The sequence below is a fragment of the Kribbella sp. NPDC051936 genome (genome assembly GCF_040680955.1).
Lineage (GTDB): Bacteria > Actinomycetota > Actinomycetes > Propionibacteriales > Kribbellaceae > Kribbella.
Map to the genome: position 1 here is coordinate 508,888 of NZ_JBFAXS010000008.1, position 55,051 is coordinate 563,938.

A 55,051-nucleotide genomic window follows, 5' to 3' on the forward strand; every position below is an offset into this window, starting at 1 on the left:
GACCACCGGCGTGTCCGCCGACACGGGAAGCCGGTCTCTGTACTCCTCGATCACGCCACGCCACTGGTGCACCATTGAATTACTCGCCTTCCACCCGCATCACACTGCTGACTTCACGGACGATGTCCATGTCCCGCAAGGAATCCACGGTCGCGGACAACGCGGCGTCGGTCGCGGTGTGGGTGACCACCACCAGCTGCGCGTCGCTGCCCCGGCCCTCCTGGCGGACGGTCTGGATCGACACGTCGTGCTCGGAGAATGCGTGGGCCACCGCCGCCAGCACACCGGCCTTGTCGGCCACGTCCAGCGACACGTGGTAGCGGGTCGTCGCGTCGCCCATCGGCCGCACGGACCGCTGGGTGTACGACGACTCGCCGACTCCCGGCACGCCCTTGAGCCGGTTGCGCGCGGCGGACACCAGATCCCCGAGGACTGCACTGGCCGTCGGGGCGCCGCCGGCACCACGACCATAGAACATCAGCTGGCCGGCCGCTTTCGATTCCACGAAAACGGCGTTGTACGCGTCCCGGACGTTCGCCAGCGGGTGGGTGGCCGGGATCATCGCCGGATACACCCGGGCGCTGACCGAGTCGCTCACCTCGTCCAGCTCGCAGATCGCCAGCGACTTCACCACGCAGCCCATCTCCCGGGCCGACGCGATGTCGGTCGCGGTCACCTCGGTGATGCCCTCGCGGTGCACGTCGGCGATCGAGACCCGGGTGTGGAACGCCAGGCTGGCCAGCAGCGCGGCCTTCGCGGCGGCGTCGAAGCCCTCGATGTCCGCGGTCGGGTCGGCCTCGGCGTACCCCAGCGCCTGGGCCTCCTCGAGCGCCTCGTCGAAGCCGGCGCCGGTGCTGTCCATCTTGTCGAGGATGTAGTTCGTGGTGCCGTTGACGATGCCCATCACCCGGACCACGTCGTCACCGGCGAGAGACTCGCGCAGCGGCCGCAGGATCGGGATCGCGCCGGCCACCGCGGCCTCGAAGTACAGGTCGCGCTGGTACTTCTCCGCGGCGGCGAACAACGTCGGGCCGTCCTCGGCGAGCAGAGCCTTGTTCGCCGTGACGACCGAGGCGCCCTGCTCGAGCGCGGTCAGGATCAGGCTGCGGGCGGGCTTCAGGCCGCCGATCACCTCGATCACCAGGTCGAGGTCGCCGCGCGACACCAGGGCCTGCGCGTCGGTGGTGATCAGGTCCGGGTCGACCGCGATGTCGCGCGCACGACCGGGCCGGCGGACGGCGATACCGGCGATCTCCAGGCGGGCGCCGACGCGGGCCGCCAGATGGTCCGCCTGCTCGGTCAGGATCCGCACCACCTCGGTGCCGACCACTCCGCAACCGAGCAGGCCTACCTTGAGAGGTTTTGCGTCGTTCATTCGGCGGCCCCCATGTCGAGTCCGAGCAGGTCGTCTTCGGTCTCACGGCGTACGACGACGCGCATGTGGCCGTCCTTGACCGCGATCACCGGTGGCCGCGGCACGTGGTTGTAGTTGCTCGCCATCGAGCGGCAGTAGGCGCCGGTCCCCGGGACGGCGACCAAATCGCCGGGCTGCACGTCCGCGGGCAGGAACTCGGCCTTCACGACGATGTCACCGGCCTCGCAGTGCTTGCCGACCACGCGCGCGAGCGTCGGCCCGGCATCGGAGTAGCGGTTGGCAAGCGTGCAGGAGTAGTCGGCGTCGTACAGCGCGGCGCGGATGTTGTCGCTGATCCCGCCGTCGACCGACACGTACGTCCGGGAGGCGCCGGCGTCCAGCTCGACCTCCTTGACGGTGCCGACCCCGTAGACCGTGCACATCGCCGGACCGACGATCGCCCGGCCGGGCTCGATCGAAACCTTCGGCACGTCGACGCCGAACGCACGGCACTCGTGCTCGACGATCTTGCCCATCTCGGTGGCCAGCTGCGCCGGGTCCGACGGGTCGTCCTGCGTGGTGTACGCGATCCCGAAGCCGCCGCCCAGGTCGAGCTCGGGCATGTCCACGCCGAGCTCGTCGGAAACCCTTGCGTGCAAGGCGATCACGCGCTTCGCGGCGACCTCGAAACCGGACGAGTCGAAGATCTGCGAGCCGATGTGCGAGTGCAGGCCGAGCAGCTCCAGCTCGGGCGCTTCGTTGACCCGGGCAACGGCTTCGTACGCCGCGCCGGAGGTGATCGAGAAGCCGAACTTCTGGTCCTCGTGCGCGGTCGCGATGTACTCGTGGGTGTGCGCCTCGACGCCCGCGGTGACCCGGATCATCACCGGGGCGACCACGCCGCGCTCGCCGGCGAGCGCGATCAGCCGGGAGATCTCGTGCTGCGAGTCGACGATGATCCGGCCGATCCCGGCGTCCAGCGCGCGGGCCAGCTCGGACTCGGACTTGTTGTTGCCGTGGAACCCGAGCCGCTTCGGGTCGGCGCCGGCCCGGAGCGCGACGGCCAGCTCGCCCCCGCTGCAGATGTCGAGGTTCAGGCCCTCTTCCATCACCCAGCGGACGACCGTCGTACACAGGAAGGCCTTGCCGGCGTAGTAGACGTCGAAGTCCTTGAAGGCGTGCTTGAACGCGCGCGCCCGGGCGCGGAAGTCGTCCTCGTCCAGCACGTACGCCGGGCTGCCGTGCTCGGCGACCAGGTCGCGCACGTCGACACCGCCGACGACCAGCGAACCCTCGCCGGTCTTCTTCGCGGTGGACGACCAGAGCTGCGGGACCAGGTCGTTGACGTCGCGGGGGGCGCGCAGCCAGGACGGGCCGCGGTGACCGATGTCGGCGTGCAGCGCGCCCGCCTCGTGCGCCCTCACATCCGCTCCGGTGCGGAGACGCCGAGCAGGTCGAGCCCGTTGGCGAGAACGGTCCGGGTCGCGGACACCAGGGTCAGGCGAGCCTTGTGCACCGGCTCCACCTCCTCGTCGCCGCGTGGCAGCACGCGGCAGCTGTCGTAGAACTTGTGGAACGCGGACGCGGTGTCCTCGAGGTACCGCGCGATGCGGTGCGGCTCGCGCAACTCCGCGGCGGTGGCGACGACCCGCGGGAACTCGGCCAGCGCGCGCAGCAGGTCGCCCTCGCGCTCGTGGCTGAGCAGGCCCGGGTCGAACTCGTCCAGCTTGATGCCGAGCTCGTCGGCGTTGCGCAGTATCGACGCCAGCCGGGCGTGCGCGTACTGCACGTAGTACACCGGGTTCTCGCTGGCCTGCCGGGTCATCTCCTCGATGTCCAGGGTCAGCGGGGAGTCGGCCGGGTAGCGGCAGAGGGTGTAGCGGAGCGCGTCGACGCCGCCCTCCTCGACCAGCTCGGCGAGCGTGACGATGGTGCCGGCCCGCTTGGACAGCCGCATCTCCTCGCCGCCCTTGAGGATCTTCACCAGCTGGCCGATCAGGATCTCGATGTTGTGCTCGGGGTCGTCGCCGGCGCAGGCCGCGATCGCCTTCAGCCGGTTCACGTAGCCGTGGTGGTCGGCGCCGAGCAGGTAGACGCAGGTCTCGAAACCGCGCTCGCGCTTGTTCACGTAGTACGCCGCGTCGGAGGCGAAGTACGTCGGCTCGCCGTTCGACCGGATCAGCACGCGGTCCTTGTCGTCGGTGAAGTCCGTGGTCCGCATCCAGAGCGCGTCGTCCGCCTCGTACAGATGGCCCTGGTCGCGGAGCTTCTGGATCGCGTGCGGTACGCCGTCCTGCTCGTGCAGGCTGCGCTCGGAGAACCAGACGTCGAACTTGGTCCGGAAGTGCTCGAGCTGGTCCTGCTGCTCCTTGAGCTGACGCTCGTAGCCCGCCTCGCGGAACGCGACCAGCTGCTCGTCCTCGGGCAGCTCGGTGATCCCCGGCACCTCGTCGACGATCCGCTTGGCCAGGTCGAGGATGTACTCGCCGTGGTACCCGTCCTCCGGGATCGGCTGCCCGTGCGCCGCGGCCTGCAGGCTGGCGCCGAACTTGTCCATCTGGTTGCCGCGGTCGTTGATGTAGAACTCGCGGCTGACGCTCGCGCCCGCCGCGGCCAGCACCCGGGCGAGCGCGTCGCCGACGGCCGCCCAGCGGGTGTGGCCGAGGTGCAGCGGGCCGGTCGGGTTCGCGGAGATGAACTCGAGGTTGATCGTCCGGCCCTGCAGGCTGTCGCTGGTGCCGTACTTCTCGCCGGCCTCCAGGATCGACTGCGCGACCTTGCCCTGGGCATCGGCGGCGACCCGGAGGTTGATGAAGCCCGGGCCGGCGATCTCGACCGCGGTGATCGCCTCGTCGTCGCGGAGCTTCACGGCCAGCAGCTCGGCGAACTGGCGCGGATTCAGCCCGGCGCGCTTGCCGAGCTGCATGGCGACGTTGGTCGCGTAGTCCCCGTGCTCGGGGTTCTTGGGTCGCTCGACCTTCAGCTCGCGCGGCAGCCCGCCCTCGACGGTGATGGTGCCGTCGGCGGCGAGCGCGGCCAGGGCCTGCAGGATCTTCTCAGCGAGCTGTTCCGGAGTCACCGGATCAGCCTAATGGGCTGCACCCGAAACCCTTGACTCACCATCCACAGCCCGGTACGCGCTCAGCTCTGCGCACTCACCGTGACGTGACTGTTGCGGGTCAGCGGGGTGTCCCAGGGCGCCGGCTTGCCGTCGACGGTGACCTTCAGGGCCTGGCAGGCGTCCGCGAGGCATTTCGCGTCGTACCGCACACCCCAGAGGGTGAAGAACTGAGCCAGCGTCGGTTTCTCGGCGGCGGTCTTGGCCTCGACCCAGACCTGGCCGTCGGTGGTGTGGGTGTGGACGGCGGCCTGCTCGGCGCGGAGCTTGTCGACGCCGAGACCCGCCGGGACCTGGACCGGCTTGCCGTCGAGCGTGACCGCGATGGTCAGCGAGTACGGCGACGGCCCGGAGAAGTCGAGCGGGAGTCGTTCGAAGCCGGCCTTGTCGATGTACGAGACCGCGTCCCGGGGCGCGTCCCAGGGCGGCGCGCCGGTCCGGAGCTCCGCGGCCGCCGGCGCGGCCGGGCCGACCTGGCAGCCCGCGAGCACCCCGCCGACGAGCAGCACCGAAGCCGTCCCGGCCGCCGGGCGCCACCTGCCTGCTCTCATGAAGAGTCAGGTTGCCAGGTGCGCCCCGACGGCCCGCCGCCGGGGGTCAGTCCTCCGACGGCATCAGGATCCACAGCACGATGTAGATCAGGAACTGCGGGCCGGGCAGCAGGCAGCTGATCACGAAGATCAGCCGCATGGTGTTCGCGGAGATCCCGAACCGGCGAGCCAGTCCGGCGCAGACACCGCCGATCCAGCGATCACGCGACGGTCGAACCAGAGAGCTAGCCATGATTACCGATGTCCTTTCCGCTGTTGGGCTTACCTCCACTATGACGCCGCCCGCGACGGAACTGATCCCCCGCGGCGGGGGTTCCAGGGTCAGCTCAGGGCTCCCCCGTACGACGATCGGCAGGGGTGCGTGTCGCCGGCCCAATTCGGGGTTTCGGCGAAGTTCCTGCTACTGTTCTGCACGTTCCTGAGCCCCCGTAGCTCAGGGGATAGAGCACCGCCCTCCGGAGGCGGGTGCGCAGGTTCGAATCCTGCCGGGGGCGCGGACGATCTGGGCGATCTGTGTCGACGAAACCGTCGACGTGGATCGCCCTTCGTGCCTTCCAGAGGCCGCAACCCCGGACCCGCCCAGCAGGGTTCGATCAGGCTCCTTTGTTGTGGTTACTGTGGGCGATCGAGAGTGCTCCAGCTGGCGAGCGCGTGTCAGGAATGCGCGGCCGGACCAGCTCAAGCCCCTTCGAGCCCGGCGGGGGCAAGTTGTGGAAACACGTTGGACCAGAGGATCACGCGCTGATCGGATCCACCCGTAGCAAGGATTCGGCCGTCGTTCGACACAGACACGGCCCAGATCCAGTCTTCGTGCCATACGCGCCCTGCTCGCTTGGCCGACTCCTCACTGATGACCCTCGGCAGGCGGGGTCGTGCGACGTCCCACAGTCGGACTGTCTTGTCCCAACTTGCGCTCGCCACGACCTTGTCGTCAGCAGCAAACGTGACCGACTTGACGAGATACTCATGGCCCGGCAGTCGCCACAGCCTTGAAAAGTTGTCGCAATCCCAGAGACATACACGCTTGTCCAAGCCTGCACTTGCCAATAAATGTCCGCGATGGGAGAACGCCACGGCCTCGACGGAACTGTCGTGGGTTCCCAACGGTCGCACCTCGTTGGACTCGAGATTCCATATCACGATGGCGTCGTCGTGAGTTCCGATCGCGAGCAGTTTGCCGTCCGCCGAGAACGCGATAGAGCTGACTCTGGCTTCGAAACCTCGACTGTCGATGTACCCCCACGAGGCTGGGTCCCACAGCGCGACCTGCTTGTCGTACCCGCCGGTGGCGACGTACGTGCCGTCAGGTGACAGGGCGATCGAGTAAACCGCGTCCGAGTGGTGCTCGAGCGACTGGATCAGGCTCCCGTCCTGCCAGTTCCATACGCGCACGACCGTGTCTTCACCTGCCGTCAGGAGTTCATGGGGCTCCGCGCCGAACGTGATCGCGTACAGAAACGTGGAATCGTGTTCGAGGTGGATCGGCTCAGGCGACCGACCGTCGGCATCCAGACGCCACAGGAGCGCCACGTCCTTACTCCCGGCAGCCAGCGTCTGCGAGTCATGCGAGAACGCCAGGGAATACACCTCGTCGGACGCATGAAGAATCAGTTGCTGATATTCCGTGACCCGGGACAGATTGAGTTCGGAGGTCTTACGGCCCGCAAGCGACGGCACCTTCGCGATCCGTAGCGTTCCTTGAACGTTTATGTCGCCGGTGGGATGTTGGTTCGGATTCCGCTCACGAACCTTGTCGAACACAAAATTGTACAGCTCATCGATCGAGACCCAGCCGTCCCGATTCTCGTCTGCGGCGCCGGTTTCCAATCCCTCGATGAGAGCACGGGTAAAGTAAGAACTGGTCGGCCGGGCCGCTCGCACTTCGGCGTCCTCGAACGCATATTCGGTCTCGTTGGACGCGGTGAGAACGACCGTTCCAGTGCCCTGGAACCGTTCTTTCACATCGACCGTCGACAGAGCCGGAGAGCGTTGCAGCTTCCCTCGCGAGAACGCACCGCTGAAGCAGCAATCAAGGAGGAGGAGCTTGGATCTGGAGAGGCTGTCGTCGATCAGTGAGTGCAGCCACGTCGCGGCAAGGGCCGTGGACCGAAGCAGGTCCAGGCGGGTGTCTTTCGCCGAGAGGTAGAGATTCCCTCCTTCGTCCTTGACTCCATGGCAGGAGAAGTACACGAGGAGGACATCGTCGCGGCGCCGATCACGATAGAAGGCTTCGAGCGCTCGATTGAGTCGATCGATTGTCGGGTCTTGAAGCACCGTGACCTCGTAGCCGCCCACGTCCGGATCCCCCAGCAGTCCTGCTAGCGCAGCGGCATCCGTCGCAGGGGCCCGTAGCTGGGTCAAGCCAGGATCGTCGAATTGACCGACCGCGACGAGTAACGCAACCTTCGCCGACATCAATCCCCCTGGCCTATGCCACCGCTACCGCTTTCGGCCCCAATTCGACAGTAATACGACTGCGCTGTGGACGCGAGACCTGTTGACGCGGCCCCGCCGCCGGCGACTCACAGGATTCCGGCGGCGGTTCGGCAGTGGGTCCAGAGGCGGTTCGTGTCCGCTTCGGAACTTTGGGTGTGGCGGAAGTAGTGGGGTGGGCGCGGTTCGCGGTCGTGCCAGAAGTTGCCGGTGGGGGGTGTTGGTTGGGTGGCGGCCAGCCAGAGGGTGGTGTCGACGCCCTCTTCGGGGGTTCTGAGGAAGGGTTTGGTGAGGCGGCTGAAGCCGGGAAGGCTCTCGATGAGGCCGGGGGTCTCGGACCAGCCGGGGTGCATGGTGGCGACGAAGGTGGGGGCCATATCAGCGGCCAGGAGTGGGGTGAGGGCAACCTGGATGCGCTTGCTGCGTGCGTAGGCGGTGGCGCCGCGGTAGGGCTCGTCGCGGTACTCCGGGTCGGCCGGGAGCGGCTGGGTGTACATGCCTCCGGACGTGACCAGGACGACGCGGCCGTCGGTCAGGTTGGGGCGGAGGAGTTCGGTCAGGAGGAGCGGGCCGAGGACGTGGGTGGCCAGCGTGAGTTCATGGCCCTGGGGGGATTCGGTACGGCGGGGTGGCATGATGCCGGCGTTGTGGACCAGGGCGTGGATGGGGCCGGGCAGGCGGGCGGCGTAGTGGCGTACGGCGTCCAGGTCGGAGATGTCGCACTCGTCGACGACGAAGGTCGCGTTGGGGATGTCGCGCTGCAGTTCGGCCAGCGTGTCTGCGGCGCGCGACGCATCGCGGACAACCAGGTGGACCGTGGCGCCCAGACGGGCAAGGCCCGCGGCGGTTGCCTTGCCGAGGCCGGAGCGGGCTCCGGTGACCACGGCGGTCTTGCCGGTCAGGGAGCCGGGTGCCGGGTCGTCAGTGGGCCAGCTGCGGCTGCGGAGGCCGTAGCCGATACGCGTGTAGCCAGGGATGACCGTACGGTCCAGGAGTCTGTCCAGGAGGCCATTCATGCGGCCAGCCGGCCCAGTGCGTTGCGGAGGCCTTCTTCGGCTTCCTCCCCCAGACGGTCGAACGACTTGCGCAGGAAGGGTTCGGCGAGGGTGACGAGGCCCTTGAGCCGGAACTCGGCCCGGTAGGTGACGCGGGTCAGATGGGACTCGCTGCTGAACGTCATGGTGTCGCGGGCGACGATCGTCCGGTTCTCGCCGCGCAGGACGATCCGGTCGGGGCGGACGCACTCCTCGACCACGTAGGTGAGCTCGGTCTCGCGGCCGTTGAAGCGAGAGGTGTTGTGGTACGTCGTACCGACCCCGCCGTCACCTGAGACGAGCGTGGTCCGCACCGTGCCGGGATCCCATTCCTGGGTGGTGCGGAAGTCCGCGAGATAGCCGAAGACCCGTGCGGTGTCGGCCGCTACCGTGACTTCGCGTTCGATGACGATCATCGGTTCTCCTCCGTTCGTTCGGCCGCGTGGGCGATGTTGCGCTGCATGCCGCCGAAGACGACGTCGTGGAACGGTCGGATGGCCGCCCAGTACAGTTCCCCCGGTAGACCGCGGGGGTGGAACAACGCGCGCTGGCGGAACAGCGTGTGGCCGTTCCCATCAGTGCCGGCGCGCAACTCGAGCCAGGCCTCGCCGGGCAGCCGCATCTCGGCACGCAACCGGAGCAGCCGGCCGGGCTCCACGCTCTCCACCCGCCACCAGTCGAGTGGATCGCCCACCGACAGCCTGTCGGGGTGCAGCCGGCCGCGGCGCAGGCCAGGGCCGCCGACGACCCGGTCGAGCAGACCGCGGGTCCACCAGCCGAGCCGCCACGAGTACCAGCCACGGCGGCCGCCGATGCCCTCGATCACCTTCCAGAGGCGCTCGGGCGGCGCATCGACGGTGCAGTCGCGCTCGTCGACGTACAGCGAGCCGCCGGACCAGTCCGGGTCGCTCGGCAGCGGGTCGCTGGGGGCGCCCGGTGTCGAGGCGGAGGCCCAGGAGGTGGTCACGTCCAGGTCGTGCACCTTCTTCAGCGCGAGCTCGACGGCCCGGTCGAAGCCGATGCCGCCGCCGGGACGCGGAGCGACGTACCGGTCGATGTCGTGGTCCTTGCAGACCACCTCGTGCACCAGGCTGTCGACCAGCGGCCGGGCGATGCCGCTCGGCACCGGCGTGACCAGACCGACCCAATGGCTCGACAGGCCGGGCGACAGCAGCGGCAGCGTCACGATCCGCCGCGGACGCAGGCCGGCCACGGCTGCGTAGCGCTGCATCATCGCGCGGTACGTCAGCACGTCCGGTCCGCCGATGTCGAAGCCGCGGTTCACGTCCGGCGGCATCTCCGCGGACCCGACCAGGTAGCGCAGCACGTCGCGGACCGCGATCGGCTGGATCCGCGTGTCCAGCCAGCGCGGCGTCACCATCACCGGCAGCCGCTCCGTCAGGTAGCGCAGCATCTCGAAGGACGCCGAGCCGGAGCCGATGATCACCGCGGCGCGCAGCACGGTCGTCGGTACGCCGCTGGCCAGCAGGATCTCCCCCACCTCGCGGCGGGAGCCGAGGTGCCGGGACAGGTCCTCGTCGTCCGGGTGCAGCCCGCCGAGGTACACGATCCGGGCGACGCCGGACTCGCGGCAGGCCGTACCGAAAGCGAGTGCGGTACGCCGGTCGCGCACCTCGAACCGCTGGCCGGAGCCCATCGAGTGGATCAGGTAGTACGCGACGTCGACGCAGTCCAGCGCCCTGGTCAGCACGGCCGGGTCGGAGGCGTCGCCGGCCACGACCTCGATCCGGGACCGCCACGGGCGCGTGTCGAGCCGCTCCGGCTGCCGCGCCAGGACGCGTACGTCGTACCCGGCCGCCAGCAGCTCGGGGACCAGCCGTCCGCCGATGTAGCCGGTGGCTCCGGTCACCAGGATCCGTGTCATCGCTCGGCCAATCGCTCGGCAGCGGTCACCGGATCCGCGCCGACGTACTGCGCTCCGACCCTGGCTGCCAGCTCCTTGGAAGCACCCGCCCCGGCCAGGACGACCGATCGGTCCTGCGACAGCTCGACGAGTTGCGGACGGACCGCGTCGAAGCGCGAGTGGTCCGACGCGGACAGCATCACCAGGTCCGGCCCGAGCGCCGCGGCCGTCCGTTCGACATCGGCCATCGGCGAGTCGGCGCCGAGGAAGACCACCCGCCAGCCGGAGCGGCGCAGGATCAGACCGAACGACAGCAGCGCGATGTCGTGCAGCTCACCGGGCGGACAGGCGAGCAGTGCCCGCGGGCCGTGACCCGCGCCCCAGCCCGTCGACAACGCGGCCAGCCGTGACCTGATGACGTTGCTGGCGAAGTGTTCCTGCCCGACGGTCACGTCGCCGCGTTCCCACCGGTCGCCCAGCTCGCGCAAATAGGGCATCAGCACCTCGCGGATGACGGCCTCGACGGTCAGCGCACCGAACAACTGGTCCAGGACGGCCTGCGCGGCCCGCTCGTCCAGGTCGTCCAGCGCGGACCGCAGGTTCGCCGCGCCGCCGGACTCGGCCATCCGGGCGAGCAACGGATCCCGGACGGCCGGTGCTCCGTCGGGCTCGGCCAGCACCGCGCGGGCCGCCTCGGCGGCGGACAGCCCGTCGGCGATGTACGCCAGCATCCGCTGGACCCGGCGCACGTCGGCGTCGGAGTACAGCCGGAAGCCGCCCGGCGAACGGGTCGGCGACAGCAGACCGTAGCGGGTCTCCCAGGCACGCAGAACGTGCTCGCTGACACCGGCGCGCTTGCTCAACGCACCGATCCGCAGACCACCCGGCACCGAAGTCTCCATGAGCACACTATACAAACTCTAGACAGACCTTTGACTAGAACTCCCCGATAGGCCTAATCTCTAGACAAACCTTAGACAGCCTTGGAGGCCAGACCATGACCGAGTCCGTGGCTGTGATCGGCGCCGGCGTGTCTGGCTTGACGGCCGCCTACCTGCTCGGCCGGCGCTACGACGTCACGCTGCTCGAGGCCGAGTCCCGGCTCGGCGGGCACGCGCACACGCACGATGTGACCGACCCCGCCGGGCAGCGGCTCGCGATCGACACCGGCTTCATCGTCCACAACACCCGCACCTACCCGCTGCTGCGCAAGCTGTTCGGCGAGCTCGGCGTCCGGACCCGGCCGACCGAGATGAGTATGAGCATCTGCGATCCGGCCGGCGGGCTCGAGTTCGCCGGGGGCCGAGGCGTGACCGGAATCTTCGCCCAGCGGCGCCGGCTCGCCGACCCGCGCTTCCTCGGGCTGCTCCGCGAGGTGCGCCGCTTCCACCGCAGCGCCGCGCGGTACATCGCCCGGACCGGCGACGACGATCTCGCGACACTCGGCGAGTTCCTCGAGGCCGAGCGTTTCAGCCCGGCCTTCACCCGGCTGTACGCCGTACCTGTCGTGTCGTGTGTGTGGTCGTGCGGAGGTAACTCGGCCCTGTCCTACCCGGCCCGCTACCTGTTCCGGTTCCTCGACCACCACGGCATGCTCTCTGTCGGCGGCTCGCCGCAGTGGCTGACCGTCACGGGCGGTTCCCGGCAGTACGTCGACGCCGTCGCCGAGCGGATCGGCACGGTCCGGGTCGGCCGCCCGGTGCGTTCCGTGCAACGACACCCCGACGGCGTGACGATCACCGTCGCCGACGGCAACACGATGGACTTCGACCGGGTCGTCCTGGCCACCCACGCGGACCACGCCCTAGACCTGCTCGCGGACGCGTCACCCGAGGAGAAGGCGGCGCTCGGACCGTTCGAGTACAGCCGCAACGCGACGGTGCTGCACACCGACACGTCATTGCTGCCGGCAACGAAGAACGCCCGCGCCTCGTGGAACCACGTCATTCGCCCGGGCACGCCGCTGACGACGTACTGGATGAACAAGCTGCAAGGTCTGGAGACCGACGAGACCTACCTGGTCACGCTGAACGGTGCCGACGCGGTCGATCCGGCGCGGGTGATCGCCCGGATGGACTACCGGCACCCCCTCTACACCCCGAAGGCAGTCGCCGCCCAGCATCTGCTGGCGACTCTCAACACCGGCCGGACCGCGTTCGCAGGGGCGTATCACGGCTGGGGTTTCCACGAGGACGGCTGCCGCGCCGGCGTTGCGGCCGCCGGGTCCTTCGGGGTTCGCTGGTGACGGTCGTCGGGTTGCACCCCACAATCCCGGCGATCGTCATCGGCTCCGTCAAGCACGGGCGATCCATTCCGATCCGGCACGCGTTCCGGTACCGGGTCTACCAGTGGCTGATCGACCTGGACGACGTGCCGCGGCTCCCGTGGTACCTGCGCCCGCTGGCCCGCTTCGACGCGCGCGACCACCTCGGCGGCCGCGGTCCCACGATCAAGGCCGAGCTGCGCCGGTACCTTCACAGCCAGGGCATCGAGTACGACGGCCGCGTTCTGATGCTGGCCAACGCCCGCGTGCTCGGCCACGTGTTCGATCCGCTGACCGTGTACTGGTGCGTTGACAGTTCGTACGTCGTGGCGGAGGTCCACAACACGTACGGCGAACGGCACGTCTACGTGCTCACACCGGACGCGGACGGCACCGCCGAGACCGCGAAACAGTTCTACGTCTCGCCGTTCAACGATGTCTCGGGCGACTACGAACTGCGGTTCCTGCTCGACCGCGACCGGGTGCGCGTCCAGGTCAGCTTGTCCCGCGGCGATCGCACGGTCTTCGGCGCCAGCTTCGACGGCGTACCGCGGCCTGCCACCCGTCGGGCGATTCTCGCCGCCGCCGTACGGATGCCGCTGATGCCGCAGCGGGTGTCGGCACTCATCCGGCTGCACGGCATCCGGCTGTGGGCTCGCCGCCTACCCGTCAGGCAGCGCCCGAAACACGCACTCCAGGAGGGACTTCGATGAGCACGCTGACCGTCGCGCAACCCCTGTGCCTGCGCCACCCGGCGTTCCGGCCGCTCTGCGTCCGGGCCTGGGTCGCCCGGCTGATCGTCGACCGGATGCTCGACCGCATCGCGGTCCGCGCGGTCTACCCGGACGGTACGGTCCGCGGCGGCGGCGGGCCGGACGCTCCGGTGCTGCGGATCGTGCGGCCGGAGTCGATGTTCGAGCGGCTCGCGCACAACCCGAAGATCGGGCTCGGCGAGGCGTACATGGCCGGCGACTGGGCCGCCGCCGACGGCACCGACCTCGGCGACCTGCTGACGCCGTTCGCGGAACGCGTCGCCCACCTCGTGCCGGCCGCACTGCTCCGCTTCCGGCGGCTGGTAGACCGGCGCGTACCCCGCTGGCAGCGCAACACACTGACCGGTGCCCGCAGCAACATCAGCGCGCACTACGACCTGAGCAACGCGCTGTTCGGGGCGTTCCTGGACCCGGGCATGACGTACAGCTCCGCGCTCTTCGACCACGACGGACCACTGTCCAACCAGGATCTCGAAGCGGCGCAGACCCGGAAGGTCGAGCGGATCCTCGACCTCGCCGGCGTCGGCCCCGGCAGCCGGGTGCTGGAAATCGGGACGGGCTGGGGCACGCTGGCGATCGCCGCCGCCCGCCGCGGCGCGTACGTCACCGGCATCACGCTGTCGACCGAGCAGCTGCAGCTGGCCGAGAAGCGCGTCGCCGACGCCGGGCTGGCCGACCGCGTCGATCTCCGGCTCCAGGACTACCGCGCCGTGACGGGTTCGTACGACGCGGTGGTCAGCGTGGAGATGATCGAAGCGGTCGGCGAGGAGTACTGGCCGGACTACTTCCGCACGCTCGACCAGCTGCTCGCACCGGGCGGCAAGGTCGCGCTGCAGGCGATTCTGATGGAGCACGACCGGATGCTCGCCACCCGCCACTCGTACGGCTGGATCCAGAAGTACATCTTCCCCGGCGGCCTGATCCCGTCCCGGACCGCGATCGACGAGACCGTCGAGCGGCACACCACGCTGGCCGTCGACGACGACTACCGGTTCGGTCAGGACTACGCGGAGACGCTCCGCCGGTGGCGCCGGCGGTTCGTCGCCAACTGGCAGAGCGTCCGGACAGAGGGCTTCGACGAATCCTTCCGGCGAGCCTGGGAGTACTACCTGGCCTACTGCGAGGCCGGATTCGCCTCCGGCTACCTCGACGTCGGTCAGCTGCGCCTGACCCGTGATCAGCTGTCCGGCAACGAGAACGTCGAGAGCACGATGCGGTCCTTGCCCGGCGCCTCGGCCAGGTAGGGCTCGACGAGTTCGGTGAAGCCGGCACGGAAGGTCTCCATGTCGTCCGGGCTGAGGTAGAGGGCGAGCTGTGAGTAACCCAGTTGGTGCAGCCGCGGACTCAGATCACCGTTGTCGACGACACGGTCGAAGTCCGCGGCCAGGCGGGTCAGCATCATCAGGAACGCCTGCCGGTGCTGCTCCGGTGTCATGGCGCGTGCCTCGCGCTCGTCGATCCGGCCGACCTTGGTCTGGTCCAGGCTGAGCGTGCGCTCCGTCGTACCGCGGATCTTCCGCTCGCGGACCACGGTCAGGTAGCCGGCGTCGATCAGCGCGGCCACGTGCCGGTAGAGCGTCGTGGTGGGGATGTCGGGCAGGTCGCGCTTCAGGTCCGTGGTGGTGACCTCACCGCCGAGCGCGCGCTGCACGATCCGCCAGCGGATCGGGTGCAGCAACACGTCCAGCACCGGGGTCGGCGACTCGTCCATCGACGCTCCATCAGGGTTCTTTCAGGGTATCCATTGATACCAACGCTGGTAATAATAGCGGCATCGGAAGCAATCTCAATTCGCCCGAGGAGACGTTGACGTGTCGCTCACCCGTCGTACCGTGCTCAAGTCCGCGGCCGCTGCCGTGCCCGTTGCCGCAGTGTCCACCAGGCCCGCCGCGGCGGCCGGTCTCCGCGAACCGGCCGCGATCGGGCGGCTGGCCGAGACGATCGAGGCCGGGCTGGTGAAGTACGCGATTCCCGGCGCCGGGCTCGGCGTCTGGTACCGCGGCCGGGAGTACGTCCGCGGCTTCGGTGTCACGAGTGTGGACACCGGCGACGCGGTGTCCGGCGACACCGTGTTCCGGATCGGCTCGACGAGCAAGACGTTCACCGCGACCGCGATCATGCGGCTCGTCGAGCGCGGCCGGATCGCTCTCGACCGGCCGGTTCGCGCGTACCTGCCGGACTTCGCGACCCAGGACCCGTCCGTCGCGGCACGCGTCACCGTCCGGCAGTTGCTGAACCACTCGGCCGGCTGGCAGGGCGACTACTTCGAGGACACCGGTCAGGGCGACGACGCGCTCGCGACGTACGTCGGCGGGATGCCGAAGGTCCCGCAGCTCACGCCGCTCGGGAAGGTGTTCTCGTACAACAACGCCGCGATCGGTGTGGCCGGGCGGATCATCGAGGTGGTGACCGGGAAGCCGTACGAGGTCGCCACCCGCGAACTCGTCGTCGACGCGCTCGGGCTCGGGCACAGCCGGTTCTTCCGCAGCGAGCTCGACGGCTTCAGCGTCGCCGCGTCGCACAACGTCGTCGACGGCAAGCCGGTCGTCGAGCCGTCGTTCGACGCGATGCCGCGGGCGCTGCACTCGATCGGCGGACTGATCTCGAGCGCCCGGGACCAGCTGCGGTACGCGCGGTACCACCTGGGGCACCGGGATCTTCCCCAGTTGCTGAGCGACCGCGGCAGGCTCGCGATGCAGTCGCACCCGGGTCCTGGCGGCACGCTGTTCGTCGAGCTGAACGGCGTCGGGGTCGGCTGGATGCTGCGCCCGACCCTTCAAGGCCCGACGGTTGTGCAGCACGGCGGAGACTGGAACGGGCAGCACTCCGGCTTCCTGTTCGTTCCGGAGCGGGACTTCGCGATCACGCTGCTGACCAACTCGGAGAGCGGGCCGTTGCTGGTGGCGGACCTGTTCGCGGACGACTGGGCGCTGCAGGAGTTCGCCGGCGTCAGCAACCTCCCCGCCGTACCGCGGGAGCTGCCGGCGCGTCGGCTGGCGGAGTACGCGGGCACGTACGTCTCACAGCAGATCGGGCTCGACGGCAAGCCGGAGGAGCTCGGGCTGGACGTCACTCCCGACAGCGGCGAGTTGGTCGCGGGTGTGGGTGGCGAGACCCTGTTCCGGTTCGCGTTCTACCGCAAGGACTACATCCTCGCGCTGAACCCGGACGGCACGCCGACCCACGTCCGCGCCAACTTCGTCCGCGGCAGCAACGGACAGGTCGAGTGGTTGCGGTACGGCGGCCGCCTGTTCCGCTTCCACCCGGCCGGAACCCGTCACGCGACCGCCTTCGGCCGCCAGGTGCTCTAGTCCGTACTGACCATCCACAGGTGGCCGTCGGGGTCGGTGAACGTGGTCAGGTAGGCCCACGGCTTGCGAGTCGGCGCCGTCACCTGCTTTGCCCCGGCGGCGATCGCCTTGGCCGCAGTCGCGTCGACGGCCTCCTCGCTGTCCACGCGCAGGCCGAGGATGCACTCACTCTGCCCCGGCGGCGCGGCGGGCTGTTCACCGAGCACCCAGCCGAAGCCGCCGGTCGGGATCAGCATCATGGTGACGTCCGCGGCCAGCTGGAACTGCAGCGGTTCGGGGATGCCGTCCTCGTCGGGCTCACCGACAGGCGTCAGGCCCAGCGCCTCCTGGTAGAACGCGTACGAACGCGGCCGGTCCTCGATCGGCAGGCTGATGATCATCGGGTCACTCCAGCGGTGAAACGGTCGGCGTCGCGACCGGACAGGTGGTTCGGTGGGAGGCTACGGCCACTCAGGACCAGCAGGAGGTCCTGGGCCGATCCTGTGAGAGGCATGCCGCGGCCGTAGGTCCACGCTAGGTCGGTGGCCTGCAGTTGTACGCCGTCCAGGTCGACGCCGAAGTATTTGACCTGACGAGGCTTCAGCGCGTCGAAGATGATCCGCATCCGCTCTGCCGGCACCTGGCGATCGATGCCCAGCGCAACAGTCACGTCAAGACCGTGCGTCACGTCGTGCGCCAGCGCCCCCGCATACCCACCGCCCGGCGGCTTCCACGGATGGTCGACGTTCCGTCGCAGACACTCGACCAGTTCCCCCGACGTCAACTCCACCGCATCCCGCCGCGCCTGCCGGTCGGCGTACCGATCGAAGTTCCCACCGGCCCGCAGCAAACCGCCGACGAACCGCGGCCCCGAGACCCGGAACGGCATCGTGACATGCGCAACCAACTCCCGCACCCGCCACCCCGCACACAGCGTAGGCCGATCCCACTCCTCCTCCCCCAACCCAGCCAGCACCTCAACCAACTCACGCCGCTCAGCCGCCACAGCAGCCCTGATATCCGTCGTCATACCCCACCGACGAACGACTCAGCCCCGGACAGACACCTCGCGCAATCTCTTCTCCAGATACCTGCGTTCGGCGTCCGTGGTAGCCAGCGTCAGAGCTTCTCGGTACGCCGCGGTCGCCTCGGGCCAGCGGTGGAGGCGGCGGAGGAAGTCGGCTCGGGTGGCTGGGAGGAGGTGGTAGGTGGTCAGGGGGTCGGCGGTCAGGGCTTCTACTAGGCGTAGGCCTACGGCGGGGCCGTCGGCCATGCCGATGGCTACGGCTCGGTTGAGGGCTACTACGGGGGTTTGCGGGAGTTGGGCGTAGAGGGCGGCGATCTGGGGCCAGTCGGTTTCGGGGGCGGTGCGGGCGGTGGCGTGGCAGGCGGCGATTGCTGCCTGGATCTGGTACGGGCCGGGCTCGTTGCGGAGGAGGGCGGCGTCCAGGAGGGCTACGCCATCGGTGATCTGGGCGTGGTCCCAGCGGGTGCGGTCCTGGTCGTCCAGGGTGATCAGAGCGCCGTCCGGGGACAGCCGGGTGTCGCGGCGGGCGTCGTGCATCAGCATGAGAGCTAGGAGGCCGGCGGCCTCAGGCTCGTCCGGCATCAGGTGGACGAGCAGCCTGGCCAGTCTGATCGCTTCGCCGGTCAGATTGCTCCGGACGACGTCGGAATACCCCTCGTTGAACAGCAGGTACAGCACTGCCAGCACGGCGGGTGTCCGCTGGGGCAGGAGATGCGCCGGCGGGACCCGGTACGGGATGCCCGCGTGCTGAATCTTCTGCTTCGCGCGGGTCAGGCGTTTCGACATGGTGGTCTCCGGGACCAGGAACGCCCGCGCGATCTCCGCCGTACTCAGACCGGCCAGTGTCCGCAGCGTCAACGCCACGCGTGCCTCCATCGCCAGCGCGGGGTGGCAGCACGTGAACATCAACCGCAGCCGGTCGTCCGGTACGTCGTACGGGGGCTCCTGGTCGGACTCGATCGCGGCCGCCTCCCGCAGCTTGGCCGCACCGACCGCCTCGCGCCGCAGCCAGTCGATCGCCCGGTTGCGGGCGGTCGTGGTCAGCCAGGCGCCGGGCCGATCCGGAACGCCGTCCGCCGGCCACCGCTGCAGCGCCGCGGCGAACGCCTCCTGCGCGCACTCCTCGGCCAGCTCCCAGTCGCCGGTCAACCGGATCAGCGTGGCGACCACCTGGCCCCACTCCTGCCGGTAGATCTCCTCGAAGGTCACACCGGCGGTTCCAGCAGGGGCCGGATCTCGATCGTGCCGTAACCGGCCGCGGGGTGCTTGGCCGCGATCTCGATCGCCTCGTCCAGGTCGGCGCAGTCGATCAGCACGAACCCGCCGATCTGCTCTTTCGTCTCCGCGAACGGCCCGTCGGTCAGCAGCAGCTCGCCCTCGCGCACCCGCAGCGTGGTTGCCTCGTCCGGCGGCCGCAGCCCGGCCGCGCCGGTCACGACCCCGCGAGACTCCATCTCCTCCGACCAGCCGCCGCAGCCGTCGTCGGCATGCGCGGCGGCGGACTCGTCTCCACAGATCATCAGCAGGTACTTCACCGCTTCATCCTCGCAGGTCTAGCGTCGGCAGCAAGGGAACTCTTTGGGGGAGGTACCAGAGATGACAGGGCGGATCGTGCACTTCGAGGTGCCGTACGACGACGGTGAGCGAGCGCGGGCGTTCTACCGCGAGGCCTTCGGGTGGAACCTGATGGAAATGCCCGAGCTGAGCTACACGATGGCCTCGACCGGACCGGTCGACGAGCAGGGGATGCCGGCCGAACCCGGCTTCATCAACGGCGGGATGTTCCAGCGCACCGAGGATCTCACCCGGCCGATGCTGACGATCGACGTCCCGGACATCGACGCGGCGTGGAAGACGATCGAGAGCCTCGGCGGCGAGCGGGTCGGCGAGAAGCTGCCGGTCGGCGACATGGGCTTCGCGGCCTATTTCAAGGACCCGGAGGGCAACACTCTCGGTCTGTGGCAATCAGCCTGACGCGTGGCCGTCACCGGAGCCACCTAGACTGCGAAGAGTGTTGGCTCCGGTGGCGTCCTCGGGAGGACTGAATGCCTGACCGTACTCAGACCATTGCGTATCCGGCGCCCGGATCGCGACCGTCGCGGCGGGATCCGGAGCCGCTGGCGCCGCACGTGATCGTGCTGTTCGGCGCCACCGGCGACCTCGCCAAGCGCAAGCTGCTGCCCGGTCTGGCGTATCTGCAGCAGTCCCGGTTCGCGCCGGACGTGCGGATCATCGGGACCGCCACCGAGGACCTGACCTGCGACGAGTTCCGCGAGCGGGCGCGGCAGGCGGTCGAGATGTTCGGCACGCACGCGATGAGCGACGCGGAGTGGGCGCAGTTCGCCGAACGGCTGGAGTACGTGCCGGTCACCGCCGGCCCGGAGGCGCTGGCGGCCGCGGTCAAGGCCGCCGAGGAGTTGCTCGGCCCGGACACCCGGCGGCTGCACTACCTGTCGGTGCCGCCGAAGGCCGCCCAGGCGGTGATCGCGATGCTGCGCGACGCCGGCCTGGTCGAGCGCGCCCGGGTGGTGATGGAGAAGCCGTTCGGCGACGACCTGGCCACCGCGATCGAGCTCAACGACTTCGTCCACGAGACGTTCGACGAGTCGCAGATCTTCCGGATCGACCACTTCCTCGGCAAGGAAGCCGCGCTGAACATCCTCGCGTTCCGGTTCGCGAACGGCCTGTTCGAGCCGATCTGGAACCGCAACTTCATCGACCACGTGCAGATCGACATCCCGGAGTCGCTCGGCCTGGACCAGCGGGCCACCTTCTACGAGCCGACCGGCGCGTTCAAGGACATGGTCGTCACGCACCTGATGCAGGTGATGTCGTTCGTCGCGATGGAGCCGCCGACCGCCCTGGAGCCGCGGGCGATCTCGGAGGAGAAGAACAAGGTCTTCCGGTCGATGCTGCCGCTCGATCCGGCCTGCGTGGTCCGCGGTCAGTACGGCGGTTACCGCAACGAGGAAGGCGTCGCGCCGGACTCCGACACCGAGACGTTCATCGCTCTCAAGGTCGAGATCGACAACTGGCGCTGGGCCGGCGTGCCGTTCTACCTGCGCACCGGCAAGAAGCTGGCCGAAGGCCAGCGGATCATCTCGATCGCCTTCAAGGAGGCGCCGAAGACGATGTTCCCGGCCGGCTCCGGCGTCGGCTCGGAAGGTCCGGATCACTTGACCTTCGACCTGGCCGACTCCTCGCGGGTGTCGCTGTCGTTCTACGGCAAGCGGCCGGGCCCGGGGATGCGGCTGGAGAAGCTGTCGATGCAGTTCTCCACACAGGAGACCGAGAGCGCGGGCGACGTCCTCGAGGCGTACGAGCGGTTGATCCTGGACGCAATGCGCGGGGACCACACGCTGTTCACGACCGCCGAGGGCATCGAGTCGCTGTGGGACCGTTCCGCGCCGCTGCTCGAGGACCCGCCGCCCGCCAAGCCGTACCAGCCCGGCACCTGGGGGCCGAACGCGATCCACCAGCTGATCGCGCCGCGCGCCTGGCGGCTCCCGTTCGAACGCGAGTGGCGCCAGGCCAAGCCGTAAGCCTTCGGATCGGCATCGGCAGCGACAGGCCGTTGACCCTGCGCCACGTTGCGCGCACCCTGAGGTTCGAGGGACGGTTTTCCTCGGGCCATGGGGGGTTGCCATGCCGCGTCGACTCATTGCACTCAGCCTGCTGCTGATCGTTGCGCTCTTACCCGCGGGCTGCGGATCCGACAGCACAGCGGGCGATTCGGGTACGTCGGACTCCGGCCAGAGCGGCGATCCGGGCGGGAACAACGGTGGTGACAACGGCGGTGACAATGGCGGTGACAACGGCGGCGGGTCGCTGTCCTGGGTGCCGTGGGGGCCCAAAGATCCGCAGTCACCGACGCCGACCTGGTCGGCGTACAACTATCTTGCCGACGGCAAGTGCTCCGACTTGCAGAGCGAGGTCGCGGACCTGACCGCCGACCAGGGCGGTGACTTCGGCAAGGCGATGGTCGCCCTCTGCCAGGCCGCGGTCAAGGGTCAGTCGAAGCAGTGGGCCGTCGTCGCGGCCAACCAGAACGCCGAGACCGGGGCCCTCAACCACGATTGCCTGACGCCCCTGGTCAAGGACCTGATGGAGCGCGGCCTCGCCTGGCGCCGCGCCCATCCCGGCGCGGTGCCGAGGGTGCGCTTCCACCGGGTGACCACCGGTTCCCAGGAGACCGAGTGCGGTCACGCCGCGAACCAGGAGAACGGCGAACAGACCGAGCAGCCCACCGAACAGCCCACCGAACAGCCCACCGAACAGCCGACAGACCAGCCCACGGAGCAGCCGACCAACGAGACTCCGCCGGCCGGAGGCCCGTCCGAGACGTCGTCACCCGACGCAGCCCCCACCCCAGACGAATGACCACGCCCACCGGCAGACCGCCCCTGGAGCCACCCGCCAACGAACCGCAACCGAACGGACGGCCGTCCCGCGAAACGCCGACCGCCGAGCCGCCTGACAGCGAAGCGCCGAGTGGACAGTCGCCCCTGCAGGCGGTGGTGTCGGTGCTCACCACCTTGGGTCCGCCGCTGACGATCGCCACAGCGTTGATGATCTACTTCGGCTGGGCGCGTTCCGATACGCAGGCCCGGGAGATGGGGCTGGACGTCAGCCTGTTCGGCTACACGACGCGCGACTACGTGATGAACAGCATCAGCACGTTGTACCTGCCGCTCCTCGTCCTCGCCGGCCTCGCGCTCGGCGCACTCGCCGTACACCTCCGGGTCGACGCGGCACTCCGCCGTACCGAGGCTCGTCCGGCGCTGCGGAGGGCGGGCCGGATCGCCTTGTTGTCGGGCCTCGGCGCGGTCGCGGCCGCGGTCGTCGCCGCGACGGTGGCCGGCGACACGGTCGACCTGGTCGCGCCGCTGATCGTTGCTGCAGGCACCATTGTCGCGGCGTACGGCGCCCGGCTGCGGACCGCCGCGACCGACAAGTCCGCAGCGGCTCAACGTGGGGCACCGCCCGTCTGGTACCGGGCGTTCCGGCTGCTGCTCGTCGGCGGCGTCGTCACGGCCGCGCTGTTCTGGGCGGTGTCGGACTATGCGACCGCGGTCGGCCGTGGGTACGCGCGTCAGGTGCAGGACAACGTTCGGTACCTCCCGCGAGCCACTGTGTTCAGCAGCACACCACTCGGACTCGAGGCGCCCGGCGTCGTCGAGGAACCGATCGTCGAGGGCGGTAAGACCGTGCACTACCGCACCACCGGCCTGCGTCTGCTGGTGGTTTCGGGCGGACGGGCGTTCCTGCTGCCCAATGGGTGGAGGGCCGGGTCCGGCACGGTCGTGGTACTTCCTGACAACGACGAGATCCGCTGGCAGTTCTCCCGCTGACGGCGGCCTCCTCTACGCTGCGGGCATGCGCGAGATTGTGGTGGTCGGGGTCGGTGCGGGCGATCCGGAGCAGGTGACGATGCAGGCCGTGTCGGCGCTGAACCGGGTCGACGTGTTCTTCGTGCTGGACAAGGGCGAGGTCAAGCAGGAGCTGGTCGACCTGCGGTCGGAGATCCTCCGCCGGTACGCGACGAGCAAGGAGTACCGCGTCGTCGTCGGCCGGGACCCGGAGCGGGACCGCACGACCGCGGCGTACGTCGAGGCGGTCGACGACTGGCGGCGGCGCCGGGCGGACGTCTGCGCGGAGCTGCTCGCGACCGAGCTGGGCGAGGACCAGGTCGGCGCGTTCCTGGTGTGGGGCGACCCGTCGCTGTACGACAGCACGCTGGCGATCCTGGACGACATCCTGGCGCGCGGTGAGCTCGCGTTCTCGGTCGAGGTGATTCCCGGGATCAGCAGCGTGTCGACGCTCGCCGCGCGGCACCGGGTCGGGCTGAACCAGGTCGGCCGGCCGATCCAGATCACCACCGGCCGGCGCCTCGCGAAGGAGTGGCCGGACGGGGTGGACGACGTCGTGGTGATGCTCGACGCGCAGACCGCGTTCACCGAGCACCTCGACCAGGACGCCGACATCTACTGGGGCGCCTACCTCGGCACGCCCGACGAACTCCTCGTCTCGGGTCCGCTCCGCGAGGTCGCACCCGAGATCGAGAAGGTCCGCGCCGAGGCGCGAGACCGCAAGGGCTGGATCATGGACACCTACCTCCTCAGGCGCCACAGCTAGACCAAAGTCTTAGTGGGTTTGGCCGTCGGCACGAAGTGGTGAAGGCGGCTGCCGGCAGAGGGTGCCGGTATGGCGAAGAAGATGTTGGCAATAGTGGCGGCTGCCGGGCTGGCCGCGGCCGGGACGTTGGTGGGCGGCGCTGGGGCCGGCGACGCGGCTGAGCACGTCGTACGGACCGATGCGGGGCGGGTGGCTGCGCGGTCGGTCGGGGACGCGCTGGTGTACGACGGGATCCCGTACGCCGCTCCCCCGACAGGCGCCCTGCGGTGGAAGGCGCCGCAGCCGGTGCAGCCGTGGAGCGGGGTGCGCGAGTCGAAGGTGGGCAGCGTCTGCGCGCAGCAGCCGAATTCCGAGGCGCCGGACGGATCGGTGGCCGAGGACTGCCTGTACCTGAACGTGTCGACGCCAGCCGCCTTCTCCACGAAGCCTCGCGCGGTCGTGGTGTGGATCCCCGGTGGCGGGTTCTTCTCCGGCGCCGGCAGCAGCTACGAGGCGTCGAAGTTCGCCGCGCGGGGCGACGTCGTCGTTGTCACGGTCAACTACCGCCTCGGCATCTTCGGCTTCTTCGGCTACCCGGGTCTGCCCGGCTCCGGCACCTTCGGTCTGCAGGACCAGCAGGCGGCCATGCGCTGGGTGCAGCGCAACGCCCGCGCGTTCGGCGGCGACCCGCGCAACATCACGGTCGCGGGCGAGTCCGCCGGCGGGATGAGCGTGTGCGCGCAGCTGACCTCTCCGACCGCGTCCGGCCTGTTCGCGAAGGCGATCATGCAGAGCGGCTCCTGCGCGTTCAACTGGGCCGACAACAGCCAGTACCCGGGCCAGACCGCAGACTCCCCGTGGGTCCCCGTCAGCCGGACGCAGGCGAACGGCAAGGAGTGGGCCGCGGGCAAGAACTGCACCACGATCGAGTGCCTGCGCGGCTTGAAGGCCGACATCCTGGTCGACGACCTGCTCCAGTTCACGCAGATCGGGTACGGCGGGAGCCCCGTCGTACCGCTCAGCCCGGCGAAGGCCCTGCGCGCGGGGCTCTTCCACCGGGTGCCGATCATCTCCGGGAACAATCACGACGAGGCGAACGGCTGGCTGGCCGCGTTCGGGGACATCAAGGACTATCCGGCGCTGGTGCGGAACATGGTCGGCGCGCAGAAGGCACCAGCGGTACTGCGGCACTACCCGCAGACCAGCTACGAGTCGCCGGCCGCGGCGTGGGGTGCTGTGACGACGGACCGGATCTGGTCGTGCACACAGGTCGCGGCGGACCAGCAGGCGGCGCGCAAGGTACCGGTGTACGCATACGAGTTCGCTGACAAGCACTCTCCGATCGCAGCGCCCGGACTGGGAGCCGCACACGCCATGGAGCTGCCGTACCTGTTCCGGCTCGGCGGATACGACTTCCCGATGTCGGACACGCAACAGAGGCTGTCCAACCAGATGATCGACTACTGGACAGCGTTCGCGCGCACCGGCAACCCGAACGGCCTGGACCGCCCGCAGTGGTCACCGACCGGCGTACGGACCGTCAACGGGCTCTCGCTCGCGCCCACGGACCAGGGCGGCATTAAGCGCGTCAATCTGACGACCGAGCACCAGTGCGGATTCTGGACAGGCCTCTCCACACCCGCAATTTCGGGCGGCCGCCCAGAGTAGCCATGCCGCGGAGCAGGCTGATGGACAGCAGGGCCGCTGCCAGCACGAATCCGGCGGCCGCGAGCCAGGCCGCGCCGTAGCCGTCGCGTAGTGCCAGGAGCTTGTCGGCACCGTCGCTGAGGCGGTTGGAGGTCGTGGACGCGGCCAGCGTGGCCAGTACGGCGGTGCCCACGGCCGCACCGGCTTGCTGTGCGGTGTTGTTGAGGCCTGAGGCCAGCCCTGCGTCGCCGGCGTCCGCGCCGGACATCGCCAGCATGATCGACGCCGGGATGGCAACACCGATACCGGCACCCATCACCGCCAGCACTGGGCCGACGTCGACGACGTACGAGCCGTCGACCGGCGCACGGCTGATCCAGAGCAGCGCCAGCAGGAAGACGACGAGCCCGGCGATCAGCATCCTGCGCGGACCGAAGCGGACAGTCAGTCGCGGCGCCAGTGACAGCGACATCAGTGCGTTCATGATCGGCGCCGGCAGAAAGGCGAGGCCAGTGGTGAGCGAGTCGTAGCCCAGGACGCGCTGCACGTAGAGCGCGGTGGTGAACTGGAAGCCGAAACCGGCCGCGAAGAGCAGGACGACCACGACGTTCGCCACGCTGAGCTGCCGGCGACGGAAGATGCGCAGGGCCAGCAACGGGTGCTTGATGCGCGCTTGCCGCACGACGAACGCGGCCAGCAGGACGAGTGCGGCCCCTGCCTGCAGAAGTGTGCGGGCAAGCGTCGCCTGCGGCTCTGCGGTCTGGACGATCGTGTAGACGGCCAGCGACAGCCCGGACGTCACCAGTACGGCGCCCACGATGTCCGCACCGTTGGCGAGGCCAAGACCAGGTCGGTGAGCCAGCAGCCGTACGGCGAACACCAGTGAGACCACACCGATCGGCACGTTGATCAGAAACGCCCAGTGCCAGCCGATGGTCTGGGTGATCACCCCACCGAAGATGAGCCCGATCGACGCGCCGCTGGCTGCCGTGAAGCTGTAGACGCCCATCGCCCGCGCCTGCTCACCGGGAGCCGGGTACAGGCTCACGATCATGCCGAGGATCACCGCCGAGGCCAGTGCGCCGCCGACCCCCTGCAGGAAGCGTCCGGCGATCAGGACCTCTGCACTCCCCGCCACACCGCACAGCAGCGAGGCCGCGGTGAACAACGCGAGCCCCGCGACGAACACCCGCTTGCTCCCGACCAGATCACCGATCCGCCCGGCCAGCAGGAGCAGACCGGCGAACGCGATCAGGTACGAGTTCATCACCCAGGCCAGCCCGGCCTGCGAGAACCCCAGATCGCCTTGGATCGTGGGCAGCGCCACGGTCACCACGGTCCCGTCGAGGATGATCATCAACTGCATCACGCACAGCACGACCAGGGCCTGGGTCCGTCCCCGCACCCGCCCGGCCAACTTCGCAGACTCCGCAGACTCCACAGCCACAACGCTCTCCTGTCTGATAGCCGACAGGAGAGACCTTAACAGATAGTCCCGTAACAGACGATCTTTTAGTGGATGATCATGCGGTGCGCTGGCGGGAGCGGCGGACGGGCTGGGCGGTCACCGGGGTGGCCAGCGGGCCGTCCACCAAGGTGGTGACGGACTCGACGAAGGTCTTGCGCTGCGCCGCGGTCAGGGCGTCCAGCGCCTCGGCGTGGACGCGGTCGACGATCTGCTGCCCCTCGGCCGCGATCGCGGCGCCGGCCTCGGTGACGGCGATGATCCGGGCGCGCCGGTCGGTCGTGGACGGTTTGCGTTCGGCGTACCCGGCCTTCTCGAGGGCGTCGACGGTGACGACCATCGTGGTCTTGTCCAGGTACGCGAGCTCGGCGATCTGGATCTGCGTGCGTTCGGCCTCCAGCGCGTGCCGCAGGACGCACTGCATCCGCAGCGTCAGGCCGACCTCCGCCAGCGCCGCGGACAACTGGGTCTCCAGGACGTGACCCGCGTGCGTGAGGTATCCGGTGAGGTCGGGGACGGTCCGTGCCGGGAGCTGCGCCATACCCTCGAGATTAGCTCGGATCATCTGGCCGGAGATGATCCCGAGCCGGATCATTCCTCGCGGAAAAGCGACGGCTTGCCCGCCCCCGACCGCGCTGTCGCGAAACCGCGAGCCGTCCGGCACCACGGCCGGTTGCCTGGACCGCATGACTGTTCTGACAACCCGGTCGTCGCCGCGGGCGCTCGAGTGGTTCGGCGTCGGCGCGCTGACGCTCGGGATCTTCGCGATCGTCACCACCGAGATCCTCCCGATCGGCCTACTCACCCCGATCGGCGCCGACTTCGCGCTGACCCCCGGCCGCACGGGCTTGCTGATGACGATGCCCGGCCTGGTCGCGGCGGTCGCCGCGCCGGTCGTCACGCTCGCAACGGCACGGCTGGACCGGCGTCTGATGCTCTGCGCGCTCATGGTCCTGCTGGCCGTCGCCGGCCTGGTCGCCGCCACCGCGCCGGTCTTCTGGCTCGAACTGGCGGCCAGGTTCCTCGTCGGCCTGACCATCGGCGGCTTCTGGTCCATCGGCGCCGGTCTCGCCGGACGGCTCGTCCCGGAGCGATGGGCGGCGCGGGCCACCGCTGTGATCTTCTCCGCGGTCCCCCTCGGCTCGGTGCTCGGCGTGCCGGCGGGAACGTTCCTCGGCGAACTCGCAGGCTGGCGTGCGTCGTTCGCTGCGCTCGGCGTCCTCGCACTGCTGGCTCTGGTCGCACTGCGCACCACGGTGCCGCAACTCCCGCCTCTGCAGGTCACCAAGCCCGCCGTGCTCGCTGCCGCGCTGCGCAGGAGCCGGACCCCGCTGATCGTCACCTCTCTGATCGTCACGGCACATTTCGCGACCTACACCTACGTCACGCCGTTCCTGCGCGATGTCGTGCGTCCGGAGCTCATCGGCCTGTTCCTGCTCGTGTACGGCGCCGCCGGTCTGGTCGGCAATCTCCTCGCCGGGCCGAAGGCACATCGCCGCGGCACCTTCGTCACCTGTGCCGCACTCATCGCCACGGCGACGCTCCTGATGCCGGTGATCGGCCGCAGTACGGCGGGGGCGCTCGTGCTGCTCGTGGTATGGGGACTCGGGTACGGCGGCGTACCGGTCTGCTCGATGAGCATGTTCGCGCAGGCCGCTCCCGAATCGCGGGAAGCGGCGACGGTCTGGTTCACCTCGTCGTTCCAGGCGGTGTTGTCTGTCGGCGCGCTGCTCGGCGGGTTGGTGGTGGATGCGTGGTCGGTCCCGGTGGCGATGACGGCCGGAGGCGTGTGTGCACTCGCGGCGGTCGGGTTCCTGCTGTGGGCCAGAACACACGAGGTTTCGGGGACGTAGCATCACCGCTGTGGCGAGGACAGAAGGCGATCGGTGCCCTGGTGTGCTGGCAGTGCACCAGGCGGCTGACGGCGGACTCGCACGCGTGCGGGTCCCCGGCGGCCGGCTGACGTCCGAGCAGGTCGACGTACTGCGCCTTGCTGCCGCCGAGCTCGGTGACGGCCGGCTGGAGCTGACGTCGCGCGGCAACATCCAGATCCGCGCGCTCCGTGCCGACGGGCCACGGCAGCTGTCGGACCGGCTGTTTGCTGCAGGGCTGCTGCCGTCGATCGCACACGAGCGCGTGCGGAACATCCTGGCGTCGCCGCTGTCCGGTCTGGACCAGCAGTCGAAGTACGACGTGATCCCCGTGGCCGCTGCACTGGATCAGGCACTGTGCGACCGCCCTGCGCTGGCTGACCTGCCGGGACGCTTCTTGTTCGCCCTGGATGACGGGCGTGGTGACTTGGCCGAGCTGCAGGCGGACGTTGCGGTGCGGGCGCTCGACGAGCGGAGTGCGTTGCTGAGTCTCGGGGCTCGCGGTGTGCGTGTGGAGTGGGACCAGGTGCCGGAGCTGATGCTGGCCGCGGCCGAGGCCTTCCTCGAGGTGCGTGACCAGGAATGGCGGATCGCTGAGGTCGTCGGTGGTGCTGAGCGCGTGCTTGAGCGGCTTGGAGTGCAAGCAGACGAGGCCCTGCCTGCAGAGTCGACGCGTGTGACAGCGGGTCGGCATGGTGCCGCGCTGGTGGTCACCGTGCCGTTGGGAAGCCTGACGCAGGAACAGGCCGCGGCACTGGTCCGGTCGGACGATGAGGTCCGCATCACGCCCTGGCGCTCTGTCGTTGTGCCCGCTGCCACTGCAGGGTTGGAGGACGTCGGCCTGATCACCACACCAGACTCGGTCTGGGAAGGTGTCACAGCCTGCGCAGGCCGGCCCGGGTGCGCGAAGTCGCTGGCCGATGTCCGAGCGGACGCCGCCCGGCTGGTCCCCGAGATGCGAAGGGACGGCCGGCGGGTGCACTGGTCGGGCTGCGAGCGGCGGTGCGGGAAGCCGAGCGGTGCGTACGTGGATGTTCAAGCTGTCGGTGACGGTTATCTGGTGGACGGGAAACGGGTGTGAGTTACGAGTACGAGCGGGACGGCGCGGAGATCTACCGGCGGTCGTTCGCGACGATCCGGGCCGAGGCTGCGCTGGACGGGCTGCCGGCCGATGTGGCGCAGGTCGCCGTACGGATGATTCACGCGTGCGGCATGACGGACCTGGTCGCCGACATCGCCTGGTCGGCGAACGTGGTGAAGAACGCCCGGGCCGCGCTGCAGAACGGTGCGCCGATCCTGTGCGACGCGCGGATGGTCGCGGCCGGCATCACCCGGCGGCGGCTCCCGGCGGACAACGAGGTGATCTGCACGCTGCAGCACCCGCGCACCGTGGACCTCGCGCACCAGCTCGGTACGACGCGCAGCGCCGCCGCCGTCGACCTGTGGCTGGACCGGCTCGACGGCGCAGTTGTTGCTATCGGCAACGCACCGACGACGCTCTTCCGGCTGCTGGAGGTGATCGCGGCCGGCGGTCCGCGGCCGGCCGCGGTGCTGGGGATCCCGGTCGGCTTCATCGGTGCGGCCGAGTCCAAGGACGCGCTGGCCGCGAACGAGCTCGGGCTCGAGTACCTCGTGGTGCGCGGCCGTCGGGGCGGCAGCGCGATCACCGCGGCGGCCGTCAACGCGATCGCGAGTGAGGTCGAATGAGCGGGCGACTGTGGGGTGTCGGGCTGGGGCCCGGCGATTCCGAGCTGGTGACCGTGAAGGCGGCCCGGTTGATCGGGGCCGCGGACGTGATCGCGTTCCACAGCGCGCGGCACGGGCGGAGCATCGCGCGGACGGTCGCCGCGCCGTACCTGACGCCGGGGCAGATCGAGGAGCATCTCGTCTACCCGCTCACCACGGAGACGACCGACCACCCAGGTGGCTACCAGGGCGCGATGGACGACTTCTACGCCGACTGCGCCGCCCGGCTCGCCGCGCACCTGGACGCGGGCCGCGACGTCGTCGTCCTCGCAGAAGGCGACCCGCTGTTCTACGGCTCCTACATGCACATGCACAAACGGCTCGCGGACCGCTACCCGTGCGAGGTCGTCCCCGGTGTGACCTCGGTCAGCGCCGCGGCCGCCGTCCTCGGACGCCCGCTCTGTGAACGCGACGAGATCCTCACCGTGCTGCCTGGCACGTTGCCGCCGGACGTCCTGGCGGACCGCCTGCGTTCCACCGACGCGGCGGCCGTGATGAAGCTCGGGCGCACCTTCGCAGGAGTCCGGGAGGCGTTCGAGCTCGCCGGACGCGCCGACGAGGCCTGGTACGTCGAACGCGCGACCACCGATGCGCAGCGCACAGCGCCGCTCAACGAGGTCGACCCCGACGAGGTGCCGTACTTCTCCCTCGCGCTCCTCCCGAGCCCGATCAACAACACCTTCGCTCCCCCGGTCACGAAGACCGCCGCCGAAGGCTCAGTCACGGTTGTCGGCCTGGGACCGGCCGGCCCGGACTGGATGACACCAGAGGTCCGGGCCGCGATCGCGGGTGCGGACGACGTGATCGGCTACACGACGTACGTCGACCGGCTGCCGGACCGCGCGCGGCAGCGCAAGCACGGCTCGGACAACCGTGTCGAGTCCGAGCGGGCCGCCTTCGCGCTCGACCTGGCCCGCAAGGGCTCCACGGTCGTCGTGGTGTCGTCCGGCGACCCGGGCGTCTTCGCCATGGCCAGTGCGGTCACCGAAGTCGCCGCGGAGCCGGAGTACGCCGACATCGCCGTACAGGTGCTGCCTGGCATGACCGCCGCGCAAGCGGTCGCCAGCCGGGTCGGAGCGCCGCTGGGACACGACTACTGCGTGCTGTCGCTGTCGGACCGGCTCAAGCCGTGGGACGTGATCGCTCAGCGCCTCAGCGCCGCGGCCCAGGCCGACCTGGCGATCGCGATCTACAACCCCGCCTCCAAGACCCGCAAGTGGCAGGTGGCAGCGACCCGCGAGCTGCTGCTCGAGCACCGTTCCCCCGGTACGCCGGTGGTGGTCGGTCGCGATGTCGGCGGTCCGGAGGAGACGATCACCGTCACGACGCTGGCGGAGCTCGACCCCGAAACGGTTGACATGCGGTGCCTGCTCCTGATCGGCTCGTCACAGACGCGTACCGTGCCCCGCCCGGCCGGCTCCCTGGTCTTTACTCCGCGCCGATACCCCGCGACAGCGAGTGACAGCGCACCAGGAGTCGGTTAAATCCGCACTCCGGCCGTGTCAGGCGCGGTGCGGGCGGGTAGGGACCGCCCCGAAGCCGACCTGTGAGGAGCCCGCGGAGATGAGTCAGCAGTACCCCGGCGACACCGCCACGATCGCTACACCCGCCGGCGACGCCAGCACCCAGAAGTACGAGGAGGCCCGTGCGGCCGCGAGCCGGGCGATGAGCACGATCTCGGTCACCCCGGACCCGCCGTTGCGGACGCCGCCGGCCCTGCCCGGGGAGGATGAGGTCGATGCGGACCTGCTGTCGTACCGCGGGTTCAAGTTCGGTGCGGCGTTCTTCGGCTGGCTGATCGCCGTCTCGATGTCGGTGCTGCTGATGGCCGCCGTGGCGGGAGCCGCGCTCGGTACCGCCGAGGTCCTGGACTACACCACGAGCGACGCGAAGGCCCAGCCCGGCGCGGCCTCGATCACGGCGGCCGGGGTGACGTTGTTCATGCTGACACTGGCGTTCTACATCGGCGGCTACGTCGCCGGCCGGCTGGCCCGCTTCGACGGCGGACGGCAGGGCTTCGGTGTCTGGTTGATCGCCGTGGTCGTGGGAGCGCTCGCGGGCGGCGCAGGGTGGCTGCTCGACAACCAGTACGGCCTGACCGACGAGATCAACCGGCCGGACGTCGCGATCGCCGGCAACACGCTCCTGCTCGGCAGCATCGCCGCCACGGCAGCGGTCCTGGTCCTCACGCTGCTGGCCGCCATCGTCGGCGGTAAGTCCGGGCGTCGCTACCACGACCGCATCGACCAACTACTCTGAGCTGTCGCTGCTGGTTTCACCCCGGGGTACTGGGGTGACACACGGGGCTTGTCCGGTGAGGAGAAGCTGACATGACTCAGCAGTATGACGAAGACACCCGCGTCGATCGGCTCGGACCGTCCGAGGCGTACGTCGACGACCGGCCCACAGTGGCCGATCCCGAGCGCGACGACGGAGTTCTGGAGCCCACGCGCCGCGGTTCGGCCGGTGGCTCGGCGTTCTACGGCTGGCTGGTCGCGATCGGCATGATCGCGCTGCTGACCGGGATCGTCGGCGCGGTCGCGGCCGCCGTCGACTACGCGCTCACGATCGACTGGAACGCGGCCCAGGGCAGCGCCGGCACGGCCGGCACCATCGGGATCGCGTCCGTCGTGGTCCTACTGGTCGTCCTGGCGATCGCCTACTACGCCGGCGGATCCGTCGCCGGCCGGCTCGCCCGCGCCCACGGCGCCCTGCACGGCTTCGGCGTCTGGCTGATCGGCATCGTGGTGACCGCGATCGTCGCCGGGCTCGCCGCGCTGGCCGGCTCGGAGTACGACGTCCTGAACCGGATGGATCTGCCGTCGCTGCCGATCGCCGACACGACGCTGACGACCGGCGGTCTGGTCGCGGTCGCGGCGGCCGTCCTGATCACGCTGGTCGCGGCTGTCGCCGGCGGCGTCGCCGGGAAGCGGCGTACCGACTGACGGTCGGCCCCGGGCGGCGGATAGCAGCTATCCGCCGTCCGGGTCATGTTCGCCGCCGGGAAGACGTGAGTCGCGCCGGGCGTTGGTGCTGATGTGCTCGAGGTAGCGGTGATCGGTGCGGGACAGGCCGGGCTGTCGGCTGCGTACCACCTGGTCCGGATGGGATTCACGCCGTACGACGAGGTCCTCGTCCTGGACCGCAACAGCGACCCCGGCGGCGCCTGGCAGCACCGGTGGGACTCGCTGACCATGCACGACGTGCACGGGATCGCGAACCTGCCCGGCGTACCGGTGCCGTCGAGTGCGGGCGCGGAGCAGGCCAACGAGTTCGTCCCGGCGTACTTCGCGGACTACGAGAAGCAGTTCGACCTGCCGGTACTGCGGCCTGTGGCCGTGGAGAGCGTCCGGCCGGCGGCGGACGGGTTCGAGTTGGAGACGTCCAACGGCAGTTACCACGCGGGCTCGATCGTGAACGCGACCGGGACGTGGGACCGGCCCTTCATCCCCTGGTATCCGGGCATCGAGACGTTCGAGGGGCGCCAACTGCACACGGCCGACTACCGCGGCGCGGCTGAGCTGGCCGGTCAGCATGTCCTGGTTGTCGGCGGCGGGGCGTCTGCCGTCCAGTTGCTTGCGGAGATCTCCGAGGTGGCCACGACCACATGGGTGACGCGTCGGCCGCCGGAGTGGCGCACGGGCCAGGACTTCACGCCGGAGTACGGGCGTCAGGTCGTGGCTCGCGTCGAGGAGCGGGTCCGGGCCGGCCTGCCGCCGCGCAGCGTCGTCAGTGTGACAGGGCTGCATCTGAGGCCCCAGGAGCAGGCGGCCGCGGACCGTGGCGTCTACACCCGCCTGCCGATGTTCTCGCGGATCACGAAGGACGGCGTGGAGTGGGCGTCCGGCGATCATCTGCAGGTCGACACGATCCTGTGGGCGACCGGCTTCCGGGCCGACCTCGCGCACCTGGCACCGCTGCACCTGCGCGAGCCGTCCGGCGGCATCCGTATGAACGGCACCGCCACGGTCATCGACCCGCGGATCCAGCTGGTCGGCTACGGCCCGTCGGCCAGCACCATCGGCGCCAACCGTGCCGGCTTCACGGCTGCCCGCGCGCTGCGCGACCTCCTCAAACCTGTGGCTGCATAACGGGTTCCGGCTCCTGCACGACGACCGGCACGAACAACCCGGCCACCAGGAACACAGCTGCCGTCAGCAACCACCCCGGCCAGCCCCAGGACACCGCAACCGTCGTGATGAGAAGCGGCGCCACCAAGTCGCCGATCTGGTGCCCCATGGCGTAGGCGCCTTGGTACTGCCCTTGGGCGCCGGGCGGGGCCAGCTCGAAGCTGATGCCCCAGCCGCCCGCCGACTGCAGCATCTCCCCCAGGACATGCGCGAGCGCCGCAGCGACCAGCAGACCGATCGTCACCGCGCCGGAGGTCGCATCGCTCAGTGCCAGGACCAGACAGGTGACCGCCAGCAGTAGACCGGCGCGCCGACCGGCCCGGGCTGCGCCGCTGAGACGCTCCGTGCCACGGGAGATCCGGACCTGCAACAGGATCACGGCCGCCGAGTTGAGCACCAGCAGCACCGAGATGATCCACCGTGGCGCATCCGTAGCGGTCGCGACCCACAGCGGGATACCGACCTGCGCGAGCGCACCATGCATGCTCAGCACGCCGTCGAGCCCGACGAACACCAGGAACCGCCGGTCCCGTACCGCTGTCAGCCCGGACGGCCCCGACGCGGACGGCACCGGTGGAACGGCCGGCATCCCGAAGCGCACCAGCCCGGCTGTCACGAGGTACGTCGCCGCGTTCGCCAGCAGCGCCACGACGTACACCTCACGCCGGTCGACCGCGAGCACCACTCCGGCGGCTGCCATACCGACGGCCATGCCGATGTTCGTGACCACCCGGAGGATCGCCCGCGTGCGCACCCGCTGATCGGCCGGTGCGACTCCGGCGATCAACGCGCCCTTCGCGCCACGCTGCCCCGAGTCCGCGATCGCGGTCACCGCCGCCACGGCGACGTACCAGCCGAACGACCGCACCTGGGTCAGTGCGGTCATCGTGATCGCCTGGAGCAGCAGGAACCCGACGTACGCCCGGTTGGGTCCGAGCCGGTCCGCCACGACGCCGAGCGGCGTGCTCGCGACCAGACCGACCAGCGCGGCCACAGTCAGTCCCACACCGACGTGAGCGACCGACAGACCGACAGCGCGGGTCAGATAGAGCGCCCCGACCGCTGCGTAGACACCGTTCCCGAGCGTGTTGACCAGAGTGGCAGCGATCAGCCGACGGACCGCGGGCGAAAAGGATGAGGTCACAGCAGCTCATCCAACATTCCATTGCCCGGCCGCGGCGGTGGACTGCCGACTTCCGTCAGTCGATCAGCGCATGATCAGCGTCAACAAGTCGGTGCCGAGGGTGGTCAGCGCGTCGTTGTTCAGGCGGTACGCGACGAAGCGGCCCTGCCGTTCGGCGGTCACCAGTCCGGCGCGGGTGAGTGCCCGGAGGTGGCGGGTGACCTGCGTGGGGTGGAGACCCCAGAGCGCGGCGATCTCGCCCGCCGTCCGCGCCTCGCTGGCCACGGCGCGGCAGACCTGGAGGCGATCCGGCGACGCCAGCGCGTCCAGGCGGGCACGGATCTGCTGTGCGGTGGGTACGGCGGCGGCGCGACCGCCGGCGGGATAGATGACCGTCACCGGCTCACCGGGGATCTCGCCGACGAACAGGTGCGGTGCGATGTAGTTGCTCGGCACAAGCAACAGCGAGCGCGTGCCGATGTCGATGCGTTTGCTCTGCACCTTCTGCACGACGACGCTGTCCGCGTCCCGTACGTCGATCGCGCTGTCGAGCGAACGCAGCATGGTCCCGAGACCGTCCCGGACGGCCAGGTCGCGGTCTTGCCGGCCACGAGCAGCCAGCGTGTCGTGCGACGCCTCCCAGAGCTCACCGAACCACTCGCGCCAGCAGGCGTCCAATACGTCGAGAAACCGGCGGACCGGCTCAGCAGGTGACGTCAGCAAGGACTCGACCAGTGCCGCGACAGAGCGTCCACGGCTACGAGCCCAGTGCTGTACGGCGTCCGTGTCGATCGACCGGCTGCTCAGTGGGCGACCACGCAACGGCCTGACCAGTTCTGCGGCCACGTCCTCCGGCGGGCGAGAACGCAACGCTGCCAGCTCGTCGGTCCAGGTGGGGACGCCGGTGGCAGCGCTGGTGGCGAAGAACCGAGCCCGCACGGCGCGCACGGTCCAGGTCCACTGCGCCAGCTCCGCCCGCAGCTCGGCGGACAACGGGAGCGACGCAGCCCAGTCGACTCGGTCGTGATGGGCGGGCTCAGCCAGCACATGCAGTGCGCAGCCGAGCTCGATCAGGGGCGAGGCGACGTGACGAATCCGCTCCGGCTCCAGCCGGGTCACGCCTGCGAGAACGGTCGGCACTCAGTCCTTCAGCTTGAACTGGAGGTCGGTGTCCCAGTCGTTCATGTCGGGAACCTCACGCGGGTCGGAGCGGTACACCTCCAGGCGGGCGGTCCAGTGGTCACCGTCGGCGTCCCACTCGAGACCCTCCTGGTCGGCCCAGGCGAGCAGATCGCGCGTCGCTCCGAGCAGCCCGTCCGGATGGCCGTGGTGCCTGACCGTCGCGTAGCGCCCGGCCGGGAGCACGCCGGTGACGATCTCGCCCTCGCCGGAGTGCAGGTCGTCGACCGGGAACCCGATCTCCAGCACCAGCCCGGCGTCCATGTCGACCACGTCGTACTTGAAGAACGGCGCGTCGTTCGGCGCGATCTCCTTGGCGGCGAGCCAGGCGACCACCTCGCCCATCCGGTCCGCGAACGCCGCGATCCCGTCCAGCGCGACCTTGCCCCGCAACGCGACGTACGGCCGTTCCCCGATCTCCACGATCTCCGGCATGGCGTGTTCCCTCCAAGGACGTCGTTGCGCACAACTTAACCCCAACCGGGCTTGCCGCGGCGTATTACCGAGCGTCTACTGAGAGCTGGGGGTGGCCATCATGTTCAAGGTCAAGCTTCTCGTCGCGGCTCTCGCACTCGCTGTCGTCGGTATCGGCACAACCGTCCCCGCCGGCGCCGAGCCCACGACTCCGCTGCCGTACCCGGCCGGTGCGACGGCGACCCGGTACACCGGGCTCGCGTTCGACACCTGTACGGCGCCGAGCGTCGCGCAGATGTCCGCGTGGCTGGCCTCGCCGTACCGGGCTGTCGGCATCTACATCGGCGGCGTGAACCGGAGCTGCGCCCAGCCCCAACTGACTCCCAGTTGGGTCAGCAGCGTGACCCGGATGGGCTTCCGGCTGGTCCCGATCTACATGGGCTACCAGGCGCCGTGCACGACCCGCGCCAACGCCGTGAAGATGACCGTGCCGTCAGCGACCTTCCAGGGCGGCCTGCTCGCGCGCGACGCCGTACAGGCGGCAAGAGCGCTCAACCTGCTCGGCGGTAGCGCGATCTACGCCGACATGGAGCACTACGACATCACCAACAGCACTTGCCGGGCGACCGTCCTGCGCTACCTGTCCGCGTGGACCAAGCAGCTCCACGCGCTCGGCTTCTTGTCCGGCGTCTACGCACACCAGAACTCCGGCGCGGTCGACCTCGCCGCCGCCTACAACTCGAGCACCTACGCACGACCGGACGCGCTCTGGATCGCACGCTGGGACAACAACAGCTCGCTGACGAACTGGCCGACCGTTCCCAACACGTTCTGGCTGGTCGGCCAGCGCGGCAAGCAGTACCGCGGCGACCACACCGAGACGTACGGCGGCGTGACCCTCAACATCGACAACGACCGCTTCGACGCGCCAGTGGCGACGGTCTGGTACACCTACACGGTCCGCGCCACCATCTACTCCTACAGCGGCCCGTCGACCGCCTACGCCATCCGCTCCACCATTCCGGCGAACGCCGGGGTCCGCATCGTCTGCCAGACCTTCGGCCCGAAGATCGGCACCAGTGCGGTCTGGGACCGGCTGACCGACGGCACCTACGTCATCGACTACTACGTCCGGACGCCGAACAAGACCGGCTACAGCGCACCGATCCCCGGCTGCACCTTCCCGTACCAGACCACGATCAACAACCTCACGCGCCGGCACGGGCCGGGTACGGCGTACGCCGCGTACCCGAACCCGCTGCCGATCGGCTCGCTGGCCTGGATCAGCTGCCAGCGAGCCGGATCGAAGGTCGGCACGACCGCCGTCTGGGACCGCCTCACCGACGGCTCGTGGGTCACCGACTACTACGTCGCCACGCCCAGCAAGACGACGTACAGCCCACCGAACCGGCGGTGCTGAGCCGCTACTTCGACCAGGGCGGCTGGACCGCCGTACCGTCGGCCATGTAGCCGGTGAAGCCGGCCGTGATCGCGACGATCAGCTGGGCCTCGCCCTCGCCGAGGTTGGTCAGCGCGATCGGCTCACCGGCCGGCACGACGGCGGCGTCGCCCGGGCCGAGCTTGTCGCCGTCCGCGGCGAGCTGCACGGTGCCGCTCAGCACCATGAACACCTCGTCCCGGTCGAGTGTGTGCGGCGCGTCACCGCCGTGCCCCGGAGGAACCGTGAGCCGCCAGGTGCACAGTCCCGGCGAACCGAGGCTCGGCGCGGCCTGCACGGTGAACTGCGCACCACCCAGCTCGAAGCGCGGCGCGTCGGCCGCGTGCGTCACATGCATCTCGTCCCCCATCCATTTAGTCAAGCTGACTTGACCAAGCCAGCTTGACTATCATGGGCCACATGACGCGATCGGGCAAGGTGGATATCGGGATTCTTCTGCTGCTCGCGGACCAGGAGTTCGTCCGCGAGCTGCACGAGTACACCGCCACGCAGGGATACACCGACCACGGCCGCTCGGACGGCTTCGTGCTCCGGACGCTGTCCGACGGCCCGAAGACGATCAGCGGCCTGGCCGAGCGGCTCGAGGTCACCAAACAGGGCGCGAGCCAGATCGTCGACGACATGGAACGCCGCGGGTACGTCGAACGCCGCCCGGACCCGACCGACGCGCGCGCCCGGCTGCTGCACCTCACCGACCACGGCCGCGCCACACTGGCGGCGGCCCGCCGGTTCCATCAGCTGTACGAACGCAGGCTCCGCAACCGTCTCGGCGACGAGGCCGTCGACACGCTGCGCGAAGTCCTGACCGACATCGCCGGCGAAGCCACCATCAGCCCGCCGCACTTCCGGGCGGCCGTGTACTGACCGAAGCGGCTGCCACTGCCGCGAGGTGGTGCCGCAGTCGGGTTGTCGCACCGCAGCCTGGGTGTTGAGGCCGGGTGTGCTGAGCCCCGGGGTGTTGTGCCCCCGGGGCGCTGGGGTGTCGTGCCCGGGTGCGATAGGGCTGTTGCGTCCGGAGGCGCTGGGGCCGTTGCACCCGGGGAGGATGCGCCGGCGGCGGGGTTGTTGCGTCGTAGCACCGAAGAACCCGCCAGCGGGCGCCAGTGAGCTGCACGTCGTGCGGTAGCGCGCCGAGTCGTGGGGTTTGGTCGGGCGCCGCAACCGCGAGTCGTGGATCGAGGCTGTGCTGAGCCGCCGAAATCCACGACTCGACGAGGTTTGAGCCGTGGGAGGGAAGAGGGGACGGGAACGGGTGACCGGGGACTGGTAATAGCAGGTCTCTGGTCACCACAGGCTGTCTCGTGATCCGCGGTGGCGGGTCGTCAGACAGGTGCTTTGGCGGGGGGTCAGCTGAAGTACTTGGGGAAGAAGTCGTGGGTGGGCCACGACTTCACGCCGTTGGCCGCGGTCCACATGGCTGCGTCGATGTCGCCGTACGACTTGCCGCTGACGTCGTCGCGGCGGTTGAACAGGGCGGCCCAGCTCAGCCCGCCCGACGTACGGACGAGCAGCGTGTACGTGCCGGGCATGCTGCCGGTGTGCCACGTGTTGCGGCCGGTGCCGCTGCTGACCGGGCGGATCTGCCAGCCGAGGCCGTAGTACCAGCCGTCGGCGTTGACGCCGGTGGACGGCTTCGCCCAGACGCGGCCGAGTGACGTGCTGTTCAGCACGCTCGACGGCGCGTCGAACATCTTCGCCCAGCGCACCAGGTCGGGCGCGCTGGCGATCCAGCCGCCGTTCGCGTCCTGGATCCGCATACTGAACGAGCCGTACGGCGCGGCGACGGTCTTCGCGGAGCCGTCCAGCACGGTCGGGCCGGAGTACTGCGACTCGTACGACGTCTCGCCGCTGTGCTTGGCGATCGACCAGCCCAGCGACATCCGCGTGATCTTCAGCGGAGCGAGCAGCTTCTGCTTCACGTAGTTCTCGTAGCTCAGGCCGCTGACCTTCTCGATCACCCGGCCGGCCAGCAGGTACCCGAAGTTCGAGTACGCGTACTTCGAGCCCGGCGTGAAGTCGAGCTTCTGCCCGGCCATGTACTTGATGACGTCCGCGTGCTGCAGCTCCAGCGGTACGCCGAGCGTCCGCGAGATGGTCGCGTCCTTGAAGTTCGGGTCACCGGACACGTCCCGGTCCCAGCCGCCGAGGTGCTGCAGCACCTTCCACAGGGTGATCGACGACCAGCGCGAGTCCCGGGTCAGGCCGCTCGCCGGCGTGATGTCGAGGATGTTCGCGACCGGCGTCGACAGGCTCACCTTCCCGTCCTGCACGAGCTTCACGATCGCCGCCGCGGTGAACGACTTCGACAAGCTGGCGATCCGGAACAACGAGGTCGGCTGCACGGTCAACGCGGTCGACGTACTGTAGCCGCGGGCAAGCACCAGACGGCCCTTGTACGTCACCGCGAGCTGCCCGGCCGTCACGCCACGGGCCTGCATGAACGCCTTCATCTGACTGTCGAACCCGGCCAGCGCCGACACCGCGGTCCCGGTGGTCTGCCAGGTGGCAGCCGCATCGGCCGGCCGCCCGATCACATAACCAGCACCGGTGCCGACCGCAGCGGTAGCACCAGTCGCGACAGCAAGCTTCCCCAGATTCCGACGCGACAGCTCCACGAACGTCTACTCCTTCGAACCGAGACTCCCGGACCCCGAAAGTCTTTCACCTCCAGAGGTCCACTCGGGCCACTTGGCGACGGCTGAAGCAGACACCACTTACTCGACCATGGAGGCGTAGGAGATGACGCCTCGGCGGATCTGGTCGACGACTGCGCGGGCCGTGCTGCGGAGCGGGGTGTCTCCGGCGGCGTCGGCGATCTGTTCGGTGAGATCGATGAGTTGCTTGACCCAGCGGACGAAGTCGCCGGCGGCCAGGTCGGACTCGTACAGGACCTCGGCCAGCGACGCACCCGACGCCCAGCGGAACGCGGGCCAGCAGAAGTTCAGGTCCATCGAGCGCAGGAAGTCGACCCGCATGTCCCGCTCCAGCGCGGACAGGTCCCGCCAGATCGAGCCCATCCGCTCCAGCGCGATCCGTACGTCGCCGCGCGGCAGCCGCGGTGAGGTCGGCTCGTCCTTCGACCGCGACTCGTACACCAGCGCCGCGAGGCACGAGGCCAGCTCCGGCACGGTCAGGTCGTCGAACACCCCTTGCCGCAGGCACTCCGCCGCGACCAGGTCGAGCTCGGTGTAGATCCGGGCGAGCCGGTCGCCGGCCTCGGTCGTCTTGTCGCCGTCGAGGTAGTGCAGCGCGTCCAGCACCTGACAGACCCGGTCGAACTGGCGGGCGATCGTGTTCGTCCGCTGCTCGATCTTCCGTTGCACGTCACGGTTCTCGCGGTCGAGCCGGAAGTACCGCTCGGCCCATCGGGCGTGGTCCTCGCGGTCCGAGCAGCCGTGGCAGGGGTGCGCGCGCAGCTGCGCCCGCATCTCCTGCAGCTCCGGGTCGTCGGCGTGGGAGACGATGTCGCGGCCGCGCGACGGCGGTCCGTCCTCGCCGAGCAGGTCGGTCCGGTTCCGCAGCACCTGGGCGAGTTCACGGCGCTGCTGCGGGTTGCGCGGGTTGAACTTACGCGGGATCCGCAGCGTCCCGATCGCCTCGACCGGTGCCGGGAAGTCGACCATCGACAGCTTCCGCACCTGCCGGTCCAGCGTCAGCACGGTCGGCCGCGGCCCTTCGCGCTCCGACCGCATGCCCGGGTCGAGCACCAGCGCCCAGCCCGCGCTGCGGCCGGCCGGGATCCGGACGATGTCACCGGTCTTCAGCTTCTCGATCGACTCCTGCGCCTCGATCCGGCGGTCGAGCTTGCGCCGCTTCGACCCGGATGCCTCGCGATCGCCGATCCGCCGGCGCAGCGCGGCGTACTCGAGGAAGTCGCCGAGGTGGCAATCGATCGACTCCTTGTACCCCTCGAGCGCCTCGGTGTTGCGCTGCACCTGCCGCGCCAGCCCGACCACGGCCTGGTCGGACTGGAACTGTGCGAACGACAGCTCGAGCATGTCCCGCGCCCGCGTCCGCCCGACCTGACGCACCAGGTTGACGGCCATGTTGTACGACGGGGAGAACGACGACCGCAGCGGATACGTCCGCGTCGACGCCAGGCCGGCGACCTCGCGCGGGTCGAAGCCGGGCTGCCAGAGCACGACCGCGTGCCCCTCGACGTCGATCCCGCGCCGTCCGGCCCGCCCGGTCAGCTGCGTGTACTCCCCCGGCGTGATGTCGACGTGCGCCTCGCCGTTCCACTTCGAGAGCTTCTCGAGGACGACGGTGCGCGCCGGCATGTTGATGCCCAGGGCAAGCGTCTCGGTGGCGAACACGACCTTGATCAGGCCGCGCGCGAACAGCTCCTCGACGACCTCCTTGAAGGCCGCCAGCATGCCCGCGTGATGCGCCGCGATCCCGCGCGACAGGGCCTCGGCGAAGTCGTGGTAGCCGAGCACGCCGAGGTCCTCGTCCGGGAGGTCGGCCGTCCGCTCGGCGACCACGCGCTTGATCTCGTCGCGCTCCGAAGGCTTGGTCAGCCGCAGCCCGGACCGCAGGCACTGCACGACCGCGTCCTCACAGCCCTTGCGGGAGAAGATGAAGAAGATCGCCGGCAGCAGCGCGCCGGCGTCCAGCTCCTCCACCACGTCCGAGCGATACGGCGTGAAGTGGGTCTTGGCCGGCCGGTTCCTCGGCAGGTCGCGGCGGCGCCGCGGCTTGCGCGAGTCGTCGCGGAAGATCCGGTTGTCGTCGCGGGCGATCCGGACCAGCTGCGGGTTCACCAGGTCCTTCAGATCGGCCTTCGCCGGGTTGCCCGCCTTCGCCGGATTGCCCGACTTCGAGGGCTTCGCAGGAGCGCCGACCCGAGCGGTCGGCGCTTCCCCGGCGAACAGATCGTGCAGCCGTTTCCCCACCATCACGTGCTGGAACAGCGGCACCGGCCGCTTCTCCTCCAGGACGACGACGGTGTTGCCGCGGACCGTCTCCAGCCAGTCGCCGAACTCCTCGGCGTTGCTCACCGTCGCCGACAGCGAGACCACCGACACCGAGTCCGGCAGGTGGATCAACACCTCTTCCCAGACCGCGCCGCGGGAGCGGTCGGCCAGGTAGTGCACCTCGTCCATCACGACGTACGACAGGCCGAGCAGCGTCTGCGACCCGGCGTACAGCATGTTCCGCAGCACCTCGGTCGTCATCACGACGATCGGGGCCTCGGAGTTCACCGAGTTGTCGCCGGTGAGCAGGCCGACCTTGTCCGCGCCGTACCTGCTCACCAGGTCGCCGTACTTCTGGTTGCTCAGCGCCTTGATCGGGGTGGTGTAGAAGCACTTCTGCCCACGCTCCAGGGCGAGGTGGACGGCGAACTCACCGACGAGGGTCTTGCCGGAGCCGGTGGGCGCCGCGACCAGCACCTGATGACCGTCCTCGAGGGCGGCGCAGGCGCGCAGCTGGAACTCGTCCAGCTCGAAGTCGTAGAGCGCCCGGAACTCCTTCACGGCAGGATGCTCCTGGTCCGAGCGGAACGAGGCGTACTTCTCGGACGGGGTACTCATGGACCCCAATCTATGCGACCCCACCCCCAAAGCCACGCTGGGCCAGCCACTGCGCGGCTCGCGTCAGCGCGGCGTCGGCCTCGTCCATCACGCCGACGTTGAACTGGTACACGTGCGGAGCCCCCGCGACCACGTCCAGGCTCACGTCCACCTCCTGTTCCGCGGCGCGGGCCGCGAGCCGCAGCGAGTCGTCGAGCAGCACCTCGGCGGATCCGACCTGGATCAGCAGCGGCGGCAGACCGGTGAGGTCCGCGAGGAGCGGGCTGGCCAGCTCGTCCTTCGGGTCGTGACCGGCCAGGTAGGCGTCGACGTACGCGTCGAAGTGCTCCCGGCTGAACAGCGGGTCCTGGTCGCCGCGCGCGTCCATGCTGGCGCCGGCCAGTGTCAGGTCGGTCCACGGCGAGAACACGACGGCCGCCGGCGGCAGCCGCAGACCTTGCCGACGTGCGGCGAGGATCGTCGCGAGCGCCAGTCCGCCACCCGCGGAGTCGCCGGCGATCAGGACGTCCCGACCGCCTTCTTGCAAGGCGACGTACGCCGCCAGCGCGTCGTCGACCGCGGCCGGGAACGGGTTCTCCGGCGCGAGCCGGTAGTCCAGCGAGACTGCCGGCAGGCCGGTACGGCGGGACAGCGGCGCCGCGAGGTTCGCGCCGGTGCGGGCCGAGCCGATCACGTACCCGCCGCCGTGCAAGTAGAGGATCACGCTGTCGCCGTCGGCTCCTTCGACCTGGACGTCCAGCGCCGGCACCCCGCCCACACTGGTTCGGACCAGCGTGACGTCGTCGCCGAGCGGCCGCACGGCGAACACCGCGTCGAAATCGGTCCGTTGCTGCTCGGGCGACCGCCGGGGGTCGCCCTTGGTGATGAAGCTGCGCGCCACAGCGCGTTGGTCCCGGCTCATAGCTGCCTCCTGATAGATTCCGAGGAATATAGTTCTCTGCAACTACATTCCAAGGAATCTAATTCCCGTGACCGATCTCACAGCATTGTTCACGGACCTGGTCCGGCTGGAAACGCGGCTCTACAACGTGCTCGACGCCCGCCTGAAGGCCGAGCACGCGCTTCCGCTCGGCCAGTTCGAGTTCCTGCGGTTCATCGCGGCGCGCCGGACGGCGCGGGTCTACGACCTGGCGCGGGAGATGGCGATCACGGTCGGCGCCACCAGCAAGGCGGTCGACCGGCTCGAGGCCGCCGGGCGCGTCCGGCGGACGGCGAACCCGTCGGACCGCCGCTCGTCGCTGGTCGAGCTGACGCCCGCGGGCGCCGATCTCCTCGCCGCCGCGACGCCGACGGTCGAGGACGAGCTGCAGACCTGGGTCGGCTCCGTCCTGCCGGCGACGGTCGTCGACCAGCTCGCCACCAGCCTGTCGATGCTGCGTCAACGCGCCGAGCTCGACCAGCGCACGGACCGCCACCACTCATCAACCGCCGACAGCTGACCGAGCCGACGCTCAGTCGCGGTCGTCGACAGGCCCGCAGCGAGGGTTGGTGAGTGATGGCGGTCCGCAGTGGCTAGCCGATGTGGTACGGGTCGCCGTACACCTTCCAGTCCAGCGGGGTGTTCAGGTTGAAGTTGCCGTTGCGGAGGAACACCCGCTGCGCGGTGTCCACCCGGCTGGTGTCGCTGTGCGCCTCCTCCTGCTTCATCGCCCAGACCCGCGCGTCCAGGAACGCGTTCAGGTACGTCGTCTCGTTGCCGCCCTGCGCCGGCGGCTTGGCCTTGGCGAGCGCCCGCTTGCGGATCCCGCCGAAGCTGGTCGGGTCGTCACCGTCGCCGTGCATGACGATCGCGTCGTAGTAGCAGAACTGCCCGAGCGTGCGCAGCCCGTCGGACTTGCCGCGGCTGACCGCCGGGTTGAAGTACACCCGGTCGCGCTCGTCGTTCTGGCACTGCTGGAACACCGAGTCCTTGGCCGCGGTCTTCCAGTCCCTGGTGTAGTTCGGGTCGAGTCCGGCGTGCGAGTCGCTGCCGTCCACGCGGCGCAGCGCCGGCAGGTACTTCTGCAGGATGTTGTTCGGCTTGCGATCGGCGTACAGCTCGACGAGCTCGAGCATGTCGTGGGTCCCCGAGCAGAACCCGATGATGCCCGCGGTGTACCCGCGGCCGTCGTCGATGTCCTCGATGTACTTGTACTGCGCCTTCCAGTCCAGCGACGAGTTCTCCGCGCTGCAGACGATCTGCATCGCGATCTCCTTCTTCGCCGGGTCGTCGAGGCCGGTCGCCTGCACCGCGGCGTCGGCGTGCGGCGCGTAGCGGGAGACGGCGAGCCCGGTGGCCGGCACGGCGGCGAGCGACAGGCCGAGCAGCAGCGTGGTCCGGCGCGAGGGGCGGTACTCCATGTGGTCCTCCGAGGGGCGTCCGAGGATGAACTGTTAGGAAGCTTTCCTATCAGATGAACTCCGGTCGTGAGAACAGCTCAGTTCATGTCAGTTGTGTCTCAGGCGAAAGGCTCAGGCGGACACTCGGGCGAACGCTCAGGCGAACACGGTGAGCGCGCCCGGGGCGACCCCGATGTCGACCGGCAGCGGGCCGAGGACCTCGCCGTCGGCGTACGCCGTGATGCCCGGGGACTCGAGCCGGACCGAGCGGCCGCGGACGGCGCGCACCGCCGGGTGGCCGACGTGGGTGCCCTTGGACAGCTTCGGGAACAGCTGCAGCAGCGTCATCCGGGACACCGGCTCGATGATCGTCACGTCCAGCAGCCCGTCGTCGATCTCCGCGCCGGCACAGATCTGCAGGCCGCCGCCGTACGTCGGTCCGGTGCCGACCGCGACCAGCATGGCCTTGGTGTCGATCACCTCGTCGTCGACCGTCACGACGTACTCGAGGGGCTTGAACGTGCGGAGCTCGGCGAGCGTCGCGACGGTGTAGCGGGAACTGCCCTTGGGCCAGCTCATCGCGTTAGCGCGCTTGTTGACGAGCGAGTCGAAGCCGCCGGCCACGACGGTGGTGATGAACCTGTCCTTGGCCACCGCGAGGTCGATCGTCCGGGTCTTACCCGCGACGAGCAGGTCGGCCGCGGCGGCCGGATCCCCCAGCGGTACGCCGATCCCGCGGGCGAAGTCGTTGCCGGTGCCGGCCGGGATGACGCCGAACGGCATCCCGGAGTTGGCCAGCACCTGGGCGCCGAGGTGGATGGTGCCGTCGCCGCCGATCAGCGCGACCGCGTCCGCGCCCGAGGCGACCACCTCGGCGGCGATCCGGCCGACGTCCTCGGCACAGGTGGTGGTGTGGACGTCGACGGTCAGCCCGGCGGCGGCGATCCGCTCGCGCACCGCCGGCGCGATCCGCGCACCACGTCCCCGGCCGCTGGTGGGGTTGACCACCAGCGCGATCCGCCGACTCATCAGTCCGCCAGCAGCTCTTCGGAGCGGCGGGCGCGGCGTTTGTCGTTGAAGCGCGAGATGATCTCGGCGACGAAGAACAGCAGGCACATCGGGATCGCCAGCAGGCACATCGTGAACGGGTCGCCGGACGGCGTCGCGACGGCGGCGAACACGAAGATCACCAGGATGATGTACGGCCGGAACTTGCCGAGCGCGGCGGCAGGCACCACGCCGACCATGTTCAGCAGCACGACCACCAGCGGGATCAGGAACGCGACGCCGAAGACGAGCATCGTGCGGAGCACGAAGTCCAGGTAGTCGGGCAGCTCGACCAGGTTCTGGATGTCCAGCGGCGTGAAGCCGAGCAGGATCTCGATGCCCTTCGGCAGCGTCCAGTACGAGACCGCGATCCCGGTGGCGAACAGCGGGGTCGCGATCGCCGAGAAGATGTAGGCCCACTTGCGCTCGCTGCGGTGCAGTCCGGGCGCCACGAAGGCCCACAGCTGGTACAGCCAGACCGGCGCGGCCAGCACCAGGCCGAACAGCGCCGAGATCTTGATCCGGAACGTCAGCGCGTTGCCGACACCCGGGAACGTCAGCTGCGGCGTCTTGGTCTGTCCGGCGTCCTTGGCCATCTCGGCCACGCTCGTCACGAACGGCTTGGTCAGGAACTCGAAGGCGTGGTTGTAGAAGATCCAGCCGACGACCGTTCCGACCACGATCGCGAGCACACTGATGAGCAGCCGGTTCCGGAGCTCGACAATGTGCTCGCGCAGGGTCATCCGACCCTCTGGGTCCTTCGGGTGGCGTTCTTTCTTCTCCTTACGCCGCCCGAACTTCACCATCGACACAGGTGTGGGGCGTTCGGCTCAGTTGGCCGTGTGCGGCGGCAGGCCGTCGCCCGGCCCCTGGCCGTTCACCTGGTTCGGCTGCTGAGCCGGCTGCGCCTGGGTCTGCTGCACGGTCTGCTGCGCCGGCGGCTGGGAGGCTTCCTCGGTCAGCTCCGGGTCCTTCTTCTTGGGGCCGACCTCTTCTTCCCAGATCTTCTTCGACTTGCCGAGCTGCTTCACCAGCGCCGGCAGCTTGGCCGAACCGAACAGCAGCACGACGATCGCGAGAATGATCAGCCATTCTGCGCCTTGGGGCATACCGATGAGCGGTGCTGCCATGTCGATCTCCCTTTCCAACATCAACTCGGGACTCGAGCCTGAGTTCGTGGCCGAATACTACGCCGGAGCGCCGGCGTCCTCACGGGTCTGTCCAGACCCGGCCGCGGACTGCGCTGCCTCCAGCTTGGACTGGGCGGCGACCAACTCACGCGTCAGTGCCTTGCCCTGGCCCCACAACTTCCACGCGAGCAGGGCGAGGACGAGGAGCCACACCGCCACCACCGCGAGGAACAACAGGAACCAGTACATACCCAGGAGCCTAACCGCTTCCTGGCCGGGACCCACGCCCCGCGGTGCGTCTGCGGGGACAACGGTGTCGGAACGTGATGGTAAAACCGAGTGTCCCGCAGTGGCGGTGCGGCGTGATCGAGGCGAGCAAGGGGGCCGCGAATGGAGCGGATCGGGGTCGAGGAGCGGCGGACGCGGCTCGGGCGGCGGCACCGGCTCGGAGCGGGCTGCCAGGCGGCCGATCCGGTCGAGGCGGCCGCGTCGATGGTGGCGTTGCACGCGTCCGATCCGGCCACGGTGCACCTGAGCGTGGCCGCTCGGGTGCCGGGTAGTGACGTCGCGGACACGGAGCGTGCCCTGTACGACGATCGGTCGCTGATCCGGATGCTGGGCATGCGGCGGACCGTGTTCGTCGTACCGACGCCGTTCGCGCCCATCGTCCAGGCGGCGTGCACCAACGACATCGCCGTCAAACAGCGCAAATTGCTGGTCAAGCATCTGCTCGAGGCGGAGGTCGCGGAGGACGCCGACGCCTGCGGGCAGTGGCTGGCCGCGGTCGAAGAGGCGACCGCGACCGCGCTGGCGCTGCGTGGTTCGGCCACGGCGCAGGAGCTGTCCGCCGACGAGCCGCGGTTACGGACCCGGCTCAGCATGGCCCCCGGGAAGTCGTACGGCGCGCAGCCGTACGTAACGAGCCGTGTGCTGTTCCAGTTGGCGGCCGACGGGCGGATCGTGCGGGGACGTCCGCTGGGGACCTGGCTGAGCGGACAGCACCAGTGGTCGCCGGCCGCGGACTGGCTGCCGGCCGGGCTCGGCGACAAGCTGGCCGCGGAGGAGGCGCGCGTGACGCTCGCCCGGGCCTGGCTGGCGTCGTTCGGCCCTGGGACGACGGCTGATCTGCAGTGGTGGGCCGGGTGGACGCTCGGTCAGACGCGGAAGGCGCTGGCGGCCGTCGAGGCGGTCAAGGTGGACCTGGACGGCCAGGTCGGGTTTGTGCTTCCCGGTGACGAGGCGCCGGAGGTCCCGGTCGAGCCGTGGGTGGCGTTCCTGCCCGGTCTGGACCCGACGCCGATGGGCTGGAAGGAGCGCGACTGGTTCCTGGGTCCGCACAAGGCGAAGCTGTTCGACACCACCGGCAACATCGGCCCGAGCATCTGGTCGGACGGCCGGATCATCGGCGCCTGGGGGCAGCCCGAGTCCGGCGAGGTCCGCTACCAGCTCCTGGAGGACGTCGGTGCGGACACGACGGCAATGGTGGAGGCCGAGGCGGCTCGGTGGACCAAGTGGCTCGCCGGTGTGCGGGTCACGCCACGCTTCCGCTCCCCGCTCGAGAAGCAGCTCAGCCAGGGCTAGACGTCGTACGCCGAGAGCGCGTCGCGGGCCGTGGCGGCGATCTGCGTCGTGAGGTCCTCGGGGTCCAGGACCGTGGCGGCTCCGCCGAGGCGGAGGACCAGGCGCTGCAGCCAGGCGGTGTCGGCGACGCGGAGCTTGACGATGAGGGAGTTCTCCGGGCCCTCTTCGACGGACTCGTTGGGGTAGTACTCGGCGACCCAGCGGGCCGGAGGCGCGAGCTTCACCGTGGCCAGCAGGTCGCGCTCGGACGGCTGGAACATGCCGTTGGACAGGTCCCGCGGTGTCGCCTCGGGCGGCGGCTCGCTCGGCACGTCGAGGAGCTTGACGGCGGCGATCCGGTCCAGGCGGAACAGCCGCACGTCCTCGGCCAGCCGGCACCAGGCTTCCAGATACGTGCGCCCCTCGGACACGACCAGCCGCATCGGGTCCACGTCGCGCTCGGTCGTCTCGTCCCGCGACGGTACGTCGTACGTCAGGTGCAGCCGCCGCTTGGTGGCCAGGCCGCGGTTCACGATCTCGGCGATCTCCGGGGCGGCCGGCTCCACGTGAACATGCGCGGCCGCGCCCTCGTTCGCCGCCGCGGCCTCGCCGGCCGCCCGCTCGAGCTTGGCGATCGCGCGGTCGACGGCGTCCCGGTCGGCGCCGGCGGTCACCTCGCGCAGCGTCCGCAACGCGGTCAGCAGCGCGAGCGCCTCCGCCGCGGCCAGCCGCAGCGGCCGCGCCAGGTAGTCCGCATTGTTGATGTGGATGACGCCGTCGCCCTCGGCGGCCTCGATGTCGATCTCGATCAGGTCGCCCATCTGCGCGCCCGGCAGCCCGCAGAACCACAGCACCTTCAGGTCCGCGATGATCTGCTTCGGGCGGACGCCGAACTCCTTGGCGACGTCGTCGACACGGGCACCGTCGTTCTCCCGCAGGTACGGCACCAACGCCAGCAGGCGCTGCACCTGGTCACGCGCGTTACTCATACGCCCGCCACCGTCCGCAGCCGCCACAGGACACCATCCAGGACGTCGCCAGGGCCTTCCACGACCGCGTCAGGTCCGTACGACGCGATCTCCTCGGCCAGGACCGACGAGTCGGCGTACGGGACGTGCAGCAGGTCCCAGCCCTCCTCGTACGGCTCGATGGCGTTGGCGCGGCGCCGCAGGCTGACACACGAACCGGTCCGCGCCCGCACCTTCGCCTCCGAGGTCGGCCGCGGCGGGGCCAGCTCGGTCACCAGCGACCGCAGGTCCGTCCCCTCCGGCACCGTGAACGCGCCCGGCTCCCCCACCGTCTTCACGTCCCCGCCGATCCGCGACAGCCGGAACATCCGGGTCGCCTCGCGGTCCCGGTCGCGGCCGACGACGTACCAGCGGCCGTGCCAGGACACGATGCCCCACGGCTCGAGGGTGCGCGTGGTCGGCTCCGAGGCGCCGCTGCGCAGGTGCTGGAACCGCACCGCCTGCCGCGCCACCACAGCGGTCCACAGCGGGTCGAAGGCCGGCTCCGACGCGCCGACGTGCGGCTCGATCGCGCTCAGCGCGGACTGGTCGGTCTGGATCCCGGCCGCCTTCAGCTTCAGCACCGCCGACGTGGTCGCCTCGGACAGGCCGGCGTGCTGCCACACCCTGGCCGCGACGCCCAGGACGGCGGCCTCGTCGGGCTCCAGGTGCACCTCGGGCAGCTCGAAGACGTCCCGGCGGATCCGGTAGCCGACGTCGTCGGAGAAGAACTTGTCGATGGTGCCCATCTCGATCGGGATGCCGAGATCGCGCAGCTCGTCCTTGTCGCGCTCGAACATCTTCTCGAAGGCGTCGTCGGTCTGCCCCGCGTACCCCTCGACGGCCTCGCGGATCCGCTCCTTGGTCACATAGGTGCGCGCGACCAGGAGGCAGATGACCACGTTGAGCAGCCGCTCACTCTTCCGCGCCGACACCCGACCACCTTACGGCCTCCGGGCGGCCAAAACCCGCCATTTCGCACCGAAACTTCGAACACCGGTTCGACCCGCTAATGTCGGGCTGTGATTCGGTGGCGGGACGGTGTGGTGGCGCAGGCCGGGCGGAGCTGGGCGGGTGCGCTGGAACTGACAGTGATGGTCGGCGAACAGCCTGTGCGCGCGCTGGCCTATCCGGACCTGGTCGGTACGCCGGTGGCCGGTGACCGCGTGCTGCTCAACGTGAGCGCGCTCGACCGCGGCCTCGGCACGGGTGGGTACGCCCTGGTGGTCGCAGTCCCGGACCGGCTGCCGGAGGACCCTCCCGAGCGCGGGCATCTCGTGAAGGCACGGTACACGCCGCTGCAGGCGATGGTGCTGGGCGCCGACGAGCAGGACTCCCCCGACCACGACGTGCTGCGGGACGCGGACGACCTCTTCGGTACGCCGGTAGTGGTCGCTGACCTGCACTCGGCGCTCCCGGCCGTGCTCGCGGGTGTGTACGAGGCACGGCCGACCACGCGAGTGGTCTACGTGATGACAGACGGAGGCGCCCTCCCGCTGGCGTTCTCGCGGAGCGTTGCGACCCTGCGGGACGCCGGGTGGCTCAGCGGGACAGTGACGGTCGGCCAGGCGTACGGCGGGGACCGTGAAGCGGTGACCGTCCATACCGGGCTGTTGACGGCTGTGCAGGTCCTGGCGGCCGAGTTGGTGGTCATCACGCAAGGCCCGGGCAACTTGGGCACCGGGACGCGCTGGGGGTTCTCCGGGGTGCAGTCGGGCGAGGCGGTGAACGCGATCGGCACACTGGGCGGCCGGGCCGTCGCGTCGCTGCGGATCTCCGAGGCGGACCCGCGTCCGCGTCACCGTGGTATCTCGCACCACAGCCTCACGGCGTACGGGCGCGTGGCACTCCAGCCGGCCGACATCGTCGTACCTGATCTCCCCGGCGACTTCGGGGACGCCGTACGGGACGCGGCCGAGCCGTTGAAGGCACGGCACCGGGTGGTGCGCGTGGGAGTCGACGGCCTGTACGACGCGCTCCAGGCCGCGCCGGTGAAGCTGTCGACGATGGGCCGGTCGCTGGACCAGGACCGCGCGTATTTCGAGGCTGCCGCGGCAGCGGGCCGCCACGCAGCCGGGCTGGTGGACGTACCACCACCTGGAGTGGGGTCGCAGTACTCCTGATCTGAGGGGCTCGCGCCGCGACAGTAGTTGGTATGAACAGCACCAAGCACCGCGCTCCTGCGCTTCGACCCGTCGCCCGGCCGGAGCCGCCGCTGGCGGTTCGCGGGGCGACTGCCCTGTGGTTCACGGCCGTCGGCGCCGGTGTCGCCGAGTCGGTCCTCGGTGTCCTCGGCGCGATCGCCGACGGCTCCCCGGTCCTCGGCCTGTTCGTCCAGATCGCCTTCCGCGCGCTGGTGTACGGCGGTCTGTTCGTGGTCATCGACCGCTACTTCCGCCCCGGCGTCCGCTGGTCCCGCTGGTTGCTCACCGGCCTGCTGGGCACGGTCGGGGTCGCCTCGCTGGTCGTCGGTCCGATCGGCTGGTTCCTTCGGGACGGCGACTTCGGCGCGCTCGAGTGGTCCGCGTCCTTCGTCGCGTTCGCCGCGATCCGGTGCCTACACCTCACCGCCGTGATCAGCGCGATCGTGCTCAGCTTCCACGCCGACGCGAACCGCTGGTTCAGCGGCCGCCCGGTCCGCAGGACGCGCTGAAACGCCGAAGGACCGGCCTCCCGTGGCGGGAGGCCGGTCCTTCGGTGACGACTCTGTTACTGCCCGGTCTGCTTGGGGGCCGGGAAGGCGTTCAGGACGTCGATGACCGCGAACGCGTTGACGACCTTGCCGGCCTGGTCCTTGGACGCCGGGAGCTCGACCAGGACGCGGCTGCCGACCGGGATCCCGATGAAGCCGTCGAGCGGTCCGGCCTGGGCGCCGCCGACGGTCGGCAGCTGGTCGGTCGGAGCGGCGGGCTGGGCCGGGCTCTGCGCGGTGGCCGGCTGGGCGTCCCAGGTGCTGGCCTGCTTCTTGCCGGCGTAGTCGTAGATGACGAACCGGCCGACCAGCTGGTCGCCCTTCTCGATCGGCTTGCCCTTGCCCTGCGCGAACACGACCGGCTTGCCCGGCTTCGCCGACGGCTTGGTGCCGGCCGGGACCGTCACCTTCGGCTCGGCGTTCAGCGCGCCGGAGACCTTGATCTTGGTCGCCGTCGACGGGCTGACCGGGTCCGCGTTCAGCGGGGTGTCGTTGGCGGCCGCGCCGACCAGGTCGACGACGAAGATCAGCGTGTCGTCGCCCTTGATCCCCGCCTGCTCGTTGCCCTGCGACTTGTAGCCCTTGTCGGACGGGATCGACAGCAGCACCCGGCTGCCGATCTTCTTGCCGACCAGGCCCTCGTCCCAGCCGGTGATGACACCGCCGACGCCGATCGGGAACGACGACGGGGCGCCGCGGTCGTAGGAGTTGTCGAAGACCTTGCCGTCGCGCCAGATCTGGCCGATGTAGTTCGCGGTGAGCAGCTCACCCTTCTTGACCTCGGGACCGTCGCCCTCCTTGAGGACCTCGGTCACCAGGGTCTTGTCCGGTTCGCCGTCGCGGTGGGTGATGGTCGGCTTCTGCCCGAAGTCCGCGGTCACCTTGATACCGGCAGCCCCGAACTCGT

Annotated in this window: 56 protein-coding genes and 1 tRNA gene (2 of these 57 running past the window's edge); 24 read left to right on the forward strand and 33 right to left on the reverse strand. The window is 69.7% G+C overall.

Going from position 1 to position 55,051, the window contains the following annotated elements:
• From thrC to AB0L64_RS29830, 6 genes are all read right to left on the reverse strand, one after another.
• Positions 1–75, reverse strand: partial view of a threonine synthase gene (gene thrC / locus AB0L64_RS29805; protein WP_355700091.1) — the 5' portion only. It extends 990 nt beyond the left edge of the window; the window shows 75 of its 1,065 coding nt (coding positions 1–75); its start codon is at positions 73–75; the stop codon falls past the left edge of the window.
• A gap of 4 nt (positions 76–79) precedes the next feature.
• A complete protein-coding gene (locus AB0L64_RS29810; protein WP_363715361.1) occupies positions 80–1,375 on the reverse strand; it encodes a homoserine dehydrogenase in 1,296 nt (431 codons plus the stop codon).
• Complete coding sequence (lysA, locus tag AB0L64_RS29815; RefSeq protein ID WP_363715363.1) at positions 1,372–2,778, reverse strand: diaminopimelate decarboxylase; 1,407 nt, start codon at positions 2,776–2,778, stop codon at positions 1,372–1,374. Before lysA ends, AB0L64_RS29810 begins: the two co-directional genes overlap by 4 nt.
• The gene (argS, locus tag AB0L64_RS29820) at positions 2,775–4,433 is read right to left on the reverse strand and encodes an arginine--tRNA ligase (protein WP_363715365.1); all 1,659 of its coding nucleotides are present in this window, start codon (positions 4,431–4,433) and stop codon (positions 2,775–2,777) included. Before argS ends, lysA begins: the two co-directional genes overlap by 4 nt.
• Before the next feature lie 62 nt (positions 4,434–4,495).
• Entirely contained in the window at positions 4,496–5,023 is a 528-nt protein-coding gene (locus AB0L64_RS29825; protein WP_363715367.1) for a hypothetical protein, read from the reverse strand.
• 46 nt (positions 5,024–5,069) lie between these two features.
• Positions 5,070–5,255, reverse strand: coding sequence for a PspC domain-containing protein (locus AB0L64_RS29830; RefSeq protein ID WP_355485637.1), 186 nt, complete (start codon positions 5,253–5,255; stop codon positions 5,070–5,072).
• Between the two features lie 190 nt (positions 5,256–5,445).
• On the opposite strand from AB0L64_RS29830, the gene AB0L64_RS29835 reads away from it, so the two are divergent.
• A tRNA-Arg gene (locus tag AB0L64_RS29835) sits at positions 5,446–5,517 on the forward strand.
• A gap of 184 nt (positions 5,518–5,701) precedes the next feature.
• On the opposite strand, the gene AB0L64_RS29840 is transcribed toward AB0L64_RS29835, so the two are convergent.
• The 5 genes from AB0L64_RS29840 to AB0L64_RS29860 form a co-directional block, all read right to left on the reverse strand.
• Positions 5,702–7,438, reverse strand: a complete 1,737-nt coding sequence (locus AB0L64_RS29840) for a caspase family protein (RefSeq protein ID WP_363715369.1) — start codon at positions 7,436–7,438, stop codon at positions 5,702–5,704.
• A gap of 107 nt (positions 7,439–7,545) precedes the next feature.
• On the reverse strand, positions 7,546–8,472 hold the full coding sequence (locus AB0L64_RS29845; RefSeq protein WP_363715371.1) for an SDR family NAD(P)-dependent oxidoreductase: 927 nt from the start codon (positions 8,470–8,472) through the stop codon (positions 7,546–7,548).
• The gene (locus AB0L64_RS29850) at positions 8,469–8,906 is read right to left on the reverse strand and encodes an SRPBCC family protein (protein WP_363715373.1); all 438 of its coding nucleotides are present in this window, start codon (positions 8,904–8,906) and stop codon (positions 8,469–8,471) included. The genes AB0L64_RS29845 and AB0L64_RS29850 overlap by 4 nt, the downstream gene beginning before the upstream one ends.
• Complete coding sequence (locus AB0L64_RS29855; RefSeq protein WP_363715375.1) at positions 8,903–10,375, reverse strand: SDR family oxidoreductase; 1,473 nt, start codon at positions 10,373–10,375, stop codon at positions 8,903–8,905. Before AB0L64_RS29855 ends, AB0L64_RS29850 begins: the two co-directional genes overlap by 4 nt.
• Positions 10,372–11,256: a cobalamin B12-binding domain-containing protein gene (locus AB0L64_RS29860; protein ID WP_363715377.1), complete on the reverse strand. Its 885-nt coding sequence runs from the start codon at positions 11,254–11,256 to the stop codon at positions 10,372–10,374. The genes AB0L64_RS29855 and AB0L64_RS29860 overlap by 4 nt, the downstream gene beginning before the upstream one ends.
• Positions 11,257–11,351: 95 nt before the next feature.
• On the opposite strand from AB0L64_RS29860, the gene AB0L64_RS29865 reads away from it, so the two are divergent.
• The 3 genes from AB0L64_RS29865 to AB0L64_RS29875 are packed head-to-tail and all read left to right on the forward strand — an operon-like array spanning position 11,352 to position 14,634.
• On the forward strand, positions 11,352–12,599 hold the full coding sequence (locus tag AB0L64_RS29865) for an FAD-dependent oxidoreductase (RefSeq protein WP_363715379.1): 1,248 nt from the start codon (positions 11,352–11,354) through the stop codon (positions 12,597–12,599).
• Positions 12,596–13,330, forward strand: coding sequence for a DUF1365 domain-containing protein (locus AB0L64_RS29870; protein ID WP_363715381.1), 735 nt, complete (start codon positions 12,596–12,598; stop codon positions 13,328–13,330). The genes AB0L64_RS29865 and AB0L64_RS29870 overlap by 4 nt, the downstream gene beginning before the upstream one ends.
• The gene (locus AB0L64_RS29875; protein WP_363715383.1) at positions 13,327–14,634 is read left to right on the forward strand and encodes a cyclopropane-fatty-acyl-phospholipid synthase family protein; all 1,308 of its coding nucleotides are present in this window, start codon (positions 13,327–13,329) and stop codon (positions 14,632–14,634) included. Before AB0L64_RS29870 ends, AB0L64_RS29875 begins: the two co-directional genes overlap by 4 nt.
• On the opposite strand, the gene AB0L64_RS29880 is transcribed toward AB0L64_RS29875, so the two are convergent.
• Positions 14,568–15,101, reverse strand: coding sequence for a hypothetical protein (locus tag AB0L64_RS29880; RefSeq protein WP_363715385.1), 534 nt, complete (start codon positions 15,099–15,101; stop codon positions 14,568–14,570). The genes AB0L64_RS29875 and AB0L64_RS29880 overlap by 67 nt on opposite strands.
• Before the next feature lie 100 nt (positions 15,102–15,201).
• Here AB0L64_RS29880 and AB0L64_RS29885 point away from each other — a divergent pair, with 100 nt between their 5' ends.
• Complete coding sequence (locus AB0L64_RS29885) at positions 15,202–16,701, forward strand: serine hydrolase domain-containing protein (RefSeq protein WP_363715387.1); 1,500 nt, start codon at positions 15,202–15,204, stop codon at positions 16,699–16,701.
• Here the strand turns inward: AB0L64_RS29885 and AB0L64_RS29890 are convergent.
• From AB0L64_RS29890 to AB0L64_RS29905, 4 genes are read right to left on the reverse strand one after another with little or no spacing between them, the layout of a single operon-like run.
• On the reverse strand, positions 16,698–17,081 hold the full coding sequence (locus AB0L64_RS29890) for a VOC family protein (RefSeq protein ID WP_363715389.1): 384 nt from the start codon (positions 17,079–17,081) through the stop codon (positions 16,698–16,700). The two genes, AB0L64_RS29885 and AB0L64_RS29890, sit on opposite strands and share 4 nt — an antisense overlap.
• Entirely contained in the window at positions 17,078–17,710 is a 633-nt protein-coding gene (locus AB0L64_RS29895) for a maleylpyruvate isomerase family mycothiol-dependent enzyme (RefSeq protein ID WP_363715391.1), read from the reverse strand. Before AB0L64_RS29895 ends, AB0L64_RS29890 begins: the two co-directional genes overlap by 4 nt.
• A gap of 18 nt (positions 17,711–17,728) precedes the next feature.
• Positions 17,729–18,916, reverse strand: coding sequence for an RNA polymerase sigma factor (locus AB0L64_RS29900; RefSeq protein WP_363715393.1), 1,188 nt, complete (start codon positions 18,914–18,916; stop codon positions 17,729–17,731).
• On the reverse strand, positions 18,913–19,242 hold the full coding sequence (locus AB0L64_RS29905) for a YciI family protein (RefSeq protein WP_359929912.1): 330 nt from the start codon (positions 19,240–19,242) through the stop codon (positions 18,913–18,915). Before AB0L64_RS29905 ends, AB0L64_RS29900 begins: the two co-directional genes overlap by 4 nt.
• A 61-nt stretch (positions 19,243–19,303) precedes the next feature.
• On the opposite strand from AB0L64_RS29905, the gene AB0L64_RS29910 reads away from it, so the two are divergent.
• From AB0L64_RS29910 to AB0L64_RS29935, 6 genes are all read left to right on the forward strand, one after another.
• Positions 19,304–19,681 carry a VOC family protein gene (locus AB0L64_RS29910; RefSeq protein WP_363715396.1) on the forward strand — a complete coding sequence of 126 codons (378 nt, stop codon included), beginning with the start codon at positions 19,304–19,306 and terminating at the stop codon, positions 19,679–19,681.
• A 71-nt stretch (positions 19,682–19,752) separates the two neighbouring features.
• Entirely contained in the window at positions 19,753–21,249 is a 1,497-nt protein-coding gene (zwf, locus tag AB0L64_RS29915; protein ID WP_359929909.1) for a glucose-6-phosphate dehydrogenase, read from the forward strand.
• A 103-nt stretch (positions 21,250–21,352) separates the two neighbouring features.
• Entirely contained in the window at positions 21,353–22,087 is a 735-nt protein-coding gene (locus tag AB0L64_RS29920; protein ID WP_363715398.1) for a PT domain-containing protein, read from the forward strand.
• Positions 22,088–22,230: 143 nt separating this feature from the next.
• Positions 22,231–23,058 (forward strand): hypothetical protein, encoded by an 828-nt coding sequence (locus tag AB0L64_RS29925; protein ID WP_363715399.1) that lies wholly within the window; start codon positions 22,231–22,233, stop codon positions 23,056–23,058.
• A gap of 25 nt (positions 23,059–23,083) precedes the next feature.
• Positions 23,084–23,842 (forward strand): precorrin-6A synthase (deacetylating), encoded by a 759-nt coding sequence (gene cobF / locus AB0L64_RS29930; RefSeq protein WP_363715401.1) that lies wholly within the window; start codon positions 23,084–23,086, stop codon positions 23,840–23,842.
• Between the two features lie 69 nt (positions 23,843–23,911).
• Positions 23,912–25,489, forward strand: a complete 1,578-nt coding sequence (locus tag AB0L64_RS29935) for a carboxylesterase family protein (RefSeq protein ID WP_363715403.1) — start codon at positions 23,912–23,914, stop codon at positions 25,487–25,489.
• Here the strand turns inward: AB0L64_RS29935 and AB0L64_RS29940 are convergent.
• Together AB0L64_RS29940 and AB0L64_RS29945 are read right to left on the reverse strand one after the other, a co-directional pair.
• Complete coding sequence (locus AB0L64_RS29940; protein ID WP_363715405.1) at positions 25,410–26,915, reverse strand: MFS transporter; 1,506 nt, start codon at positions 26,913–26,915, stop codon at positions 25,410–25,412. The genes AB0L64_RS29935 and AB0L64_RS29940 overlap by 80 nt on opposite strands.
• Before the next feature lie 76 nt (positions 26,916–26,991).
• Complete coding sequence (locus AB0L64_RS29945; RefSeq protein ID WP_359929891.1) at positions 26,992–27,474, reverse strand: MarR family transcriptional regulator; 483 nt, start codon at positions 27,472–27,474, stop codon at positions 26,992–26,994.
• A gap of 145 nt (positions 27,475–27,619) precedes the next feature.
• Between AB0L64_RS29945 and AB0L64_RS29950 the strand changes: the two genes are divergently transcribed.
• The 7 genes from AB0L64_RS29950 (at position 27,620) to AB0L64_RS29980 (ending at position 34,641) form a co-directional block, all read left to right on the forward strand.
• Complete coding sequence (locus tag AB0L64_RS29950; RefSeq protein WP_363715408.1) at positions 27,620–28,786, forward strand: MFS transporter; 1,167 nt, start codon at positions 27,620–27,622, stop codon at positions 28,784–28,786.
• 10 nt (positions 28,787–28,796) lie between these two features.
• Positions 28,797–29,885, forward strand: a complete 1,089-nt coding sequence (locus AB0L64_RS29955) for a precorrin-3B synthase (RefSeq protein WP_363715410.1) — start codon at positions 28,797–28,799, stop codon at positions 29,883–29,885.
• A complete protein-coding gene (locus AB0L64_RS29960) occupies positions 29,882–30,511 on the forward strand; it encodes a precorrin-8X methylmutase (protein ID WP_363715412.1) in 630 nt (209 codons plus the stop codon). Before AB0L64_RS29955 ends, AB0L64_RS29960 begins: the two co-directional genes overlap by 4 nt.
• On the forward strand, positions 30,508–32,034 hold the full coding sequence (gene cobJ, locus AB0L64_RS29965; protein WP_363715414.1) for a precorrin-3B C(17)-methyltransferase: 1,527 nt from the start codon (positions 30,508–30,510) through the stop codon (positions 32,032–32,034). Before AB0L64_RS29960 ends, cobJ begins: the two co-directional genes overlap by 4 nt.
• A 79-nt stretch (positions 32,035–32,113) precedes the next feature.
• Positions 32,114–32,809, forward strand: coding sequence for a hypothetical protein (locus tag AB0L64_RS29970; RefSeq protein WP_363715416.1), 696 nt, complete (start codon positions 32,114–32,116; stop codon positions 32,807–32,809).
• 71 nt (positions 32,810–32,880) lie between these two features.
• Positions 32,881–33,495 (forward strand): hypothetical protein, encoded by a 615-nt coding sequence (locus AB0L64_RS29975; RefSeq protein ID WP_363715418.1) that lies wholly within the window; start codon positions 32,881–32,883, stop codon positions 33,493–33,495.
• Positions 33,496–33,588: 93 nt separating this feature from the next.
• A complete protein-coding gene (locus AB0L64_RS29980) occupies positions 33,589–34,641 on the forward strand; it encodes an FAD-dependent oxidoreductase (RefSeq protein ID WP_363715420.1) in 1,053 nt (350 codons plus the stop codon).
• Here AB0L64_RS29980 and AB0L64_RS29985 read toward each other — a convergent pair.
• The 3 genes from AB0L64_RS29985 to AB0L64_RS29995 all read right to left on the reverse strand — a co-directional run bounded on the left by AB0L64_RS29985 (position 34,622) and on the right by AB0L64_RS29995 (position 37,417).
• A complete protein-coding gene (locus tag AB0L64_RS29985) occupies positions 34,622–35,824 on the reverse strand; it encodes an MFS transporter (protein WP_363715422.1) in 1,203 nt (400 codons plus the stop codon). The genes AB0L64_RS29980 and AB0L64_RS29985 overlap by 20 nt on opposite strands.
• Before the next feature lie 63 nt (positions 35,825–35,887).
• A complete protein-coding gene (locus AB0L64_RS29990) occupies positions 35,888–36,943 on the reverse strand; it encodes a DUF5937 family protein (RefSeq protein ID WP_363715424.1) in 1,056 nt (351 codons plus the stop codon).
• Positions 36,944–37,417, reverse strand: coding sequence for a GyrI-like domain-containing protein (locus AB0L64_RS29995; RefSeq protein ID WP_363715426.1), 474 nt, complete (start codon positions 37,415–37,417; stop codon positions 36,944–36,946).
• Positions 37,418–37,517: 100 nt separating this feature from the next.
• Between AB0L64_RS29995 and AB0L64_RS30000 the strand changes: the two genes are divergently transcribed.
• On the forward strand, positions 37,518–38,816 hold the full coding sequence (locus AB0L64_RS30000) for a glycoside hydrolase domain-containing protein (RefSeq protein WP_363715428.1): 1,299 nt from the start codon (positions 37,518–37,520) through the stop codon (positions 38,814–38,816).
• Between the two features lie 4 nt (positions 38,817–38,820).
• Here AB0L64_RS30000 and AB0L64_RS30005 read toward each other — a convergent pair whose 3' ends face one another.
• Positions 38,821–39,204 carry a cupin domain-containing protein gene (locus AB0L64_RS30005; protein WP_363715430.1) on the reverse strand — a complete coding sequence of 128 codons (384 nt, stop codon included), beginning with the start codon at positions 39,202–39,204 and terminating at the stop codon, positions 38,821–38,823.
• A gap of 50 nt (positions 39,205–39,254) precedes the next feature.
• Here AB0L64_RS30005 and AB0L64_RS30010 point away from each other — a divergent pair, with 50 nt between their 5' ends.
• Entirely contained in the window at positions 39,255–39,719 is a 465-nt protein-coding gene (locus tag AB0L64_RS30010) for a MarR family transcriptional regulator (protein ID WP_363715432.1), read from the forward strand.
• A 482-nt stretch (positions 39,720–40,201) separates the two neighbouring features.
• Here the strand turns inward: AB0L64_RS30010 and AB0L64_RS30015 are convergent, their stop codons facing one another.
• The 3 genes from AB0L64_RS30015 to AB0L64_RS30025 all read right to left on the reverse strand — a co-directional run bounded on the left by AB0L64_RS30015 (position 40,202) and on the right by AB0L64_RS30025 (position 45,290).
• A complete protein-coding gene (locus tag AB0L64_RS30015) occupies positions 40,202–41,470 on the reverse strand; it encodes a serine hydrolase domain-containing protein (RefSeq protein WP_363715434.1) in 1,269 nt (422 codons plus the stop codon).
• Between the two features lie 99 nt (positions 41,471–41,569).
• Positions 41,570–44,389, reverse strand: coding sequence for a DEAD/DEAH box helicase (locus tag AB0L64_RS30020; protein WP_363715436.1), 2,820 nt, complete (start codon positions 44,387–44,389; stop codon positions 41,570–41,572).
• A 10-nt stretch (positions 44,390–44,399) separates the two neighbouring features.
• Positions 44,400–45,290 carry an alpha/beta hydrolase gene (locus tag AB0L64_RS30025; protein WP_363715438.1) on the reverse strand — a complete coding sequence of 297 codons (891 nt, stop codon included), beginning with the start codon at positions 45,288–45,290 and terminating at the stop codon, positions 44,400–44,402.
• 67 nt (positions 45,291–45,357) lie between these two features.
• On the opposite strand from AB0L64_RS30025, the gene AB0L64_RS30030 reads away from it, so the two are divergent.
• Positions 45,358–45,828: a MarR family winged helix-turn-helix transcriptional regulator gene (locus tag AB0L64_RS30030; protein ID WP_363715440.1), complete on the forward strand. Its 471-nt coding sequence runs from the start codon at positions 45,358–45,360 to the stop codon at positions 45,826–45,828.
• 73 nt (positions 45,829–45,901) lie between these two features.
• Here AB0L64_RS30030 and AB0L64_RS30035 read toward each other — a convergent pair whose 3' ends face one another.
• The 5 genes from AB0L64_RS30035 to AB0L64_RS30055 all read right to left on the reverse strand — a co-directional run bounded on the left by AB0L64_RS30035 (position 45,902) and on the right by AB0L64_RS30055 (position 49,134).
• Positions 45,902–46,729 (reverse strand): chitosanase, encoded by an 828-nt coding sequence (locus AB0L64_RS30035; RefSeq protein WP_363715442.1) that lies wholly within the window; start codon positions 46,727–46,729, stop codon positions 45,902–45,904.
• A gap of 135 nt (positions 46,730–46,864) precedes the next feature.
• Positions 46,865–47,737, reverse strand: a complete 873-nt coding sequence (locus AB0L64_RS30040; protein ID WP_363715444.1) for a YegS/Rv2252/BmrU family lipid kinase — start codon at positions 47,735–47,737, stop codon at positions 46,865–46,867.
• On the reverse strand, positions 47,737–48,498 hold the full coding sequence (tatC, locus tag AB0L64_RS30045) for a twin-arginine translocase subunit TatC (protein ID WP_363715446.1): 762 nt from the start codon (positions 48,496–48,498) through the stop codon (positions 47,737–47,739). The genes AB0L64_RS30040 and tatC overlap by 1 nt, the downstream gene beginning before the upstream one ends.
• An 87-nt stretch (positions 48,499–48,585) precedes the next feature.
• Entirely contained in the window at positions 48,586–48,885 is a 300-nt protein-coding gene (locus AB0L64_RS30050) for a twin-arginine translocase TatA/TatE family subunit (RefSeq protein ID WP_355700145.1), read from the reverse strand.
• A gap of 57 nt (positions 48,886–48,942) precedes the next feature.
• Entirely contained in the window at positions 48,943–49,134 is a 192-nt protein-coding gene (locus tag AB0L64_RS30055) for a hypothetical protein (RefSeq protein WP_363715449.1), read from the reverse strand.
• A 141-nt stretch (positions 49,135–49,275) separates the two neighbouring features.
• On the opposite strand from AB0L64_RS30055, the gene AB0L64_RS30060 reads away from it, so the two are divergent.
• Positions 49,276–50,466, forward strand: a complete 1,191-nt coding sequence (locus AB0L64_RS30060) for a winged helix DNA-binding domain-containing protein (protein WP_363715451.1) — start codon at positions 49,276–49,278, stop codon at positions 50,464–50,466.
• Here the strand turns inward: AB0L64_RS30060 and AB0L64_RS30065 are convergent.
• Together AB0L64_RS30065 and AB0L64_RS30070 are read right to left on the reverse strand one after the other, a co-directional pair.
• Complete coding sequence (locus AB0L64_RS30065; RefSeq protein ID WP_359929850.1) at positions 50,463–51,434, reverse strand: WYL domain-containing protein; 972 nt, start codon at positions 51,432–51,434, stop codon at positions 50,463–50,465. The genes AB0L64_RS30060 and AB0L64_RS30065 overlap by 4 nt on opposite strands.
• Positions 51,431–52,387, reverse strand: coding sequence for a WYL domain-containing protein (locus AB0L64_RS30070; protein WP_363715453.1), 957 nt, complete (start codon positions 52,385–52,387; stop codon positions 51,431–51,433). Before AB0L64_RS30070 ends, AB0L64_RS30065 begins: the two co-directional genes overlap by 4 nt.
• 87 nt (positions 52,388–52,474) lie before the next feature.
• Here AB0L64_RS30070 and AB0L64_RS30075 point away from each other — a divergent pair, with 87 nt between their 5' ends.
• Both AB0L64_RS30075 and AB0L64_RS30080 read left to right on the forward strand, forming a co-directional pair.
• The gene (locus tag AB0L64_RS30075) at positions 52,475–53,575 is read left to right on the forward strand and encodes a DUF3866 family protein (RefSeq protein ID WP_363715455.1); all 1,101 of its coding nucleotides are present in this window, start codon (positions 52,475–52,477) and stop codon (positions 53,573–53,575) included.
• Positions 53,576–53,607: 32 nt separating this feature from the next.
• Positions 53,608–54,105, forward strand: a complete 498-nt coding sequence (locus AB0L64_RS30080; RefSeq protein ID WP_363715457.1) for a hypothetical protein — start codon at positions 53,608–53,610, stop codon at positions 54,103–54,105.
• Between the two features lie 56 nt (positions 54,106–54,161).
• Here the strand turns inward: AB0L64_RS30080 and AB0L64_RS30085 are convergent, their stop codons facing one another.
• Positions 54,162–55,051, reverse strand: the 3' portion of a protein-coding gene (locus AB0L64_RS30085; RefSeq protein WP_363715459.1) for an FKBP-type peptidyl-prolyl cis-trans isomerase. It continues 76 nt past the right edge of the window; only the last 890 of its 966 coding nucleotides appear in the window; its start codon lies beyond the right edge, outside the window; the stop codon is at positions 54,162–54,164.

What these genes read in the sequence shown, in the direction of transcription:
- AB0L64_RS29810 (WP_363715361.1), bottom strand. Translation starts at nt 1,375, where the DNA reads ATGAACGACGCAAAACCTCTCAAGGTAGGCCTGCTCGGTTGCGGAGTG.
- AB0L64_RS29825 (WP_363715367.1), bottom strand. Translation starts at nt 5,023, where the DNA reads ATGAGAGCAGGCAGGTGGCGCCCGGCGGCCGGGACGGCTTCGGTGCTG.
- AB0L64_RS29830 (WP_355485637.1), bottom strand. Translation starts at nt 5,255, where the DNA reads ATGGCTAGCTCTCTGGTTCGACCGTCGCGTGATCGCTGGATCGGCGGT.
- AB0L64_RS29840 (WP_363715369.1), bottom strand. Translation starts at nt 7,438, where the DNA reads ATGTCGGCGAAGGTTGCGTTACTCGTCGCGGTCGGTCAATTCGACGAT.
- AB0L64_RS29845 (WP_363715371.1), bottom strand. Translation starts at nt 8,472, where the DNA reads ATGAATGGCCTCCTGGACAGACTCCTGGACCGTACGGTCATCCCTGGC.
- AB0L64_RS29850 (WP_363715373.1), bottom strand. Translation starts at nt 8,906, where the DNA reads ATGATCGTCATCGAACGCGAAGTCACGGTAGCGGCCGACACCGCACGG.
- AB0L64_RS29855 (WP_363715375.1), bottom strand. Translation starts at nt 10,375, where the DNA reads ATGACACGGATCCTGGTGACCGGAGCCACCGGCTACATCGGCGGACGG.
- AB0L64_RS29860 (WP_363715377.1), bottom strand. Translation starts at nt 11,256, where the DNA reads ATGGAGACTTCGGTGCCGGGTGGTCTGCGGATCGGTGCGTTGAGCAAG.
- AB0L64_RS29865 (WP_363715379.1), top strand. Translation starts at nt 11,352, where the DNA reads ATGACCGAGTCCGTGGCTGTGATCGGCGCCGGCGTGTCTGGCTTGACG.
- AB0L64_RS29875 (WP_363715383.1), top strand. Translation starts at nt 13,327, where the DNA reads ATGAGCACGCTGACCGTCGCGCAACCCCTGTGCCTGCGCCACCCGGCG.
- AB0L64_RS29880 (WP_363715385.1), bottom strand. Translation starts at nt 15,101, where the DNA reads ATGGACGAGTCGCCGACCCCGGTGCTGGACGTGTTGCTGCACCCGATC.
- AB0L64_RS29890 (WP_363715389.1), bottom strand. Translation starts at nt 17,081, where the DNA reads ATGATCATCAGCCTGCCGATCGAGGACCGGCCGCGTTCGTACGCGTTC.
- AB0L64_RS29895 (WP_363715391.1), bottom strand. Translation starts at nt 17,710, where the DNA reads ATGACGACGGATATCAGGGCTGCTGTGGCGGCTGAGCGGCGTGAGTTG.
- AB0L64_RS29910 (WP_363715396.1), top strand. Translation starts at nt 19,304, where the DNA reads ATGACAGGGCGGATCGTGCACTTCGAGGTGCCGTACGACGACGGTGAG.
- zwf (WP_359929909.1), top strand. Translation starts at nt 19,753, where the DNA reads ATGCCTGACCGTACTCAGACCATTGCGTATCCGGCGCCCGGATCGCGA.
- AB0L64_RS29920 (WP_363715398.1), top strand. Translation starts at nt 21,353, where the DNA reads ATGCCGCGTCGACTCATTGCACTCAGCCTGCTGCTGATCGTTGCGCTC.
- cobF (WP_363715401.1), top strand. Translation starts at nt 23,084, where the DNA reads ATGCGCGAGATTGTGGTGGTCGGGGTCGGTGCGGGCGATCCGGAGCAG.
- AB0L64_RS29935 (WP_363715403.1), top strand. Translation starts at nt 23,912, where the DNA reads ATGGCGAAGAAGATGTTGGCAATAGTGGCGGCTGCCGGGCTGGCCGCG.
- AB0L64_RS29945 (WP_359929891.1), bottom strand. Translation starts at nt 27,474, where the DNA reads ATGGCGCAGCTCCCGGCACGGACCGTCCCCGACCTCACCGGATACCTC.
- AB0L64_RS29950 (WP_363715408.1), top strand. Translation starts at nt 27,620, where the DNA reads ATGACTGTTCTGACAACCCGGTCGTCGCCGCGGGCGCTCGAGTGGTTC.
- cobJ (WP_363715414.1), top strand. Translation starts at nt 30,508, where the DNA reads ATGAGCGGGCGACTGTGGGGTGTCGGGCTGGGGCCCGGCGATTCCGAG.
- AB0L64_RS29970 (WP_363715416.1), top strand. Translation starts at nt 32,114, where the DNA reads ATGAGTCAGCAGTACCCCGGCGACACCGCCACGATCGCTACACCCGCC.
- AB0L64_RS29975 (WP_363715418.1), top strand. Translation starts at nt 32,881, where the DNA reads ATGACTCAGCAGTATGACGAAGACACCCGCGTCGATCGGCTCGGACCG.
- AB0L64_RS29995 (WP_363715426.1), bottom strand. Translation starts at nt 37,417, where the DNA reads ATGCCGGAGATCGTGGAGATCGGGGAACGGCCGTACGTCGCGTTGCGG.
- AB0L64_RS30000 (WP_363715428.1), top strand. Translation starts at nt 37,518, where the DNA reads ATGTTCAAGGTCAAGCTTCTCGTCGCGGCTCTCGCACTCGCTGTCGTC.
- AB0L64_RS30005 (WP_363715430.1), bottom strand. Translation starts at nt 39,204, where the DNA reads ATGGGGGACGAGATGCATGTGACGCACGCGGCCGACGCGCCGCGCTTC.
- AB0L64_RS30010 (WP_363715432.1), top strand. Translation starts at nt 39,255, where the DNA reads ATGACGCGATCGGGCAAGGTGGATATCGGGATTCTTCTGCTGCTCGCG.
- AB0L64_RS30020 (WP_363715436.1), bottom strand. Translation starts at nt 44,389, where the DNA reads ATGAGTACCCCGTCCGAGAAGTACGCCTCGTTCCGCTCGGACCAGGAG.
- AB0L64_RS30025 (WP_363715438.1), bottom strand. Translation starts at nt 45,290, where the DNA reads ATGAGCCGGGACCAACGCGCTGTGGCGCGCAGCTTCATCACCAAGGGC.
- AB0L64_RS30035 (WP_363715442.1), bottom strand. Translation starts at nt 46,729, where the DNA reads ATGGAGTACCGCCCCTCGCGCCGGACCACGCTGCTGCTCGGCCTGTCG.
- AB0L64_RS30040 (WP_363715444.1), bottom strand. Translation starts at nt 47,737, where the DNA reads ATGAGTCGGCGGATCGCGCTGGTGGTCAACCCCACCAGCGGCCGGGGA.
- tatC (WP_363715446.1), bottom strand. Translation starts at nt 48,498, where the DNA reads ATGACCCTGCGCGAGCACATTGTCGAGCTCCGGAACCGGCTGCTCATC.
- AB0L64_RS30050 (WP_355700145.1), bottom strand. Translation starts at nt 48,885, where the DNA reads ATGGCAGCACCGCTCATCGGTATGCCCCAAGGCGCAGAATGGCTGATC.
- AB0L64_RS30055 (WP_363715449.1), bottom strand. Translation starts at nt 49,134, where the DNA reads ATGTACTGGTTCCTGTTGTTCCTCGCGGTGGTGGCGGTGTGGCTCCTC.
- AB0L64_RS30060 (WP_363715451.1), top strand. Translation starts at nt 49,276, where the DNA reads ATGGAGCGGATCGGGGTCGAGGAGCGGCGGACGCGGCTCGGGCGGCGG.
- AB0L64_RS30065 (WP_359929850.1), bottom strand. Translation starts at nt 51,434, where the DNA reads ATGAGTAACGCGCGTGACCAGGTGCAGCGCCTGCTGGCGTTGGTGCCG.
- AB0L64_RS30080 (WP_363715457.1), top strand. Translation starts at nt 53,608, where the DNA reads ATGAACAGCACCAAGCACCGCGCTCCTGCGCTTCGACCCGTCGCCCGG.